Annotated in this window: 59 protein-coding genes and 1 pseudogene (2 of these 60 cut by a window edge); 32 read left to right on the plus strand and 28 right to left on the minus strand. The window is 63.0% G+C overall.

Going from position 1 to position 54,331, the window contains the following annotated elements; all coding sequences use genetic code 11:
* The 9 genes and pseudogenes from J2X15_RS11515 to J2X15_RS11555 all read left to right on the plus strand — a co-directional run.
* A protein-coding gene (locus J2X15_RS11515; protein ID WP_310342876.1) for a TetR/AcrR family transcriptional regulator crosses the window boundary here: on the plus strand, nt 1–326 show its 3' portion. The gene continues 277 nt to the left of window position 1, outside the view; the window shows 326 of its 603 coding nt (coding positions 278–603); its start codon lies beyond the left edge, outside the window; it ends in the stop codon at nt 324–326.
* A gap of 207 nt (nt 327–533) precedes the next feature.
* Complete coding sequence (locus J2X15_RS11520) at nt 534–1,436, plus strand: alpha/beta hydrolase (RefSeq protein ID WP_310342879.1); 903 nt, start codon at nt 534–536, stop codon at nt 1,434–1,436.
* Between the two features lie 127 nt (nt 1,437–1,563).
* A complete protein-coding gene (locus J2X15_RS11525) occupies nt 1,564–2,916 on the plus strand; it encodes an NAD(P)-dependent oxidoreductase (protein ID WP_310342881.1) in 1,353 nt (450 codons plus the stop codon).
* A gap of 33 nt (nt 2,917–2,949) precedes the next feature.
* On the plus strand, nt 2,950–4,257 hold the full coding sequence (gene preA / locus J2X15_RS11530; RefSeq protein WP_310342884.1) for an NAD-dependent dihydropyrimidine dehydrogenase subunit PreA: 1,308 nt from the start codon (nt 2,950–2,952) through the stop codon (nt 4,255–4,257).
* A gap of 75 nt (nt 4,258–4,332) precedes the next feature.
* Complete coding sequence (gene hydA, locus J2X15_RS11535; protein ID WP_310342887.1) at nt 4,333–5,775, plus strand: dihydropyrimidinase; 1,443 nt, start codon at nt 4,333–4,335, stop codon at nt 5,773–5,775.
* Nucleotides 5,776–5,804: 29 nt separating this feature from the next.
* Nucleotides 5,805–7,064: a Zn-dependent hydrolase gene (locus J2X15_RS11540; RefSeq protein WP_310342889.1), complete on the plus strand. Its 1,260-nt coding sequence runs from the start codon at nt 5,805–5,807 to the stop codon at nt 7,062–7,064.
* Nucleotides 7,065–7,192: 128 nt separating this feature from the next.
* Nucleotides 7,193–8,866 (plus strand): rhomboid family intramembrane serine protease, encoded by a 1,674-nt coding sequence (locus J2X15_RS11545; RefSeq protein ID WP_310342890.1) that lies wholly within the window; start codon nt 7,193–7,195, stop codon nt 8,864–8,866.
* Nucleotides 8,850–9,248: an Ivy family c-type lysozyme inhibitor gene (locus tag J2X15_RS11550; RefSeq protein ID WP_310342891.1), complete on the plus strand. Its 399-nt coding sequence runs from the start codon at nt 8,850–8,852 to the stop codon at nt 9,246–9,248. Before J2X15_RS11545 ends, J2X15_RS11550 begins: the two co-directional genes overlap by 17 nt.
* A 57-nt stretch (nt 9,249–9,305) precedes the next feature.
* Nucleotides 9,306–9,476 (plus strand): annotated as a pseudogene (locus tag J2X15_RS11555) (Zn-dependent hydrolase); the annotation flags it as partial.
* A 109-nt stretch (nt 9,477–9,585) separates the two neighbouring features.
* Here the strand turns inward: J2X15_RS11555 and J2X15_RS11560 are convergent.
* Nucleotides 9,586–10,248: a DUF4145 domain-containing protein gene (locus J2X15_RS11560; protein ID WP_310342893.1), complete on the minus strand. Its 663-nt coding sequence runs from the start codon at nt 10,246–10,248 to the stop codon at nt 9,586–9,588.
* Between the two features lie 128 nt (nt 10,249–10,376).
* Here J2X15_RS11560 and J2X15_RS11565 point away from each other — a divergent pair, with 128 nt between their 5' ends.
* Both J2X15_RS11565 and J2X15_RS11570 read left to right on the plus strand, forming a co-directional pair.
* On the plus strand, nt 10,377–10,616 hold the full coding sequence (locus J2X15_RS11565; RefSeq protein WP_310342895.1) for a type II toxin-antitoxin system ParD family antitoxin: 240 nt from the start codon (nt 10,377–10,379) through the stop codon (nt 10,614–10,616).
* On the plus strand, nt 10,613–10,945 hold the full coding sequence (locus J2X15_RS11570; RefSeq protein ID WP_310342899.1) for a type II toxin-antitoxin system RelE/ParE family toxin: 333 nt from the start codon (nt 10,613–10,615) through the stop codon (nt 10,943–10,945). Before J2X15_RS11565 ends, J2X15_RS11570 begins: the two co-directional genes overlap by 4 nt.
* Before the next feature lie 84 nt (nt 10,946–11,029).
* Here J2X15_RS11570 and add read toward each other — a convergent pair whose 3' ends face one another.
* The 3 genes from add to J2X15_RS11585 are packed head-to-tail and all read right to left on the minus strand — an operon-like array spanning nt 11,030 to nt 13,288.
* Nucleotides 11,030–12,043 carry an adenosine deaminase gene (gene add / locus J2X15_RS11575; RefSeq protein WP_310342902.1) on the minus strand — a complete coding sequence of 338 codons (1,014 nt, stop codon included), beginning with the start codon at nt 12,041–12,043 and terminating at the stop codon, nt 11,030–11,032.
* Nucleotides 12,040–12,255, minus strand: a complete 216-nt coding sequence (locus tag J2X15_RS11580; protein ID WP_310342905.1) for a DUF4287 domain-containing protein — start codon at nt 12,253–12,255, stop codon at nt 12,040–12,042. Before J2X15_RS11580 ends, add begins: the two co-directional genes overlap by 4 nt.
* 40 nt (nt 12,256–12,295) lie before the next feature.
* The gene (locus tag J2X15_RS11585; protein WP_310342908.1) at nt 12,296–13,288 is read right to left on the minus strand and encodes an SDR family oxidoreductase; all 993 of its coding nucleotides are present in this window, start codon (nt 13,286–13,288) and stop codon (nt 12,296–12,298) included.
* A 101-nt stretch (nt 13,289–13,389) separates the two neighbouring features.
* Between J2X15_RS11585 and J2X15_RS11590 the strand changes: the two genes are divergently transcribed.
* Together J2X15_RS11590 and J2X15_RS11595 are read left to right on the plus strand one after the other, a co-directional pair.
* Nucleotides 13,390–14,292: a LysR family transcriptional regulator gene (locus J2X15_RS11590; protein ID WP_310342911.1), complete on the plus strand. Its 903-nt coding sequence runs from the start codon at nt 13,390–13,392 to the stop codon at nt 14,290–14,292.
* Complete coding sequence (locus tag J2X15_RS11595) at nt 14,292–14,885, plus strand: tRNA-uridine aminocarboxypropyltransferase (protein WP_310342914.1); 594 nt, start codon at nt 14,292–14,294, stop codon at nt 14,883–14,885. Before J2X15_RS11590 ends, J2X15_RS11595 begins: the two co-directional genes overlap by 1 nt.
* Before the next feature lie 61 nt (nt 14,886–14,946).
* On the opposite strand, the gene J2X15_RS11600 is transcribed toward J2X15_RS11595, so the two are convergent.
* The 5 genes from J2X15_RS11600 to J2X15_RS11620 form a co-directional block, all read right to left on the minus strand.
* On the minus strand, nt 14,947–15,621 hold the full coding sequence (locus tag J2X15_RS11600; protein WP_310342916.1) for a hypothetical protein: 675 nt from the start codon (nt 15,619–15,621) through the stop codon (nt 14,947–14,949).
* Complete coding sequence (locus tag J2X15_RS11605; RefSeq protein WP_310342918.1) at nt 15,621–16,589, minus strand: MYG1 family protein; 969 nt, start codon at nt 16,587–16,589, stop codon at nt 15,621–15,623. The genes J2X15_RS11600 and J2X15_RS11605 overlap by 1 nt, the downstream gene beginning before the upstream one ends.
* Nucleotides 16,586–16,894, minus strand: coding sequence for a putative quinol monooxygenase (locus J2X15_RS11610; protein WP_310342920.1), 309 nt, complete (start codon nt 16,892–16,894; stop codon nt 16,586–16,588). The genes J2X15_RS11605 and J2X15_RS11610 overlap by 4 nt, the downstream gene beginning before the upstream one ends.
* Nucleotides 16,895–16,966: 72 nt before the next feature.
* The gene (locus tag J2X15_RS11615; RefSeq protein ID WP_310342923.1) at nt 16,967–17,950 is read right to left on the minus strand and encodes an AraC family transcriptional regulator; all 984 of its coding nucleotides are present in this window, start codon (nt 17,948–17,950) and stop codon (nt 16,967–16,969) included.
* 12 nt (nt 17,951–17,962) lie between these two features.
* Nucleotides 17,963–19,153: a YbfB/YjiJ family MFS transporter gene (locus J2X15_RS11620; RefSeq protein WP_310342926.1), complete on the minus strand. Its 1,191-nt coding sequence runs from the start codon at nt 19,151–19,153 to the stop codon at nt 17,963–17,965.
* A 70-nt stretch (nt 19,154–19,223) separates the two neighbouring features.
* Here J2X15_RS11620 and J2X15_RS11625 point away from each other — a divergent pair, with 70 nt between their 5' ends.
* Nucleotides 19,224–19,973, plus strand: coding sequence for a TerC family protein (locus J2X15_RS11625; protein ID WP_310342930.1), 750 nt, complete (start codon nt 19,224–19,226; stop codon nt 19,971–19,973).
* Here the strand turns inward: J2X15_RS11625 and J2X15_RS11630 are convergent.
* The 3 genes from J2X15_RS11630 to J2X15_RS11640 all read right to left on the minus strand — a co-directional run bounded on the left by J2X15_RS11630 (nt 19,970) and on the right by J2X15_RS11640 (nt 23,659).
* Nucleotides 19,970–21,709 (minus strand): bifunctional protein-serine/threonine kinase/phosphatase, encoded by a 1,740-nt coding sequence (locus tag J2X15_RS11630; protein ID WP_310342933.1) that lies wholly within the window; start codon nt 21,707–21,709, stop codon nt 19,970–19,972. The two genes, J2X15_RS11625 and J2X15_RS11630, sit on opposite strands and share 4 nt — an antisense overlap.
* 27 nt (nt 21,710–21,736) lie before the next feature.
* A complete protein-coding gene (locus J2X15_RS11635; protein ID WP_310342936.1) occupies nt 21,737–22,543 on the minus strand; it encodes a formate/nitrite transporter family protein in 807 nt (268 codons plus the stop codon).
* 189 nt (nt 22,544–22,732) lie between these two features.
* On the minus strand, nt 22,733–23,659 hold the full coding sequence (locus J2X15_RS11640; protein ID WP_310342938.1) for a DMT family transporter: 927 nt from the start codon (nt 23,657–23,659) through the stop codon (nt 22,733–22,735).
* 84 nt (nt 23,660–23,743) lie between these two features.
* Here J2X15_RS11640 and J2X15_RS11645 point away from each other — a divergent pair, with 84 nt between their 5' ends.
* Entirely contained in the window at nt 23,744–24,550 is an 807-nt protein-coding gene (locus J2X15_RS11645) for an AraC family transcriptional regulator (protein WP_310342941.1), read from the plus strand.
* Between the two features lie 10 nt (nt 24,551–24,560).
* Here J2X15_RS11645 and J2X15_RS11650 read toward each other — a convergent pair whose 3' ends face one another.
* Nucleotides 24,561–25,409, minus strand: a complete 849-nt coding sequence (locus J2X15_RS11650) for an AraC family transcriptional regulator (protein WP_310342942.1) — start codon at nt 25,407–25,409, stop codon at nt 24,561–24,563.
* A gap of 120 nt (nt 25,410–25,529) precedes the next feature.
* Between J2X15_RS11650 and J2X15_RS11655 the strand changes: the two genes are divergently transcribed.
* Nucleotides 25,530–26,543, plus strand: coding sequence for an alpha/beta hydrolase (locus J2X15_RS11655; protein ID WP_310342944.1), 1,014 nt, complete (start codon nt 25,530–25,532; stop codon nt 26,541–26,543).
* 90 nt (nt 26,544–26,633) lie between these two features.
* Here the strand turns inward: J2X15_RS11655 and J2X15_RS21295 are convergent, their stop codons facing one another.
* On the minus strand, nt 26,634–27,092 hold the full coding sequence (locus J2X15_RS21295; RefSeq protein WP_476453983.1) for a hypothetical protein: 459 nt from the start codon (nt 27,090–27,092) through the stop codon (nt 26,634–26,636).
* Nucleotides 27,093–27,171: 79 nt separating this feature from the next.
* Here J2X15_RS21295 and J2X15_RS11665 point away from each other — a divergent pair, with 79 nt between their 5' ends.
* Nucleotides 27,172–28,587, plus strand: a complete 1,416-nt coding sequence (locus J2X15_RS11665; RefSeq protein WP_310342947.1) for a DUF342 domain-containing protein — start codon at nt 27,172–27,174, stop codon at nt 28,585–28,587.
* Nucleotides 28,588–28,603: 16 nt separating this feature from the next.
* Here the strand turns inward: J2X15_RS11665 and J2X15_RS11670 are convergent, their stop codons facing one another.
* The 7 genes from J2X15_RS11670 to J2X15_RS11700 all read right to left on the minus strand — a co-directional run bounded on the left by J2X15_RS11670 (nt 28,604) and on the right by J2X15_RS11700 (nt 35,986).
* Nucleotides 28,604–29,578, minus strand: coding sequence for an AraC family transcriptional regulator (locus J2X15_RS11670; RefSeq protein ID WP_310342949.1), 975 nt, complete (start codon nt 29,576–29,578; stop codon nt 28,604–28,606).
* A 55-nt stretch (nt 29,579–29,633) separates the two neighbouring features.
* Entirely contained in the window at nt 29,634–31,034 is a 1,401-nt protein-coding gene (gene dalD, locus J2X15_RS11675; RefSeq protein ID WP_310342952.1) for a D-arabinitol 4-dehydrogenase, read from the minus strand.
* A 35-nt stretch (nt 31,035–31,069) separates the two neighbouring features.
* Nucleotides 31,070–31,810, minus strand: coding sequence for an SDR family oxidoreductase (locus tag J2X15_RS11680; protein ID WP_310342954.1), 741 nt, complete (start codon nt 31,808–31,810; stop codon nt 31,070–31,072).
* A 24-nt stretch (nt 31,811–31,834) separates the two neighbouring features.
* On the minus strand, nt 31,835–32,878 hold the full coding sequence (locus tag J2X15_RS11685) for an ABC transporter ATP-binding protein (RefSeq protein ID WP_310342956.1): 1,044 nt from the start codon (nt 32,876–32,878) through the stop codon (nt 31,835–31,837).
* 27 nt (nt 32,879–32,905) lie between these two features.
* Nucleotides 32,906–33,736 carry a carbohydrate ABC transporter permease gene (locus J2X15_RS11690; RefSeq protein WP_310342959.1) on the minus strand — a complete coding sequence of 277 codons (831 nt, stop codon included), beginning with the start codon at nt 33,734–33,736 and terminating at the stop codon, nt 32,906–32,908.
* An 8-nt stretch (nt 33,737–33,744) separates the two neighbouring features.
* Nucleotides 33,745–34,605 (minus strand): carbohydrate ABC transporter permease, encoded by an 861-nt coding sequence (locus J2X15_RS11695; RefSeq protein ID WP_310342961.1) that lies wholly within the window; start codon nt 34,603–34,605, stop codon nt 33,745–33,747.
* 76 nt (nt 34,606–34,681) lie between these two features.
* Entirely contained in the window at nt 34,682–35,986 is a 1,305-nt protein-coding gene (locus J2X15_RS11700; protein WP_310342964.1) for an ABC transporter substrate-binding protein, read from the minus strand.
* Nucleotides 35,987–36,377: 391 nt separating this feature from the next.
* On the opposite strand from J2X15_RS11700, the gene J2X15_RS11705 reads away from it, so the two are divergent.
* The 13 genes from J2X15_RS11705 (at nt 36,378) to J2X15_RS11765 (ending at nt 47,306) form a co-directional block, all read left to right on the plus strand.
* The gene (locus J2X15_RS11705) at nt 36,378–37,391 is read left to right on the plus strand and encodes a sulfate ABC transporter substrate-binding protein (protein ID WP_310342966.1); all 1,014 of its coding nucleotides are present in this window, start codon (nt 36,378–36,380) and stop codon (nt 37,389–37,391) included.
* A 2-nt stretch (nt 37,392–37,393) separates the two neighbouring features.
* The gene (gene ssuE, locus J2X15_RS11710; protein ID WP_310342971.1) at nt 37,394–37,984 is read left to right on the plus strand and encodes an NADPH-dependent FMN reductase; all 591 of its coding nucleotides are present in this window, start codon (nt 37,394–37,396) and stop codon (nt 37,982–37,984) included.
* A 108-nt stretch (nt 37,985–38,092) separates the two neighbouring features.
* Nucleotides 38,093–39,055, plus strand: coding sequence for a sulfonate ABC transporter substrate-binding protein (locus J2X15_RS11715; protein ID WP_310342973.1), 963 nt, complete (start codon nt 38,093–38,095; stop codon nt 39,053–39,055).
* A 22-nt stretch (nt 39,056–39,077) separates the two neighbouring features.
* Nucleotides 39,078–40,103 (plus strand): sulfonate ABC transporter substrate-binding protein, encoded by a 1,026-nt coding sequence (locus J2X15_RS11720; protein ID WP_310342974.1) that lies wholly within the window; start codon nt 39,078–39,080, stop codon nt 40,101–40,103.
* Nucleotides 40,104–40,121: 18 nt separating this feature from the next.
* Nucleotides 40,122–41,285, plus strand: a complete 1,164-nt coding sequence (gene ssuD, locus J2X15_RS11725; protein WP_310342976.1) for an FMNH2-dependent alkanesulfonate monooxygenase — start codon at nt 40,122–40,124, stop codon at nt 41,283–41,285.
* 21 nt (nt 41,286–41,306) lie between these two features.
* Nucleotides 41,307–41,681, plus strand: coding sequence for a VOC family protein (locus J2X15_RS11730; protein WP_310342979.1), 375 nt, complete (start codon nt 41,307–41,309; stop codon nt 41,679–41,681).
* On the plus strand, nt 41,678–42,565 hold the full coding sequence (gene ssuC, locus J2X15_RS11735) for an aliphatic sulfonate ABC transporter permease SsuC (protein WP_310342981.1): 888 nt from the start codon (nt 41,678–41,680) through the stop codon (nt 42,563–42,565). The genes J2X15_RS11730 and ssuC overlap by 4 nt, the downstream gene beginning before the upstream one ends.
* Before the next feature lie 55 nt (nt 42,566–42,620).
* On the plus strand, nt 42,621–43,436 hold the full coding sequence (locus J2X15_RS11740; protein ID WP_310342983.1) for an ATP-binding cassette domain-containing protein: 816 nt from the start codon (nt 42,621–42,623) through the stop codon (nt 43,434–43,436).
* Nucleotides 43,437–43,472: 36 nt separating this feature from the next.
* Nucleotides 43,473–43,688: a TOBE domain-containing protein gene (locus J2X15_RS11745; protein ID WP_310342985.1), complete on the plus strand. Its 216-nt coding sequence runs from the start codon at nt 43,473–43,475 to the stop codon at nt 43,686–43,688.
* 17 nt (nt 43,689–43,705) lie between these two features.
* Nucleotides 43,706–44,746: a methionine ABC transporter ATP-binding protein gene (locus J2X15_RS11750; protein WP_310342988.1), complete on the plus strand. Its 1,041-nt coding sequence runs from the start codon at nt 43,706–43,708 to the stop codon at nt 44,744–44,746.
* On the plus strand, nt 44,739–45,404 hold the full coding sequence (locus tag J2X15_RS11755) for a methionine ABC transporter permease (RefSeq protein WP_310342990.1): 666 nt from the start codon (nt 44,739–44,741) through the stop codon (nt 45,402–45,404). Before J2X15_RS11750 ends, J2X15_RS11755 begins: the two co-directional genes overlap by 8 nt.
* Before the next feature lie 39 nt (nt 45,405–45,443).
* Nucleotides 45,444–46,238 carry a MetQ/NlpA family ABC transporter substrate-binding protein gene (locus J2X15_RS11760; RefSeq protein ID WP_310342991.1) on the plus strand — a complete coding sequence of 265 codons (795 nt, stop codon included), beginning with the start codon at nt 45,444–45,446 and terminating at the stop codon, nt 46,236–46,238.
* 6 nt (nt 46,239–46,244) lie between these two features.
* The gene (locus tag J2X15_RS11765; RefSeq protein ID WP_310342995.1) at nt 46,245–47,306 is read left to right on the plus strand and encodes a sigma-54 interaction domain-containing protein; all 1,062 of its coding nucleotides are present in this window, start codon (nt 46,245–46,247) and stop codon (nt 47,304–47,306) included.
* On the opposite strand, the gene J2X15_RS11770 is transcribed toward J2X15_RS11765, so the two are convergent.
* From J2X15_RS11770 to J2X15_RS11795, 6 genes are all read right to left on the minus strand, one after another.
* Nucleotides 47,288–47,587, minus strand: a complete 300-nt coding sequence (locus J2X15_RS11770; protein WP_310342998.1) for a gamma-butyrobetaine hydroxylase-like domain-containing protein — start codon at nt 47,585–47,587, stop codon at nt 47,288–47,290. The two genes, J2X15_RS11765 and J2X15_RS11770, sit on opposite strands and share 19 nt — an antisense overlap.
* Nucleotides 47,584–48,549, minus strand: coding sequence for a HEAT repeat domain-containing protein (locus J2X15_RS11775; RefSeq protein WP_310343000.1), 966 nt, complete (start codon nt 48,547–48,549; stop codon nt 47,584–47,586). The genes J2X15_RS11770 and J2X15_RS11775 overlap by 4 nt, the downstream gene beginning before the upstream one ends.
* A 3-nt stretch (nt 48,550–48,552) precedes the next feature.
* On the minus strand, nt 48,553–48,795 hold the full coding sequence (locus J2X15_RS11780) for a 4Fe-4S dicluster domain-containing protein (protein ID WP_310343002.1): 243 nt from the start codon (nt 48,793–48,795) through the stop codon (nt 48,553–48,555).
* Nucleotides 48,796–48,806: 11 nt separating this feature from the next.
* Nucleotides 48,807–50,546: a fumarate reductase/succinate dehydrogenase flavoprotein subunit gene (locus tag J2X15_RS11785; RefSeq protein WP_310343004.1), complete on the minus strand. Its 1,740-nt coding sequence runs from the start codon at nt 50,544–50,546 to the stop codon at nt 48,807–48,809.
* A 1-nt stretch (nt 50,547) separates the two neighbouring features.
* Nucleotides 50,548–51,309, minus strand: a complete 762-nt coding sequence (locus tag J2X15_RS11790) for a GntR family transcriptional regulator (protein ID WP_310343006.1) — start codon at nt 51,307–51,309, stop codon at nt 50,548–50,550.
* Between the two features lie 201 nt (nt 51,310–51,510).
* Nucleotides 51,511–51,930 (minus strand): nuclear transport factor 2 family protein, encoded by a 420-nt coding sequence (locus J2X15_RS11795; protein ID WP_310343008.1) that lies wholly within the window; start codon nt 51,928–51,930, stop codon nt 51,511–51,513.
* A 92-nt stretch (nt 51,931–52,022) separates the two neighbouring features.
* On the opposite strand from J2X15_RS11795, the gene J2X15_RS11800 reads away from it, so the two are divergent.
* Entirely contained in the window at nt 52,023–52,946 is a 924-nt protein-coding gene (locus tag J2X15_RS11800; protein ID WP_310343009.1) for a LysR family transcriptional regulator, read from the plus strand.
* 58 nt (nt 52,947–53,004) lie between these two features.
* A complete protein-coding gene (locus tag J2X15_RS11805) occupies nt 53,005–53,766 on the plus strand; it encodes a carbonic anhydrase (RefSeq protein ID WP_310343011.1) in 762 nt (253 codons plus the stop codon).
* 6 nt (nt 53,767–53,772) lie between these two features.
* On the opposite strand, the gene J2X15_RS11810 is transcribed toward J2X15_RS11805, so the two are convergent.
* Nucleotides 53,773–54,331: the final stretch of an LLM class flavin-dependent oxidoreductase gene (locus J2X15_RS11810; protein ID WP_310343014.1), read on the minus strand. It continues 794 nt past the right edge of the window; only the last 559 of its 1,353 coding nucleotides appear in the window; its start codon lies off the right edge, out of view; it ends in the stop codon at nt 53,773–53,775.

A 54,331-nucleotide genomic window follows, 5' to 3' on the forward strand; every position in this document is an offset into this window, starting at 1 on the left:
GCTGGATTGTGCGCATGCGCGATGTGGAAGTGCACACCGGCTGCCTGTACACCGCGGGCGCCTTTGAGCTGGACGACCGCGAAGGCGAGCTGCGCGACCTGCTGTTCCAGGAAGTGACCCGCTGGCGCGCCGCGCTGCGGCGCACGGTGTTGCAGGCCATGGACGCCGGCCACTTGCGCCCCGACACCGACCCTGGCCAGTTGGTGGCTGAACTCAACGGCATGGCCATGGCCCTGCTGCACGATGCGCGCTTTCTGCGCGACACCCACGCCTCCCAGCACGCACAAGCCACCTGGCAGCGCATGCTGGCCAGCTACCGCACCTGAGGTCATCCCCATGCCTACCCGTTCCCTTGGTTCGACTCAATTTCGCACGATTGTGCGAAGAAAGGAAATCCCATGCTGATCTTTGCCCTGTTTGTCGCCGCGGTGGTTGCTTTGCTCTACCTGGGCCTGCGCCTGTGCCGGCTGTTTGACGGATTGCCCCGCAGCAATGCGGACTGGATTTACTACTGACACGCAATGGAGCCCACCATGTCAACCACGACCACCGCCCTGCAAGCCACCTCTGACTTTTACGCCAGCAACCCCGCCACCCGCGTACTGCGCCTGGCCCTGGGTACCTCGCAGCGGCTCTGGCCGGCGCTGGGGCTTCGCCTGGCCTACCGCCTGTTCGGCACGCCGCTGCCGCCGCGCTGGCTGCGCCGCGACCGCCCCTGGCCCGGCACCTGGACGCAAGAGCGTTGGGCGTTTGAACAAGCCAGCCTGACCCTGCACCACCCCACACCCGCCGAAGGCGCACCAGCCGAGGGCGCGTGCGTGCTGTTGGTGCACGGTTGGGGCGGCCATGCGGGCCAAATGCTGCCGCTGGCCCAGGCGCTGATGGCCCAAGGCCTGCGCCCGGTGCTGCTGGATTTGCCGGCCCACGGCCAAAGCGCTGGCCGGGTGAGCAACCTGCCGCAGTTTGCCCGCGCTATTGAATACACGCTGGCCCGCTTGGCCCAGCAGGGGCAGGTGGTGCACGGCGTGGTGGCGCACTCGCTGGCGGCCAATGCGCTGGCATTTGCCGCCGCACGCGGCCTGCCTACGCAGCGCGTGGTGCTGCTGGCGCCACCGGCCTCGCCACGCGAATACACGCGCCTGTTTGCCCAGGTGTTTGGCCTGCACGAGCCTATGCGCGCCGCCCTGCAGCGCCGTATTGAGGCACGCGAGGGCATCGTCATGACTCAGTTTGAACCGCACGCCAGCGGCCCGCGCATCACCCAGCCCACGCTGGTGGTGCACGACCGGGGCGACCGCATCAACCACTTTGCCGACGGCGCCGCCTTTGCCCAGGCCATACCAAGCGCCCGGCTGCTGGCCACCGACGGCCTGGGCCACACCCGCCTGCTGCGTGACGCCCAGGTCATGCAGGCCGTGGCCGACTTTTTAGCCTGAGCGACCTGACGGGCCGCACCCCCGTGCCGGGGGTTGCGGGCAAACCCTAGTTACAGCGTGGCACGTGGATTGCTAGCATGCAACTCATGACTTGACCAAACGGTCAGTTTTTATAGGAGTTGCCCGCGTGTCCACCCCCTCATCCTCTCCCGCCGACGTACGCGCCGGCCGCCTCAGCACCGAGGAATACGTCCAGCGCTTTGCCGACGCCACCCCGCGCTTTACCAATACCCAAGCCCTGCTGGAAGCCGAGCGCTGCCTGTATTGCTATGACGCACCCTGCGCCACGGCCTGCCCCACCAGCATTGATGTGCCGTCGTTTATCAAGCGCATTGCCGACGGCAACCTGCGCGGCTCTGCCAAGGCGATTCTCGAGAGCAACCCCCTGGGCGGCATGTGCGCCCGCGTCTGCCCGACCGAGAACCTGTGCGAGGCCGTCTGCGTGCGCAACACGCAGGAGGACCGCCCGGTCGCCATCGGCCGCCTGCAGCGCCACGCGGTGGACGCGCTGATGGAGAGCGACAAGCCGCAGATCTTTACCCGCGCCGCGCCCACCGGCAAAAAGGTGGCTGTGGTGGGCGCCGGCCCCGCGGGCCTGGCCTGTGCCTACACGCTGGCGCGTGAGGGGCACGACGTGGTGGTGTTTGACGCCAAGCCCAAGGCCGGTGGCCTGAACGAATACGGCCTGGCCAGCTACAAGACGCCCGGCGACTTTGCCCAGCGCGAAGTGCAGTGGCTGCTGGACATTGGTGGCATCACCATCCAGACCGGCTGGAAGCTGGAAACCGTGGCGCAACTGGAAGCACTGCGCAAAGACTTTGGCGCCGTGTTCCTGGGCATGGGCTTGGCCACCACGCACCAGCTTGGCGTGCCCGGTGAAGAGCTGGAAGGCGTGCAAGACGCGGTGGACTTCATTGCCACGCTGCGCCAGACCGAAGACAAGGCCACGCTGCCCGTGGGCCGCCGCGTGGTGGTGATTGGCGGCGGCATGACCGCAGTGGACGCCGCGGTGCAAAGCAAGCTGCTGGGCGCCAAGGTGGTGCACATGGTGTACCGCCGCGGGCGCGATGCCATGGGCGCATCGCAAGCTGAGCAAGACTGGGCGCAGACCAATGGCGTGGTGCTGCACCAATGGCTGGCACCCGTAGAAATTGTGGGCCGCGACGGCCATGTGGCCGGTGTGCGCTTTGCCGACCAGGCGCTGGTGGGTGGCAAGCTGCAGCCCACGGGCCGTGAGATCACCTTTGAGGCCGACACCGTGCTCAAGGCCATTGGCCAGAAGCTGGGCAACCCCGTGCTGGTGGGCGCGGGCCTGACGCTGAGCGGTGGAAAAATTGCCACCGATGACGCGGGCACCACCAACCTGAAGGGCGTGTGGGCCGGCGGCGACTGCCGTGCCGGCGGGCTGGACCTGACCGTGGAAGCCGTGGAGCACGGCAAGCAGTCGGCCAAAGCCATCCACGCTTACCTCAAGGCCTGAACGGCCAACCCCCTAGAACATCGGAGTCACACCATGGCCAATCTCGCAACCACTTTCGCTGGCATCAAAAGCCCCAACCCCTTCTGGCTCGCATCCGCCCCACCCACCGACAAGGCTTACAACGTCAACCGCGCGTTTGAAGCCGGCTGGGGCGGCGTGGTCTGGAAGACGCTGGGCGAGGCCGGCCCCCCCGTCGTTAACGTCAACGGCCCACGCTACGGCGCCCTCTTGACGCCCGACCGGCGCCTCATGGGCTTCAACAACATCGAGCTCATCACCGACCGCGATCTGGAGCTGAACCTGCGCGAGATCACCGAGGTGAAGCGCAACTGGGCCGACCGCGCGATGATCGTCTCGCTGATGGTGCCGTGCGAAGAGAAAAGCTGGAAAGCCATCCTGCCGCGTGTGGAAGACACGGGTGCCGACGGCATTGAACTGAACTTTGGCTGCCCACACGGCATGAGCGAGCGCGGCATGGGTGCCGCCGTGGGCCAGGTCCCCGAGTACATCCAGATGGTGACCGAGTGGTGCAAGCAGTACAGCAAGCTGCCCGTCATCGTGAAGCTCACGCCCAACATCACCGACATCCGCAACCCCGCCCGCGCCGCCAAAAAGGGCGGGGCCGATGCGGTGTCGCTCATCAACACCATCAACTCCATCATGGGCGTGGACCCGTACACGCTGACCATGTCGCCATCTACCGGCGGCAAGGGCAGCCACGGCGGCTACTGCGGCCCGGCCGTGAAACCCATTGCGCTGAACATGGTGGCCGAGATTGCGCGCGACCCGCAAACCGCTGGCATCCCCATCAGCGGCATCGGTGGCATCGGCAACTGGCGCGACGCGCTGGACTTCATCGCCCTGGGCAGTGGCACGGTGCAGGTGTGCACCGCGGCCATGGTCTACGGCTTCAAGATCGTGCAGGAGATGAGCGACGGCCTCTCCAACTACATGGACGAAATGGGCTTTACCAGCGTGGACCAGATCGTCGGCAAGGCCGTGCCGACCGTGAGCGACTGGCGCTACCTGAACCTGAACCACATCAGCAAGGCCGTCATCAACCAGGACAGCTGCATCCAGTGCGGCCGCTGCCACATTGCCTGCGAAGACACCAGCCACCAGGCCATCACCTTCATGAAAGACGGCAAGCGCCACTTCGAGGTGAAGGAAGACGAATGCGTGGGCTGCAACCTGTGCGTGACCGTCTGCCCCGTGCCAGACACCATCACCCTGCGCGACGTGCCGGCTGGCGAAAAAGACTTGCGCACCGGCAGCCTAGTGAGCGATAAACATGCGGACTGGACCACCCACCCCAACAACCCCATGCGTCAGGCGGCCTGAGCCGGGGTTTAGGCATCAAATTGGCCTTTAGCCCCCGTATCCATTGCGCAAGCAGCTACTAATTTAGGAGCATTTATGACAAACATTCTGATCAAAGGCGGCACCGTGGTGAACGCCGACCGCGCCTTCCGCGCCGATGTGATCACCCAGGACGGCAAGATTGTGGCCGTGGGCGAGAACCTGACCGCGCCCGCGGGTGCGACGACCGTGGACGCGGGCGGCCAGTACGTGATGCCCGGCGGCATTGACCCGCACACCCACATGCAGCTGCCCTTCATGGGCACGGTCACCATGGACGACTTCTTCACCGGCACCGCAGCCGGCCTGGCCGGTGGCAACACCACCATCATCGACTTCGTCATCCCCGACCCGCAAGAAAACATCCTGGACGCCTACCGCAAGTGGCGCGGCTGGGCCGAGAAGTCGGCGAGCGACTATTCCTTCCACGTCGCCATCACCTGGTGGAGCGAGCAGGTGCGCCAGGACATGGGCACGCTGGTGCAGCAAGAAGGCGTGAACAGCTTCAAGCACTTCATGGCCTACAAAAACGCCATCATGTGCGACGACGAAACGCTGGTGAACAGCTTCAAGCGTTCGCTGGAACTGGGCGCCATGCCCACCGTGCACGCCGAGAACGGCGAGCTGGTCTACCTGCTGCAAAAAACCGTGGCCGACATGGGCATCAAAGGCCCCGAAGGCCACCCGCTATCGCGCCCGCCCATGGTGGAGGCCGAAGCCGCCAACCGCGCCATTGCCATTGCCGACGTGTTGAACGTGCCCATCTACGTGGTGCACGTGAGCTGCGTGGAAGCGGCCGAGGCCATTGCCCGCGCCCGCGCGCGCGGCCAGCGTGTGTATGGCGAAGTGCTGGCCGGCCACCTGGTGCTGGACGACAGCGTCTACCGCCACCCGGACTTTGCGACGGCCGCGGCCCACGTGATGAGCCCGCCCTTCCGCCCCAAGGGCAATAGCGAATTCTTGTGGCGCGGCCTGCAAAGCGGCAACCTGCACACCACGGCGACCGACCACTGCACCTTCTGCGCCGCGCAAAAGGCCGCGGGCAAAGACGACTTCAGCAAGATCCCCAACGGCTGCGGCGGCGTGGAAGAACGCCTGGCCGTGATCTGGGACGAAGGTGTGAATACCGGCCGGTTGACGCCCTCGGAGTTTGTGGCCGTCACCTCCGCCAACACCGCCAAGCTGTTCAACATCTACCCGCAAAAGGGCAGCGTGTCCGTGGGGGCTGACGCCGACCTGGTGGTGTGGGACCCCGCCGGCACCAAAACCCTGTCGGTGAAGACGCAGCACAGCAAGGGCGACTTCAACATCTTTGAAGGCCGCACCGTCAAGGGCATCCCCAGCCACACCGTGAGCCAGGGTGAGCTGGTCTACGTGCAGGGCGACCTGCGCGCCGTGAAGGGCAAGGGCCGCTACCTCAAGCGCCCCGCCTTCAGCGACAACTTTGCCGCCAACAAGCTGCGGGCCGACACCCTGGCCCCCACCGCCGTAAAGCGTTAAACCCAAAGCTAAGACCCAAGGACACCACCATGACCACCGCAACAGCCATCGACATCGACAAAGTCCGCATCAACGGCGAGCGCCTCTGGGCCTCGCTCATGGAGCTGGCCAAGATTGGCGCCACGCCCAAGGGCGGCGTGTGCCGCCTGACCCTGACCGACCTGGACAAGCAGGGCCGCGACCTGGTGCTGGGCTGGGCCAAGGACGCCGGCATGACCATCACCATCGACAAGATCGGCAACGGCTTCATGCGCCGCGCCGGGCGCAACAACAGCCTGCCACCCATCATGACCGGCAGCCACATCGACACCCAGCCCACGGGCGGCAAGTTCGATGGCAACTACGGTGTGTTGGCGGGCATTGAAGTGGTGCGCACGCTGAACGACCTGGGCATTGAAACCGAAGCGCCCATCGAAGTGGCCTTCTGGACCAACGAAGAAGGCTCGCGCTTTGTGCCGGTGATGATGGGCTCGGGCGTGTTTGCCAAGGCCTTCACGCTGGAGCATGCATATGCGGCGACGGACACCGAAGGCAAGACCGTGAAGGGCGAGCTGGAGCGCATCGGCTACATCGGCACGCAGGAGCCTGGCGACCACCCGATTGGTGCGTACTTTGAAACGCACATCGAACAAGGCCCGGTGCTGGAAGACAACGACGTGACCATCGGCGTGGTCAGTGGCGTACTGGGCATCCGCTGGTTTGACTGCACCGTGACCGGCATGGAAGCCCACGCCGGCCCCACGCCCATGGCCCTGCGCAAGGACGCACTGCTGGCCGCCACGCGCATCATGCAAGACGTGGTGGCTGCGGCGCACCGCCACCCACCGCACGGCCGTGGCACCGTGGGCATGGTGCAGGTGTTCCCCAACAGCCGCAACGTCATCCCCGGCCGCGTGAAGTTCAGCATCGACCTGCGCAACAGCACCGACGCGCTGGTGGACCAGATGGCCGACGAGGTGAAAGCCTTTGCCGCCAAGGTGGGCCAGGAGCACGGTGTGGACGTGAAGATTGAAATGGTGTCCAGCTACAACGCCATCGCCTTCCACGAGAACTGCGTGGACGCCGTGGGCCGCGCCGCCAAGAAGCTGGGCTACTCCAACATGCCCGCCGTCTCAGGCGCCGGCCACGACGCCGTCTACATGGCCAAGCTGGCCCCCGCCGGCATGATCTTCATCCCCTGCAAAGACGGCATCAGCCACAACGAGATTGAAGACGCGAAGCCCGAACACATCACAGCCGGGTGCAATGTGTTGTTGCATGCGATGTTGGAGAGGGCTGGGGTGGTTTGACAACCAAATACAAAATGCCACGATGAAACCCGCAGAGCGTAAGCCCTGCGGGTTTTTTCTTGGCAGCGGAGTTCGTCGCTCTACACTCAGCTAGCGCCGGATACCCCGGCCAGGGAGCACAAAACATCATGGATCAACAACCGCCTTACGCACCACAACCAGAACACTTTCAAGCCTCAAAAAGGAGCACACTGAACACGACCCGACTCTGGCTGTGGCTGGGCGGAGTCATTGCCATTGCGATTCCCAGCGCGACTGCCAAGGATGGCATCAACTGGTTTGTGACGATTTTCATGCTCGCCTTCCTCGGGCTGCTGGATTGGTTTCTACGCTCCCAGATGCACAAGGGCCAAGCCTATGTCAGTGTAGATGCGCTGGGCATCGGGTCCCCCGCTTTCCATGGAAAGACCAAGCGCTACGCGTGGAGCGATATCGCGGAGATCACACTCACCCGCGTGCACAACGCTCCCATGCTGCAACTGGTCTTGCGACCTTCTTCTGGCCACCTAGACAAGCGCAGCTTCTGGAATGGTCAGAATCCTGCCCGCCCTGCCTTGCCGCTCTCCGCATTGGACGAAGCCCAGCATGGCGCTTTGCTCCAGGCCATCGAACGGCAGCGGCACGGCCAATCTCCGCATGTCGCCCCGCCAGCCGTCGAAGACCAGTTGGCGCAGGAAAAGGAATTCCATGCGCGGCTCAAGGCCCTAGCACCTATCCCCTGGCTAACCTATGGGCTGATCGCCATCAATGCTGCCGTATGGCTGGTCACGCTGGGCTATGGCGCCGGATTTGCGGGCACCCCGGCAGAGCTTTTGCTGGGCTGGGGCGGCAATGCTGCATCGGAGGTGCAGCGTGGGGAATGGTGGCGCATGGCCAGTGCTTTGTTCCTGCACAGTGGCTTCATGCATGTGGCGCTGAACATGCTGGGCCTCTACAGTGCTGGGGTCACCGTCGAACGCATCTACGGCCACCGCCTGTTTGCCCTGCTCTATCTGGGCTCCGGCCTCATGGGCAGCGCCTTGAGCTTGCACTTCAGCGCCCAGGGCGGGGTATCCGTAGGGGCGTCCGGTGCGGTCTTCGGGATCATGGGTGCGCTGCTGGTGGGCTTTCTGCAGCACCGTGACAAGCTACCCAAGACCCTAGGCAAGCAGACGCTGAGCGGCGCAGGCTTCTTCATCCTGTTCTCCTTGGGGCAGGGCTTTGCCAAGCCCGGCATCGACAACGCAGCCCACGTGGGCGGCTTGCTGGCGGGCTGCCTGCTAGCCTACGTGCTGCCAGAACGCCTGGATCTGGAAAAATTTGTGCGTAGCTACAAGACCCGGGGCCTGCTCTGCCTAGCCATCACCCTAGGGGCTACGGCTGGTGTGGCCGGCATCGCGCCTGCAGCGCGTGTGGACCAGCGCGCGACGCTGGACTTGGCATCGGGCATGCGCGCGATGGCAGAGGCCATGCAGGCTCTGCAGGACGAGGCACAACAAGTGGAGAAAGGAGCCCTTTCGCTGCGCGAATCCGACACCCGCAGTCGCACCGTCTTCGCCCCCCGAATGCGCCAAGTGCTGGCTGAACTCTCCAAGGTCACGCTGGCCGACACCGATCCCCGCAAGCCCCTGTTGACAGATGCCAAACGCATGACAGAACTGCTGCTGGAATCCCTGGCCATGGAATCCGTATTCCCCGAAGGAAGCGACAAACCCCAGCCAGCAGACCCACAACGCGCAGCCGATATTTCCAAGGAACTCACCGCCATATCGGAACACTTTGTCGCACTGCAGGCCAGCTTGCAAAATGGCAAAAAGCGCTAGCTTGGGGCATTGGTGCCTGGTCTGGGCACTCCTAGCATGGGGCTCGACGGGCACCGCCGCCGAGCCATACCCCTGGGAATTGCTCAAAGACCGTGACTTCAGCAAAGCCTACACAGCCATGCTGGGCCCCCATATCCGCCAGCCCTGGCTGGCCCAGCTGAATGGACCGGCCAACCCTGTGGAGCACATACAGTTGGGCCCCGAGCGGAAAGACCTCATCCGCTTCGAAGCCTGCCGCCCGCACCAGTGCGACACGGACTACATCACGGTGCTGTACTTCAGGAAACACAGGCGGGCCTATGCCAGGCTGGTGTTGCCTTCGGGTGTGTTCATGCTGGGGCGGCCACCGGGAACGTTGGCCGAGCTGCTGGCGAAGCCCTGAACGCGCAAACTGCTACGCGCCTATTTCTAGATTGAGTGACTCGGTGTTTGGCATAGCGCCGGCCACGACGCCGTCTACATGGCCAAGCTGGCCCCCAGCGGCATGATCTTCATCCCCTGCAAGGACGGCATCAGCCACAACGAGATTGAAGGCGCGAAGCCGGAGCACATCACCGTGGGGTGCAATGTGTTGCTGCATGCGATGTTGGAGAGGGCTGGGGTGGTTTGACTGACTCTTAGGGGGAGGAACATAAGGCCTATTGGCTCCTGACCCTCATATCCATTGCGCGAATAGCTCCTGATTTAGTAGCAAATTAGGAGCTTTCTTCGTTTGTGTCCTACATTGCACCGTAGGCGGCTATTTGTCCGTCTTTATGAAGCTCCAGCCCTAGTTCATTCAAAAGGCCCTGCAAAAGCTCAGTGATGATCACAGCTGCAACTTTCTGCGCAAGAAGGGCCATTTCCTCTGTAACAGGATCGGCGCGGTGAGAGGCTGCATTTCGAGCCTTTTGGACTAAAGTGATTTCATCCCAAACGGTCTTCTCATGGCCGTCCACTCTGTAGTTCTCAAGGTCCAAAGAACTGTATTGACCCAGAATCTTGGACAGGACATCTTTGAAGCGATCCAGTCCATTGTTTTTTACGACCAAGTCGGAAACCAAATCAGCGATCGATTCGTTATGTACCAGCCCATATATCACGGGTTTGAGAATTGTTGTCTTAAGGGTCACCTCAATTGCGGCAGTGAAAAGAACCAAGGCGGCCGTAGGTGATACAGAAACTGCAGATTTCGCCTCGCGATAGATCGCGAAAACATTTCTTGCTATAGATGGATTTTGTACGTAGTAAGACCGAAGACGACCAGAGGTAAAACCAGAAATAGCTTCCGCTGCGATGCTCTCATGTATTTCAGCAAACCACTCTTCACGAGCAATATCTTCCGGCATATCCATACCACGGCCCCCTAAGTTTGAATTCCACTCCGATGCTGCTTGTGGCATACGAGATCCCACTAATGGAGATAGAGCGCCTGAATGTTCCGTATGCCGACTTCTTGCAATAAGTAACGCAAAGGTATGCTATCAATAGAGTTTTGGCAAATTTTGCCAAAACATCTAAAATTTGCGACATGAGCACCATGAACATTTCCCTGCCGGACGGCCTCAAGGAATTCGTTGACACACAAGTCGGTTCGCGTGGCTTTGGCACCAGCAGCGAGTACGTGCGTGAGTTGATTCGCAAGGACCAGGACCGGCAGCAGTTGCGCGGTCTGCTGCTGGCGGGCGCCCAGTCGGCTCCCACCGCGCCAGTCAATGCGGCCTACTTCGACAGCCTGCGCAAGCGCATCAGCGGCAAGAAGTCCAAGTGAAGGTCAAAGCGCTGATTCAGCGCACGCTGGCGCGGGGCGACATTGAGCAGGCCATCACGCATTACCAGGAACAAGGCGCCGAGGCTGCGGCGCTTGGTTTTGTAGATGCGCTGGAACGTGCCTATATGCACATCAGCAAGAACCCCGCCACAGGTTCCCCGCGCTACGCGCACGAGCTGGGAATTCCAGATTTACGTTCCTGGCCTTTGAGCAGGTACCCGTATCTGGTTTTCTATGTGGAACAGCCCGACCACATCGATGTATGGCGTGTGCTGCACATGAAGCGCGACATTCCGGCCTGGATGGGCGACGGCACAGACGAAAAATAGGAAAATCAGCTTGTAGCCCGCACACTCATTGCGCAAGAAGCTTCTCTTTTTATAGCAAACAGTAGGCAATCGCCAAGATGGGCATCACCAGTCTTTCAATCTGGCCAACAACCCCGCCTTCACTTCCTCTTCCGCAAAACTAGCCTCAATCGAAGTCCGCGCCACCTCCCGCGTCACTTCATCGGTCCACCCAAACGCCTGCCGGCACAGCGCGTACTCCCCCACCAGACTCGCACCCAGCAGCGCCGGGTCATCGGTGTTGACGCAGACTCGCACACCCGCCTGCCGCAGCCGCTCAATGGGGTGTGCCTCGATGGACGGATAGACACCCAGCACCAGATTCGACGTGGGGCACACGCCCAGCGGGATCTGCCGGTCGGCCAACATCTGCACCAGCGCCGGGTCTTCGATGGCGCGCACGCCGTGGTCGATGCGATCTGCGCCCAGCAGGTCCACCGCGTCCCACACGCCCTCGGGCCCGCTGGATTCGCCCGCGTGCACGGTGCGGCGCAGGCCGGCGCTGCCGGCCTTGCGGAAGGCTTCTGCAAACCGGGGGCCGGTGCGGCCGGCGGTGGCTTCGTTGCCGTCTACCGACAGCGCCACCACGCGCGGGTGGCGCAGGGTGATGAGCGTGTCCACCAGCTCGATGGCGGCATCGGCCGACTGGGTGCGCAGCAGGCTGACGCACAGGCCCACGCCGGGCAGGCCGTCTTGCTCCGCTGCGCTAAAGCCCGCGTGGATGGCGTCGAGCATGGCGCCCAGGCGGCCGTGCCATGCGTGCCAGTGCGTAGGGTTGAAGATGACATCGGCATAGCCGGTGCCATTGGCCGCCAGCCGCTGGCTGAGGCTGTAGCTCAGTTCCACCAGCCGGTCTTGCGTGCGGGCTAGACCACAGGCCAGGTCCAAGAAGCCCAAAAAATCTGCCAGGCCCAAAAACTTGAACAGGTCCTCTTGCGGGCGGGGCAAGGCCACGCCTTCGGTTTGGGCCCACTGCGCGATCAGCGCGGCTTCAAAGCAGCCCTCCAGGTGCAGGTGCACCTCGGCCTTGGGCAGGGCCTTTAGCCGCGCCTCTTCCGCAGATGGCAAGGGCGTGCTCATGGTTTGGCCTGGGCCAGGCAGTACGCCACCACCGCATTGGCGTGGCCGTGGCCCATGCCGTGTTCGGCCTTGAGCCAGTTGACGATCTCCATGTGCTTCTTGCCCTGCTGCTGGCGCACCAGCGCAAACCAGTGGTCCATGGGATGGCCGTAGGTTTTCTCGATGGAGGGGAAGTACGACGCGGGGCCTTTGACTACTCGAAGGGCTGCCATGGTGAACTCCTTGCGGTGGATGTCTGGGGAGCCCCTATTGTTATCTGCCCGCGGCGGCCAGGTTGCCCATGCCCACCAGCGCAGCCTCCACCGCCTGGTCCAGCGGCGTGTGCGGCTCATGCCCCAGCACGGCCAGCAGCTTGGCGTTGTGCATGCCCACCGGCGTCTTCCACAAGTAGCGCATCTCGCGCAGCTCCCGCAGGGTGGCCACAAAGGGCGCAGCCAGTGTCATCAGCCACCACGGGAAGGCGCTGACCTTGGGTTGGGCGCCGCCGCGGCGGGTGACAACGCGGCGGATGGACGCGGCCATCTGCGTGCCGTCCGCATCCCAATGGCCTTGCATATGGAAGGCGGCGAATGGCTCCAGCGTGTCACGGCGCTGCAGCAGGGCCACCATGGTGCGGGCCACGTCGGGCACATACGACCATTGGTGACCCACACCGGGGGCGCCGGGCAGGCTGATGGCCTTGACGGGCAGATTCGGCTTGACCAGCCCCTGCGAGAACCAGCTGTTGGTCACCTTGGGGCCGAAGAAATCGCCCGCACGCACCACGATCACTTTGCAACCCTGGCCGCTGGCTTGGCGCAGGCGGCGCTCCAGCTCCACGCGGATGGCGCCTTTGCGGGTAACGGGGTTTTGCGGTGAATCCTCCCGCAGCAGGGGGAAGGCGTCGGGCCCAAAGTTGTAGACCGTGCCGGGCAGCACGATGGTGGCGCCCTGCGCCTGTGCGGCTGCAATGGTGTTGTCCACCATGGGCAGCACCACCTGCGCCCAGCGGCGGTAGCCCGGTGGGTTGACGGCGTGCACAATGACGGCGCAGCCCTGGGCTGCGGCCAGCACGTCGGCGCGGTTCATGGCGTCGCCGCGCACCCATTCGATACCGTCTTTTTGTTCCGTAGCTTGCGCGGCGCCACGGCGCAGTGCGCGCACTTTCCAACCGGCCTCCACCAGTTGCCGTGCCACCTCGCCGCCGATGCCGCCGGTGGCGCCCAGTACCAAGGCCGTATTTCCCAATGCCGTGTTGTTGCTCATCTCATGACTCCTTCAAAAACGTGTTGCGATGGGATGAAGTTTGGAAGGGCCGGGGCTAATAAGCAATTGACCAACATGTGCGAGCCGCCATACATTTCTGTATGACTACCGACAACCACACCGAGATTGGCTGGGAGCTGTACCGCTCGTATTTGGGCGTGCTGGAAGAGGGTTCGCTCTCGGGCGCGGCCCGCGCCATGGGGATTGCCCAGCCTACCGTAGGGCGGCACATTGACGCACTGGAGAAGGCGCTGGGCGTGGCGCTGTTCACCCGCTCCCAAACCGGGCTGCTGCCCACCGACGCGGCGCTGGCGCTGCAGCCGTTTGCCCAGGCCATGAGCACCTCGGCCGCCGCGTTGAAGCGGGCCGCCGAGAGTCAGGGCTCGGGCATCAAAGGCACCGTGCGCGTGACCGCCAGCGAGGTGATGGGCGTGGAGGTGCTGCCGCCCATCATTGCGCAGCTACAAAGCGCCTACCCGGACCTGAAGGTGGAGCTGGTACTGAGCAACCGCGTGCAAGACCTGCTGCAGCGCGAGGCCGACATTGCCGTGCGCATGACGCAGCCCAAGCAAGAGCAGCTGATTGCACGGCGCGTGGGCCAAGTGAACCTGGGCTTTCATGCGCACCCGCAGTACCTGCAGCGGCGCGGCACGCCGCAGTCGCTGGCAGATTTGGCGCAGCACGCGCTGATCGGGTTTGACGAGGAAACAGCGTTTGTTCGCGCGGCGCGCAAAGGCCTTGCACTGTGGCAGCGCGACGCTTTTGCCCTGCGCACCGACAGCGACGTGGCGCAGCTGGCGCTGATTCGCGCGGGCTGCGGCATTGGCATTTGCCAAAACGCACTGGCCGCACGCGACCCGCAACTGGTGCACCTGCTGCCAGACAGCTTTACGCTGGGCCTTGAGACCTGGCTCACCATGCACGAAGACCTGCGCAACACGCCGCGCTGCAAGGTGGCGTTTGACGCGCTGCTGCAAGGGCTGCAGGCTTACATGGGGGAGTGATGCCGCGCCCCGTCTGTGCTGGCTGCCTGCGCCCGCTTGCCACCTGCATCTGCAGTTTCATCACGCCCACAGCCTCGGCCTGTGAAGTGCTGATCCTGCAGCACCCGCTGGAAGAGCACCACGCCAAGAACAGCGCGCGCCTGCTGCACCTGAGCCTGCCGGGCAGCCGCCTAGTGGTGGGCGAGACGTTTAACGACGCCGCGCTGCAGGCGCTGATGCCGGAGCTCCAAACCACCGTGCTGCTGTACCCGCCCACGGACTACGAAGGCCACGCGGCACCCGCATTGCTGGATCCGGCACAGCTGCGTGATCTACAAAAACTCAGGCTGGTAGTGCTGGACGCCACCTGGCGCAAGAGCCGCAAGATGCTGCACCAAAGCCCTGCGCTGCAGCGCCTGCCGCGGCTGGCGCTGGATGCAGTGCCCGCAGGCCGCTACGCAATCCGCAAGGCACACGCACCCGGCCAGCTGTCTACGCTGGAGGCCACCTGCGCCGCGCTGGCGCAATTGGAAGGGGATGCTGCGCGCTGGCAGCCGCTGCTGGAAGCCTTCGACGGCTTTGTGACGCAGCAGCAGACTTACATACCAAACTAGCCTCTAGCCCCCGTGGAATATGCGCGAGCAGCTCCTGATTCAGGAGCAACTAGTGACTTACTTAAGCCTTGCGCATGAACTTGAAAATCAAAATCCAGAAGCTCAGGATCAGCGATGCCACGGGGAACTGCAGCGCAGTGGGCATGAAGTAGATGACCAGCACGCCCGGACCCCACACGCACCACACGGCGATGATCACGGGCAGGTAGCGCTGGCTCAGAAAATCGGTAGTGAAGAAGCGGCGCAGGGAGGCGGCAGTGAAGCCTTCGTCCTTCCAGATGAAGACGGCGACCATGAAGAAGTTGGACACGGGCGAATACACCAGCTGGTCAAACAGCATCTTCTTGACGATGGTGGCAGCGTCATTGCCGCTGCCAAACAGGCCAACCTGCACGGCGTACAGCACCTGCACCGACATGCCGATGACACCGAACACCAGGAAGGCAAAGGCCATGTCGCGCACGATGGTGGGCGGCACGGGCAGGCGCAGCACGGCCCAGGCCAGCAGCTCGGGCACCAGCACGGCAAACGCGGCGTAGGTAAAGAACGAGCCGGGGTAGCCCCAGGCCTGCTTGAACGCGCCCCACTGCGTGAGCCCGCTTTGCACGGCCGGGCTCCAGGCGTATGCGGCCAACAGCAGCACCAGCCCACACCAGAGCACCAGCCCCGGTTTGACGTTGGCCAGTACGGCGGCGCGAACCTGGTGCAGCGCGGTGGGGTGGGCAGTGCCCACCATCAGGCGGCCAGCGCCAGCTCGGCCAACTTCAGGGCGCCGTCAAAGCTGCGTGCACCGCCGATGAAGAGGTTCAGGTGGCAGAACACGCTGTCGGCCACACCGCTCACCGCGGCCAGTTCGGCATCGCGCAGGCCGGCCCAGACTTCGGGCAGGTCCATGCGCGCGGTGAAGGACCCGGCCTCTACGGGCACGGTCTTGATCTGGTACTGGTTGCCGTCGGAGTCGGGGTAGATGACGAACATCACCTCGGGCATTTCGTTCACCACCACATGCGTCCAGGGCATGCCGCCCTCTTGCAGGTGCAGCACGCGGCCGCCCAGCAGGCGCGGCGCGTTGCGCACGGAGTCCATGGCGCGCAGCTGCGCCACCTTTTTGCTGATGGCGTGGTCCAAAAACTTGCGCGTGATGGCAATGGCTTCGCGAAAGCGCGTTTCCAGCAGCTGGGCCTTGGCGGTGTGGTCCAGGCCCTGCTCTTCCAGCCAATGGGTGTTGAGCTGGGCGATGAGACTGGACAGACCAAAGATGCCGGGCGACACATCGCCCTGGCCGGTGTCCACGATGTCCAGGTACTGCACCAGCGAGTGGTCGATGGAGTTGACCACGCTGGCCACGGCGGCTTCGTCCAGCGTGTGGCCGTGGGTACTGGCCCAGGCCTGCACATAGGCGGTGCCAAAGGCCGACCACACCAGGCCCGCGCTGGCGTAGCCCACGCCGGGCACGGTGGCGCCGTCGACCTCGCGCGCGGGGCGTGCGCCATCAAAGCCGCGCTGGTGGTGGTCAAAACGACCGGTGGCGGCGTCCCAGGTGCCGCCCACGTCCACCACAAAGTCAGCGGCTTCAATCAGCTCCTGCTTGCGGGTGCGGATCAGCGTGTGCGATGGGAACACGCCCATCAAGATGCCCACGCCAAATACGTCGTCGGCGTGGAAGGTGCCACTGTGCGTGGCGATGGTGGTGGTGTCGGTCATGCAGCGATTTTAGGGACTCGCTCGCGGTAGTAATGGCTAACCGGGTCTTTGGCCAGGTGCGTGGCGATACGGTCCCAGGCGCCCGATGCCACCACGGTGGCGATATGCGCCTGATGGGCGACCTCAGAGTCCCAGTGCTCCAGCAAGGTGAAAACGCAGGGCTTTTCGCTGCCGACAAAGACGCGTACGCCCTGACAACCGTTCACACGGGGCAGGTCGTGTTGCACCTGGTCCAGCAGGACCGCAAAGGGCGCAGACGCCTCGGGGTGGGTTTCGAATGTGATGATGACCTGGATACCGCTCATGAATAGCTTTGCCTCAGAAAGTACGATGGAAGAACGTCGACCCGGACGCATCCGGGGCCAACAGCGTCCATGCTACGAACGGCGGCGGTGCGCGGCAATGTCGAAAACTGCGGTTTCCTTGACCGCTGCTGCGGACTTGCTGCGGTCTGCATCCCGCAGGCGGCGACTGTATTCGGTGGGCGATACCTCAAAGCGGCGTTTGAACTCGCGGGTGAAGTGCGCAGCGCTTTCAAAACCGACCTGCTCGGCCACCTCGCTGGGGCGCAGCGGGCTACCCAGCATGAGCACGCGGGCCTGGTCTAGGCGCACATCGCGCAAGTAGCGCATGGGGCTGACGCCCGCCACCTGGCGAAAGCTGTGGGCGTAGTGCGAAGGGCTCATGGCCGCGTGGTCTGCCAACCCACCGACCGACAGCGGACCTGCAAAGTTGGCCTGGATGAACTGGATAGACTTTTGGATGCGGGTGGCTGAGCGGCCCATGGCCGCAGCGTTGCGAATGGCAAAGGCGGCGTTGGAACGGATCAGGCGCACCACGATCTCTTCCACCACCAGCGGCGCCAGTGTGGCGCAATCCAAGGCAGTATCGGTGGTAGGCAGCAGCCGGACGAAGGCCTGCAACACGCCCGTGTCCACCGGCGACACAAAGTTCTCGCGCACCGGCGTGGGCGCAAGTGCCCCCTGCTTCTCTGCCAACGTGACGAAGGTTTTGACCAGCGCAGCGGGTGGCAGATCGAGATGGATGGCGAGGTAAGGGCAGTCGGAGCTTGCAGTCACCACGGTTCCGTGGCACACGGTTTCACCACCCAAGACCAGATAGTGCAGCGGGTCGTAGGCATGCAGCTGGCCACCCAGGTTAGCCGTTTTGCCGCCTTGCAACACCACCACAATGCCTGGCGCCAAGCGCTGCGCCTTGGTGTATTCAATGGGGTGGGAAAAGCGGTAATAGCGCAGCCCGGGGTAGAGCGAATCGGTGCGGCCTTCGGCAGCTGCGCGTGCAGCAACCATGGACCGCAAATGTTCAATCACGGACGAGGCCGCCTGGTGGTTCAAAAGCATGTTGACTCACTGCTACGGGTAACGCCGGGCCAGCCAGTAGTACAGGGCGATGCCCATCACCAGGCTGGCGGCGGCCGTTTCCAGCGACAAAGCAAAGCCCTGCGCCGTGGTACTGCTGTGCGCTAATAACAGGGCCACCCAGGGCGGACCTGCAATCTGGCCCAGGCCATACACTGCGGTCAGCAGGCCTATGAAGGCCGAGGCCCCGTGCGGCCGCAGGCGCCGCACCTCTTGCATGGCAAACAGGGTGATGGCGGTAAATGGCAGGCCGATCAGCAAGCTGCCCAGCGCAAAGCCAACCAGGCTGGGCCACCACACACCCAGCAAAATGCCGCTGGCCTGCAGCGCATAGCAGGCCATGAGCAGGTGGCGCCGGTCCCAGTGCGTGGGCAGGCGGATGGTGAGCAGCGCGCCCAGCCCCACGCCCACACCAAACAGCGGCCAAAACAGGTCCAGCCAGATAGAGTCCGGTAGCGCCTGCCGCGCGATGACAGGCAAAAAGGTAGCGGTGACGATGTAGCCAAACCCGGCCAGCCCGTAGGCCAGTGCCAGCACAGTCATGGCGCTGTTGCCCGACGCGTCCGACGCCACCGTGGGCGGCGCAACCGTCGGCACCACACCCTGCAACTGCGGCCACAGCACCGTGGTGAGCACCAGGGCCAGTGCGGCCATGGCCATCCATCCGGTGGCAGCGCTGAGCCCCGTGGCCACCATGGCCGTGGCGGCCAGGCCGCTCACCGCAATACCCAGCCCCGGCCCTACATAAATCACGCCTGCCAGCTGGGGCGCCCCCAGCGCCGCCAGCCGCGCCAAGCACCAGCCCGAGGTGTAGACAAACACCAGTGCACTGGCAATGCCCGCCAGCAAACGCCACAGCGGCCAGGCCAGAGGCCAGTGCAGCGCCATGCCCAGGGTTAGCAGCACGGTGAGCGCCAGCCCCCAACGCATGGCCTTGGTATGCACCACGGGCCGCAGCGCGGGCCAACGGGACCAGGCCCAGGGCTGCAGCGCGCAGGCCATGGCGCCCAGCCAGTAGCCGATGTAGTTGGCCGTGGCCAGCCAGCTGGCGCCGTGCAGGTCGATCACCCCGTCGTGCAGCATCATGGGCAGCAGCGGGGTGAAGGCGAACCGGCCAATGCCCATGGCGACCGCCAGGGACACCAGGCCAGCCAGGGCGATAGCAATGGGTTTTGGAGAACGCATGTGTCCATTGTGCAGGCAGGGAATAACGCGGATTGCATAGACTCTCGCGAACCCAACCCAGGAGACACCCATGGATTTTTTGCTCGACCCCAATGTCTGGATCGCCTTCGGCATGCTGACCGCCCTGGAGATCGTGCTGGGCATTGACAACATCATCTTCATCTCGATCCTGGTGGGCCGCCTGCCGCCCGAGTTGCGCGACAAGGCACGCCGCCTGGGCCTGGGCTTTGCCATGGTCTCACGGCTGTTGCTGCTGTTCTCGCTGAGCTGGGTGATGGGGCTGACCTCTGACCTGTTCACCATTGCCAGCCACGGCTTCAGCGGACGCGATCTGGTGCTGCTGCTGGGCGGTGTGTTCCTGCTCTACAAGGCATCCCACGAGATTTTTGTAGAGGTGGAAGCACGCGACCAACACGCCCCCGCTGCCGCCGACTCGGTGGCCGTCAAGGCCGCTGGCACCCGGCTGTTCTGGGCCATCATCGGCCAGATCGCCATCATCGACATCGTGTTTTCATTGGACTCGGTCATCACCGCCGTGGGCATGGTGGATCAGATCAGCGTGATGGTGGCCGCGGTGATTGCATCGGTGGGTGTGATGCTGGTGGCCGCCAAGCCGATTGGCGAGTTTGTGGACAAGCACCCATCCGTGAAGGTGCTGGCCCTGGCCTTTTTGGTGATGGTGGGCATGGCCCTGACCGCCGAGGCTTTTGACCAGCACATCCCCAAGGGCTACATCTACGCCGCCATGGCCTTCTCGCTGGGCGTGGAAGCGCTCAACATCCGGGCGCGCAGCAAGCGTCTCGCGCGCAACACTGGCTAATGCCGTCCCGACACCACCGACAGCAGCACGACCACCGCAATGGCCAGCAGGGCCGACACGCTTTTCCAGAACACCAGCGGATTGCGCTCGATGAGCGGTGGGCGGGTGCGCTGCAGAAACTCCTGGTTGGGGTGGCGCAGGTCGTACAGAAACTCTGACAACTCGGCATAGCGCTTGGCGGGGTTGGGGTTCACGGCTTTGCGCAGCACACTGTCGATCCACGCGGGGATCTCGCGGTCATCGTCCAGCACCGAGTCGTATTGCAACTGGTTCTGCGCCGACTTGGTTCGGGCCCGGGCCACCTGGGCGCCATAGGGCAGACGCCCGGTCAGCAGATGGTAGGTGAGCACTCCCAGCGAGAAGATGTCAGACCGCGCGGTACCGCTTTCGCCCAGAAAGTATTCGGGCGCGGCGTATTGCACGGTACCCAGAACGTCCTCACCGCCGCCGGGCAGCGGCGCGGCTTCGGCCAGGCCGGCCACGCGGGTGGAGCCAAAGTCGATGATTTTGGCGGTGCCGGTGCCGTCGATCATGATGTTGTCGGGTCGCAAGTCCTGGTGCAGCATCTCCAACCGATGAAAGGCCTGCAGGCCTTTGCCGATTTGCTCCACCAGGCCGCGCACGGCCTCCAGCGTGGGCTTGGGGTTGTCGGTCATCCACTGGGCCAGCGTCTGCCCGTCGATGAATTCGGTGACCACGTACACGTAGTGGCGCTTGCGGGTTTGCAGGCAGGGTTTGAGCACATGTGCGCTGTCGATGCGCCGCGCCACCCACTCTTCGGTGAGAAAGCGCTCCACATAGGCTGCATCGGCCTGCAGGTCAATGGACGGGGTCTTGACCACAACGCGGGTGTCAGTCTCGCGGTCCACTGCCAGGTAGATGTGGCTGCGAAAGCTGCCATGCAGCTCGCGCACGATGGTGAAGCCATCAAAGTCCTGGCGCGGCGACAGGATGGGAGGAAACGGGAGGCCCGAGAGCGCACGCACCATCTCATTCACGGCTTGGCGCGGCAGTGCGTCCACCCGCACGATCTGCACCGTGAGGTTGTCGGCGCTGCCTTTGTGCAGCGCGACCTCGGCCATGGCGCGGGCGGCCTGGTCCAGGTCGGCGGCGTGGGTTTGCAGGATCTCCGTCAGCGCATGCGTCGGCAAATGTTCATACACACCATCAGTGGCCAGCACAAACACATCGCCCACCTCTACCGGCAGGGCCTGGTAGTCCAGCTCCAACTGCGGGCTTGCGCCCAGCGCACGGGCCAGATAGCTCTGGCCATTGGCGACCCACACGCGGTGATCTTGAGTGAGCTGCTCCAGCACACCCGCACGCAACCGGTAGATGCGGGAGTCGCCCACATGGAACAGGTGCGCCGTGGTGGACTTGAGCACCAGTGCACTCAGCGTGCAGACATAGCCCTTGTCGCGCTCGTAGCGATGGGGGCTTTGCATCGTTTGCGCATGCAGCCAGGCATTGGTGGCGCTGAGGATGCGCTCGACCGAGGTCTTGACCGACCACGCCTCGGAGGTGCAGTAGTAGTCCTCCAGAAAGCTGGTGACTGCGGCCTGGCTGGCCACCTGGCTGACGGCACTGCTGCTGATGCCGTCAGCCAGGGCCATGGCAATGCCCTTGGAGCCGAGGTGCGGCTCCTTGGGGATGACCAAGCCATGGAAGTCCTGGTTGGTGTCCTTGCGGCCCTTGTCCGAGTACTGCCCTGCCGATATCTGGAGTGCGTCGGCCATCTTTCTCTTGCGGAAAACTTATGCGATTCAGCCGCGCTTGGGCGCGGTCTTCACGTGGGTGGAATACAGCGTGAGGCCGGTGAATGCCAAGCCGCCCACCAGGTTGCCCAGCACGGTGGGGATTTCGTTCCACAGCAGGTAGTCCACGATCGTGAAGTGTGCGCCCAGCAGCAGGCCGGATGGGAACAGGAACATATTGACGATGGAGTGCTCGAAGGTCATGTAGAAGAACACCATGATGGGCATCCACATGGCCAGCACCTTGCCGCTCACGGTGGTGGAGATCATGGCACCGACCACGCCGGTGGACACCATCCAGTTGCACAGCATGCCGCGCACGAACAGCGTCAACATGCCAGCGGCACCGTAGTGTGCGTAGCCCAGCGTGCGGCTCTCGCCGATGACGCCAATCGCCTTGCCCACTGCGTTGGGTTCGGTGGAGAAGCCAAAGGTGGTGGTGATGGCCATGGCCAGGGCGACAGTGAAGGCACCGCCGAAGTTGCCCACAAACACCAGGCCCCAGTTGCGCAGCACGCCGCCAATGGTGACGCCGGGGCGCTTGTCGATAAGCGCCAGGGGCGCCAGCACAAACACGCCGGTCAGCAAGTCAAAGCCCAGCAGATACAGCATGCAAAAGCCGACCGGGAACAGGATGGCCCCTGCCAGCGGCTGGCCAGTCTGCACGTTGATGGTGACGGCAAACCAGGCGGCCAGGCACAGGATGGCACCGGCCATGTAGGCGCGGATGAGTGTGTCACGCGTGGACATGAAGATTTTGGACTCGCCCGCGTCCACCATCTTGGTCACAAATTCCGAAGGCACTAAATAAGCCATGAGAGATTTCCTTAAATCCAACGTTGCAAAAAAAAACGGCGTCCACTTCTGCACTCCCTTGGGGGAGGTGTGAAGTGGACGCCGTTGTCCGATTCCGTCAGATTTGCAGCACGTAACGTGCCAGCGGAAATTCGCGGCAAACCCTGTGTTTTCTACGGGTTTACGCGGAGATTTGGAGGCGGGCTTGCTTCAAGTTGGTGCAAGGCTGGGTGCAGGCGGGACTTTTCTGGTGCCACTGACCAACACGATGCCCAATAGCACGGGCACCGCGCCGACTAGAAAGCTGGCCTCGATGGGTTCGTCCAGCAACCAGGCGCCCAGCACGATGCCGAACAGTGGCGTCATGAACGAGAACACGCCCAGGCGCGACGCCAGATAGCGGCGCAGCAACCAGAACCACACCAGAAAACTCGCAAACGACACCACCAGCGTGTGGAAGGCCAGCGCAGCCCAAACCCGGGGAGTCGGGTTGAAATGGGCCTGACCCGTGGACAGCGCCACCACCAACAGCAGCACACACGCGCACACCAGTTGGTAGAGCAGCGTTTGCGTGGCCGGTGCGCTGGAGAGGCGCGAGCAGCGCACCACCATGGTGGTGGCGCCCCAGGCCATGCCGCCCATCAAACCCAGCAAGTCACCCAGCAGCATGTTGCCGGGCGCAGCAGCAGTGGGTTGGTGGCGGGCAAAGAAGGCGATGGAGAGCCCCCCAAAGGCCAGCGCAATGCCCAGCCACTGCACCGGGCCCAGGCGCTCGGCTGGCAGGCGCCAGTGCAAACCCAGCGCAGCGAAGATGGGTGCGGTGTACAGGAACACCACTATGTGCGAGGCGCTGGTGTGGCGCAGGCCTTCGCCCACCAGCAAAAACTCCAGCGCAAACAGCGAGCCCACCACCAGCCCTGCACGCCAGTTGCCATTGCGCAGACCCCAGTCTTCGCGGCGCACCATCATCAACAGACCGACCAACACCGCGGCGGCGCCAGAACGCAGGGCAATCAGAAAGATGGGGGCAATGTCGCCGGCCGTGGCCTTGAGGGCAACTTGTTGAAATGCCCACAGCACGCACAGCACCAGCATGCAGCCAATGGCTTGGGAATCGAGAGGTTTTCGGGTGTCCATGCGGTGATTATTGAATTGACGGCTTTCATTGATATAGTGAAAACCAGACAAGCCATACGGCGAAACCGACAACCGCCACCCACCATGCCCATCCTCAAGCCCAAGCTGGAAATCCCACTCTCCAGCCCCAACCTGCCCTCGCCCATCATGTTCCGCAGCGCGGTGGCGCCGGCCGAGGGCATCTACCCCTTGCACCAGCATGCCTGGGGCGAGTTTGTGTATTCCTTTAGCGGCGTGATGGAGGTGAAAGTGGCCGACCACCACTACCTGGCACCCCCGCAGTACGGTGTGTGGCTGCCGCCCAACCTCAAACACGTGGGGCTGAACCGCTACGAGGCGCACCACTGCTCGCTGTACATAGGCCCGGCGCTGTGCCACCTGCTGCCCACCACCCCCTGCGCGCTGACGGTGAACCCCCTGGTGCGCGCGCTCCTGGAGCACCTGCGCCAGCAACTGCCGGTCCAGCCTGCTACGGCGCAGGACGAGCGTCTCCTGCAGGTGCTGCTTGACCAGCTGGTGCGGGCACCCCGCGCGGGCAGCTACCTGCCCACTTCGGAAGACCCGCTGCTCAGTGCGGTGCTGCGCCTGCTGGAGGCCAACCCCGGAGACAACCGCTCATTGCCCGAACTGGCAAACGCCGCCCACACCACCGAGCGCACACTGATGCGCCGATGCCAGCGCGACCTAGGCATGTCACTGGCGGAGTGGCGCCAGCGACTGCGCGTGGTGCGCGCCATGCCGCTGCTCGAAGCCGACCAGACCGTGGAAACGATCGCACTGGACCTGGGCTATGGCAGCGCCTCGGCCTTCATCGCCATGTTCAAGCGGCTCATGGGAGCCACGCCCGATGAATACCGCAAAGGCGTGTTGACTCAGGCGACCTTTCTCTGATTTGGCAAACTCAAGCGTGAGCTGCATTGCGCGTCTGCCTCCATTCACGCGGTGCGACACCACACTGAGCCTTGAATGCGCGGGACAACGCAGCCTCACTCCCATACCCAACCTGGCCAGCAATCATTTTCAGTTGCTGCCCTTGTAGCAAGGCTTTCTGTACAAGCCTCACCCGCCAAGCCTGTAGGTAAGCACCCGTGGTGGTGCCAACAGTGGCTCTAAAGGTACTTGCAAAGATGCTGCGGGACATACCCGCAATTTGCGCCAACGCCTCCAAAGACCATTCCTGTGCGGGTTGCTCGTGCATGGCGACAAGTGCTTTGCGCAGCTTGGGATGCGACATCCCAGCCAGCAAGCCACTATGGATATGCCGGGTTTCCATAAGATGCCGCAGAACCTGGATCAGCACGATCTCAAAGAGTCGATCCACCACCTCGCGACGACCGCAGTTGTCGCCAAACGCCTCGTCAAAGAGAAGTGCAAGTACCTGGTCGGCGCGGTCGAGGGTATTCAGAGGTAGACAAACTACATCGGGTAGGGCTCCAGCAACAGGGTTCGCTGCCCCGCCTTCAAAGTGAAGGTGCGCGCAGGCCAACTCTGCGCCATGCTGGGTATCAGTAACAAACCGACGCGCAAATGGCCTCGGATACAGCAGCAGGCTGGGCTCTGCCACATGCAATGCGGGCTGTCCTGAGTGGATGGCATCGAGTACCCCGGCTTTCACCAGATGCAGCTGCCCCCCTTCACCTTGGTCCGTGAATTCGGTGATTCCACACAAAGCGCCGGAATGGAACACCTGGGCCCGTACCGGGAAATGCGTCAACAAGGCGTCTAGACGGTCAGTGCATACATTGGTCATAGAAAGTACTGTGGATCAAGTTATATGCATTTTATGCGATGTTTCGTATTTTCAAGCCGATAAAGTTCGTACTGCCAAACGGCAATTCGCAATCCGTCCATTCAACCCAAAGGAATCACCATGACATTCAAGACAAAACTTCTGACTGCCGCCCTCGCCACTGCCGTTTCCAGCTTCGCAATGGCAGCGGGCAGTCCCGGCGTCGAACACAACACCCAGGCCTTTCTTGAGGCGCTCGCCAAGGGCGGCGGCAAGCCCTTGGAGAGCCTTTCTCCCGCCGATGCGCGCGCCGTGCTGGTGGGTGCACAGCAGGGCGCCAAGCTGGCGCCTGCGGACGTGAGCGAAAAGACCATTCAAATTGACGGCAAAGCACTGAAGCTCACCATCGTGCGTCCCGCCGGTGCCAAAGGCGTGCTGCCCGCATTTATGTTCTTCCACGGCGGTGGCTGGATCCTGGGCGACTTCCCCACGCACGAGCGTTTCGTGCGCGACCTAGTGGCCGATTCCGGCGCTGCTGCGGTATTCGTCAACTACACGCCGTCACCCGAGTCGCGCTATCCCGTGGCCATCAATGAAGCCTATGCGGCAACCCAGTGGGTAGCCGAGAACGGTGCCCAGATCAACGTAGATGGCAAGCGCCTGGCGGTGGCGGGAAACAGCGTGGGCGGCAACATGGCGGCGGTGGTCGCACTGATGGCCAAAGCCAAGGGAACCCCGGCGCTGCGCGCACAAGTGTTGTTCTGGCCCGTTACGAACGCCAACTTCGAGAACGCTTCCTATGATGAGTTTGCGAATGATCACTTCTTGACCAAAGGCATGATGAAGTGGTTCTGGGACGCCTACACGACCGACGCAAAGCAACGCCAAGAAATCTATGCCTCGCCATTGCAGGCAACGCCTGAGCAATTGAAGGGCTTGCCGCCAACACTGGTTCAAACGGCTGAAAAAGATGTGCTGCGCGACGAAGGTGAGGCCTACGCGCGCAAGCTGGATGCCGCTGGCGTGACCGTGGTGTCCACCCGTTACGGCGGCATGATTCACGACTTCGGGCTGTTGAATGTGTTGTCGTCTGTGCCTGCCACCAAGGCGGCACTGCATCAGGCCAGCGAAGAGCTGAAGTTGCGTCTGAAGTAAGCGGCTTGCGTAACCACAGGTGTCATTCAAAACACCTGTGGCATCGCAAGCGTTCAGGTGACAGGCCTGCTCCAGACCCCATGATGTGCGTCAGGCTCCTTTGCTTTTTACCAATGACTTGGCAGAAAGCACATGGGCCAGCTTCTGCTCGCCGAATGCATGGATGGCGAAATCAATGAAAGCGCGCGTTTTGGCAGGCAACAATTTCTGACTGGCGAAGTAGAGCGAGATCGGCCCCAGATCGATATGCCATTCGCAATGAAGATGACGACAGAGATCCACTACATGAGGCTGGTGAACAGCATTATTCACTTGGCCCATGGGCTCAACTTGAAAGTGGTCGCTGAAGGCGTTGAGACCAAAGAGGAAACGCAATTGCTGAAGCTTTTGCGATGCGAACAGGCGCAAGGTTATTTGTATAGCAAACCCCTCACCGCCGAGGCCTTCGCGGCAAAGTTGTAGCGGCAAAGGTTGTGACTGAGAACCGTACTGGGCACCACGCCCGATGAATAGCGCAAAGACGCGCTGACCCATCAGCGATAGCGCCATGCGGGGTTGGCATTTCTTCACTTCTGAACCAGAATACCGAGAAGAACATCACCACAGCCTCTCTGAGGAGACAACATAAGTGGACACCGTTGGAACGACCACCTCGGCCGAAGACAAGGCCCGGATCGTGGTGCATGTGGCCGCGGACGCGATGAGCGCCGCCCTGGACCTAAGCCCTTCCGCTGATGGCCGCAATGCCACCCTGGACGAGGTGATGGCCGCGCTGGCAGAGGCTGGCATTACCTATGGGCTGGACCACGAGGTCGTGCTTGCTGCCTGTACCCAAGGCCAGGCAGCCCAATTGGTGGTGGCCCGCGGCACGGCACCTGTACATGGGGTAGACGCGATCTTTGAACCTCTGGCGCTGGACGCATCCGTACGCGCACCCAAGATCGACGCGCAGGGCCTGGTGGACTACCGAGAGTTCAGCGGCATCTGCCTGGTAACACAGGGCGCGCCCCTGATGCGACGCACACCCGCCAGTTGGGGCAGCGAGGGGCGCACCATCACCGGTAAACCTCTGCCCTCGGTGCCTGGCAAAGACCTGCCATTTGCCGACGGGTTGACGGGTGCTGCGGTGTCGCGCGACGACCCCTACCTGCTCTGCGCGACCATTCAGGGGCAGCCCGTGCTGGTGGTACAGGGCGTACAGGTAGAGCCGGTGCTGCGTGTGGCCGAGGTCAACCTGGCCACGGGCAATATTTACTTCGACGGCTGCGTGCAGGTGGAGGGGGATGTGACACACAGCATGAAGGTGCAGGCCACGGGCGATGTGTCGGTGGGCGGCACCGTGGAGGGTGGATCGGTCGAGAGTGGGGGCAATGTGCTGGTAGGCGGCGGGATCATCGCGCAGGGGCAGGTGGTCAGCGGTGGAGGTGTGACTGCACGGTTCACCCAATCGGCCAAAGTGAAAGCCGAGACCGCCATCGTGCTGCACGACATGGCGCTGGAATCAGAGCTGCAAGCAGGCAGCCACATCGTGATTGGTGAGAAGACGCCGCAAAAGGGCAAGCTGGTCGGCGGCAAGACCGCGGCCATGATGCTGGTGCGTGTGCCCACGCTGGGTTCACCCAAGTCGGGTACCACCACCGTGAGCGTGGGCGCCAACCCCGAGCTGGAGCAGCGCTACCAGGCACTGCAAGAACGCATCGACATGGAAAAGGCCAACGAAGACAAGCTGTCCAAGCTGGTGGCGCACCTGACCCAAACGGGCGACCCCAAGGCCATGCTGGCGCGGGTCAAAGCCTCATGGCAGCAAGCCACGCAAACCTGGGCCAAGTCCTTGGTGGAACAGGCCGAGCTGGATGCGCTACTGGCCACCACACGCAACGCCAAGGTGCAGGTGATGCAAGGCACCCTGGGTGTGGTGGAGCTGGCATTTGGTAAGCGCAGAACCACGCTGCACAAGGAGTTTGCTGCCGGAGACTTCTCGGTGGCGCAGGACAACAAGATCCAGTTCACCGACGCCGGGGGTCAGGCCTACCCCATCAGCTAGGGCCTGGGCTCACGCGTCAAGCAGCGGCCGCATGGGCCGGGGCACCGCCGAAGCGGCTCTCGGCCTGCTTGCGGAACTCGGAGGGCGTCATGCCCTTGAGCTCGAGGAAGCGGCGGTTGAAATTGGCAACGTTGTTAAAGCCCACGTCGTAGCAAATGTTGGTCACATACCGGTCCGAGCTCATGAGCAGCTGGCAAGCGCGGTTGATGCGCACGCGGTTCACAAAGTCGGTGTAGGTGTTGCCCGTGGCGCGGCGAAAGAAGCGCGAGAATCGACTCTCGCTCATGGCCAGCTCAGCCGCCACCTCGGCTGCGGTTTGCGAGTGCGAGGGGTTCTCGGTGATGCGGTTGACGATGGTGTTGATCTGGTCCAGCTCGGCGTCGTTCTCCACTCCGCGCATTTGCACGTTGGAGAGCAGGCGGTAGTCGGTGCAGCGGGCCAGGTCACTGGCCAGGTCGCAAAAGGCCGCTACCCGTTTGAGCCCGCGCGAGGACTTCACCACATGCCAGTGCGACGCGGCGGTCTCGGCCATGCCGAAGAATTCGATACCGTGGCGTGCGCGTTCCAGTAGCGGCAGCACTTCAGAAAACTCGGGGATGGCGTGGCAGGCTTGTTCCAGCGGCTCATGGCGGAACTGGATGACCAGATCACGCCTGAGCACGCCTTCGTCGGGCAGATCCAGTGAAATCCAGTTGTGCGGCAGGCGCGGCCCACACAGCACCAAATGACCGGGCTCAAAGGGGCCGATCCAGTCGCCCACAAAGGCTTTGCCCGAGGTCGCGGTGATCAGGTGCAACTCGTACTCGTCGTGGCAGTGCCAGCGCGCCAACGGCGTGGGGTAGCCATGGTCCAGGCAACGGATGAAACCCACCTCGTCCGTCGGCTCATAGCCCAACAACGGGTTGCGGTTGTAGTCCGCCTCTAGCTCTGGCGCACGGCGACGATTGGGCTGACTCCCCTGCTGCGAGTGCAAATGATGGGTAGCGACCATGGCAACTTCCCTCTGATTGGATTCAAGATCTCACATTACCAGCTTTTGTCTTTGTTCAGCCCAAATGGTTTTTCACAAAGAGCTGAACCCGTGCATGGCCCACCCGCAGGGCATCGAGCAGTTGCGGACGAGAGGCAAGCAGCCCCCACAGCACCGGGTCGGCGGCAAAAGCAGCCACCGGGTCGACCGATGCGCAGATGGCGTGGGCGGCTGCCGGGTCCATGGCCTGGTCCTGGTAGGTGTAGGCGATTTCGCCTCTGTGCCAGCGCTGCAAATAGACCAAAAACAGGGCAGGCAGCATGGCCACGCTGGCAATGGATTCGCCGCGGGCCAAACGCTCGCGAATCGTGGGCACGATGAAGCCGGGAATCTTGGAGTACCCGTCCATGGCGACGCGCTGGTTGGTATCGCAAATGGCGGGGTTGCTGAAGCGGTCCAGCACCACGTCGCGGTATTTGCGCAGGTCCAGCGGGCTGGGGTGTTCGGGCGTGTCCAGCACAGGGATGGTGTCGTCGGTCACGTAGTCGTACGCGATGCGGCGGATCACCGAGTCTTGTGTGCCTTCGTGGATGTACTCGTAGCCCACCAGCGTGCCGGCCCAGGCGATGCAACTGTGGGTGGCGTTCAGCAGGCGGATCTTGGCCTCCTCAAACGCATCCACCGAGGACACCATCTCCACGCCTACTTTTTCCCATTCCGGGCGGCCGGCAATGAAGTTCTCTTCAATCACCCACTGGATGAAGCTTTCCCCCATGAGGGCGGCTTTGTCGTCCCTGCCGGTGGCGGCTTTCACGCGCTCGGCCACATCGGGGGTGGGGCGCGGGGTGATGCGGTCCACCATGGCGTTAGGGCTGCTGGTGTGTTGCTCCACCCAGGCTTTGAGTTCGGCGTCGCCGAGCGCATCGATGAACTGCAGCAGGCCGGCACGCGAGCGCTCGCCGTTGTGGCGCAGGTTGTCGCAGTTCATCAGCGTCACGGGGCCTGCACCGTTGTGCTTGCGTGCGCGCAGGATGCTGACCAGACCACCGTAAATGGTGTGGCCGGCGCCGCCTTGCTTGACCGTCTCCAGGTCCGCACGCAGGTCGGCAAAGGTCGTCCAGTCCAGCTGGTTTCTGGCGTCCAGGTAATAACCGGCTTCGGTCACCGTGAACGAGATGATGCGTGTGGCGGGGTCGGCGCCCACGGCAATCAGGTCTGCCAGATCGTCCCGGTAGGGAATGACCTTCTGGATGGACTCGATACGGGTGTAGCTGCGCTCGCCCTGGGGCGTCACGGTTTCCAGCGTGTAGGCACCGCTCTGTGCCTGCAGGGCGGCCATGGTGTCCGCCATGTCAGGGCGCAGGTTGCCACCGGTGATGGACCAGCGCGTGTCGCCCTGCTGGCGCAGTTCGTGGACATAGAGCGCTTGGTGTGCGCGGTGGAACGAACCCAGTCCGAGGTGAAGAATCGTATACATGGTCAGGCGTGGAAAAGGTTAACTCTCAAAATCACTCAAAGATCAAACTGGGTTGGCATCATCACGACGTCACGGATGGTCATGCCGCGGGGGCGCGTGAGCATGAACAACACCACGTTGGCCACTTCGGAGGCCTCCAGCAAACTGCCCTTGGCCTTGGCTTCTTCCAGTTTTTCGGCAGGCCAGTCCGCCAGCAGCGAGGTGATGACAGGCCCCGGCGAGATGGAACCCACGCGGATGCCATGCTTGAAGACTTGGCGACGCACGGTCTGCACAAAGCAGTTGATTGCCCACTTGGAGGAGGCGTAGACCGGCTCCCACGGCGTGGGGAAATGCGCGGCCAGCGAGCTGGTGACGATGATGTCGCCCACGCCACGCTCAATCATGTGGGGCAGTACGTTGTGCACGTTCTTCATCACCACGTTCACATTCAGGTTGAGCATGCGGTCGATGGCATCGGGATCGGAATCGACCAGATCACCGCCCACGTACAGACCTGCGTTGGCATGGAAGACATCGAGCCTGCCGGCCAGCGCCAGCACCCGCGCCAGCAGCGTGGCGCACTGCTTGGCATCGAGCAGGTCCAGCACCAGCGGCAGGGCCTGGGGGCCCAGCTCTGCACAGGCCCTGCCCAGCGCAGCCTCGTCGCGGTCCACCAAGACAACGCGTGCACCCGCCTCCACCATCGCGCGTGCGCTGGCCAGACCGATGCCAGAGGCGGCGCCGGTCACGGCGGCCACCTGGCCTTGCAAAGGGGATGTTGTGTTGGTGTTCATGGTCTTCAGGGATGGAGGTTGGAATCAGTGCTTGCCGGCTGCCACCACGCGGCCATTGGCATCAAACAGGTGGGCGGAGGTGCCGTCGATCTGCACCCCCACGGTGGAGCCCACTTGCAGTTCGGTACGCGTGTTCAGCCGCGACACCAGCGGGGCACCGCTCTCGGTGCTCACATAAATCAGAGTCTCGGCGCCCAGGGCTTCGATGAGCTCTACCTTGGCTTGCACCTGGCCCTGGCCCGGGGCCACCAGCGTGAGGTTTTCAGGGCGCAGGCCGATGGCACCCAGCGCGGGCACGGCCATGCCGGCCACGGTAGTGAGCTGGGGCAGTTTGGTGGCTTCGATCACATTCATTTGCGGCGTACCAATGAACTGCGCCACAAACTGGTTGGCGGGCCGGTCATACAACTCCAGCGGCGTGCCTACCTGCTCGATGTTGCCGTCGCGCAGCACCACCACGCGGTCGGCCAGCGTCATGGCTTCTACCTGGTCGTGCGTCACATAAATGGTCGTGGCGCCCAGGTCGCGGTGCAGCTTGGCAATCTCGATGCGGGTCTGGCCACGCAGCGCAGCGTCCAGGTTGGAGAGCGGCTCGTCAAACAGAAAGACCTTGGGCGCACGCACGATGGCACGGCCAATGGCCACGCGCTGGCGCTGGCCGCCGGACAGCTCCTTGGGGGTACGCTCCAGGTAGTTGGTCAGGTTCAGGATCTTGGCCGCGCGGTCCACCTTCTCTTTGATGATGGCAGGGTCCACGTTGGCGAGCTTGAGCGCGAAGCTCATGTTCTCGAACACGCTCATGTGAGGGTAGAGGGCGTAGCTCTGGAACACCATGGCCAGGTCGCGCTTGCTGGAGGGCAGATGCGTGATGTCGCGGCCGTCCAGGTGCAGGCTGCCGTTGTCGATGGCTTCCAGGCCGGCAATCAGGCGCAACAACGTGGACTTGCCGCAGCCGGACGGGCCCACAAACACCACGAATTCGCCAGGCTGGATGTCGAGGTCGATGCCCTTGATGACGCGGTGTTCGCCAAACAGTTTTTCAACGCCGCTGAGTTTGAGGTAAGACATGAGAGAGGTCTCCGCTTGGTTATTGGTTTACTTGACGGCGCCGAAGGTCAGGCCTTGCACCAGTTGTTTTTGGCTGAACCAGCCGAACACCACGATGGGGCCGATGGCCATGAAGGACGCGGCGGACAGCTTGGCCCAGAACAGGCCCTCTGGGCTGGAGTAGGACGCAATCAGCGTGGCCAGCGTGCCGGCCTTAGCGGCACTCAGGTTGAGCGACCAGAAGGCTTCGTTCCAGCTCAGCACCAGCGTGAGCAGACCGGTGGAGGCCAGGCCACCCATGGTGAGTGGCAGCAGCACGTGGCGGAACTCTTGCCACAGCGTGGCGCCGTCCATGCGCGAGGCTTCCAGAATCTCGGCCGGAATCTCCTTCAGGTAGGAGTACAGCATCCACACCATGATGGGCAGGTTGGACAGCGTGAACACGATGACCAGGCCGGTGCGGGTATCCAGCAGACCGCTGGTCTGCGCCATCACGTACACGGGCACCAGGGCGCCCACCGCGGGCATCATCTTGGTAGAGAGCATCCACATCAGGATGTCCTTGGTGTACTTGCCCTTGAAGAAGGCCATGGCGTACGCCGCAGGAAACGCCAATGCCAGCCCCAGCAGAGTGGAGGCCACGCTGGTGATCAGCGAGTTGGTGGCGTAGAGCATGTAGTCGCTGCGCTCCTGCACGATCTCGAAGTTCTCCAGCGTGGGCTTGAAGAACAAAAGCGGCGGCACCGAGATGGCCTGCAACTCGGTCTTGAAGGCGGTGAGTACCAACCAGCCCAGCGGGAAGAACAGCACGAAGGTCACTGCCCAGGCACTCAAGGTGCGCAGCCAATGCAACCACGGAAAGCTTTTGTGTTGTGTCATGGGGGTGCTCACTTGTCCAGGTTTTTGCCGACCATGCGGATCAGGAAGACCGCAGCAATGTTGGCCAGCACCACGGCGAACATGGCGCCCGCGGAGGCCACACCGGCGTCGAAGTTCAGCAGCGCCTGCTTGAAGATCAGGAAGGCCACGTTGGTACTCGCGTCGCCCGGGCCGCCACCCGTGGTGGTGTAGATCTCGGCGAAGACGCTGAGCAAGAAGATCATTTCAATCATCACCACAATGGCCACCGAGCGGGCCAGGTGCGGCAGGTACAGGTAGCGCAGCTGTTGCAGGTAGTTGGCGCCGTCCATGCGCGAGGCTTCGAGCTGCTCGCGGTTCATGCTTTGCAGCGAGGTGATGAAGATCAGCGTGGCAAAGGGCAGCCATTGCCAGGACACGATGATGATGACGCTGAACAACGGAAAGTCGGTCAGCCAGTCCACCGGCGTGGCACCAAAGAAATGCCAGACCTGGGCCAGCACGCCATAGATGGGGTTCATCATCATGTGCTTCCACAACAGCGCATTCACCGTGGGCATAACGAAGAACGGGGAAATCAGCAGGATGCGCACCAGGCCACGGCCCAGAAACGGCTCGTCGATCAGCAGGGCCACCAGAGTGCCACCAATCACGGTGATCAGGATCACACTGCCCAGCAGCAACAGCGTATTCATGACGGCCGTGCCGAAGGACGGATCGGTCATGAAGTAGATGTAGTTTTCCAGCCCGACGAAGCCCACTTTGTCGGGCTGCATCAAGTTGTAATGGATGACCGAGAAATACAGGGTCATCACCAGGGGCACGATCATCCACAGGAACAGGGATAGAACGGCCGGTGCCATCAGGGCACGGGGAATAAAGCGGCTCATACAACGACCTCGCGGGAAAAAGGGCGCGCGGAGGAGACCCCGCGCGCCTGAAAGTCCACCAACCGGAGAGGAGGGTTTACTTGTAGTAGCCCGCCTTCTTCATTTCGCGGTCAGCCGCGGCTTGAGAGGCTTTGAGGGCGTCGTCTACGGATTTCTTGCCAGCGAGCGCTGCGCTCATTTCCTGGCCTACGGTGGCGCCGATGGCCTGGAACTCAGGGATGGCAGCGAACTGCACGCCAACGTACGGGCTCTTGGGCAGGGTGCTGTCGTTGGGGTTGGCCGAGTCGATCGCAGCTTTTTCAGCAGCTGCAAACTTGGCGGCCTTCATGAACTCAGGGTTGGCGTAGGTGCTCTTGCGAGTACCGGTAGGCACGTGGGCCCAGCCATTGGTCTTGGCCACCAGCTCGATGTATTCCTTGGAAGTAGCCCAAGTCACGAACTTGGTGGCCGCGTCCACTTTCTTGGAACCCGATGGAATGGCCAGTGCCCATGCCCACAGCCAGTTCGCACCCTTGGGGGTCACAGCGGTAGGAGCCTGTGCAAACGCCACCTTGTCAGCCACCTTGGACTGCTTGGGATCGGTAATGAAGGACGCTGCGATGGTGGCGTCGATCCACATGCCGCACTTGCCTTCGTTGTACAGCGCCAAGATTTCATTGAAGCTGTTAGCCGACGAGCCAGGAGGGCCGTAGTTCTTCAGCAGGTCCACGTAGAAGTTGATGGAATCCTTCCAGGGCTGGCTTTCCAGTTGGGGTTTCCAGTTCATGTCGAACCACTGGCCGCCGTTGGTGTTCACCAGCGTGGACAGGAAAGCCATGTTGTCGCCCCAGCCTGGTTTGCCGCGCAGGCAGATGCCGTACACACCGTTCTTGGGATCGTGGATCTTGGCAGCCAGGGCCTTGATGTCGGTCCAGGTGGGCTTGTCAGCCACTTTGATGCCAGCCTTGTCTGCCAAGTCCTTGCGGTACATCAGCATGGAGCTTTCGCCGTAGAAGGGCACAGCAAACATTTTTCCGTCTACAGACAGGCCATTGCGCATGGCGGGCAGGATGTCGTCCGCGTCGTACTTGGCGTCGGTCTTGAGTTCTTGCAGCCAACCCTTTTTGCCCCAGATGGGAGTTTCGTACATGCCGATGGTCATCACGTCGAACTGGCCGCCCTTGGTGGCGATGTCGGTGGTCACGCGTTGGCGCAGCACGCCTTCTTCCAGCGTCACCCACTTCAGTTTGATGTCGGGGTTGGCGGTTTCGAAGTTCTTGCTGAGCTTCTGCATTTCGATCATGTGGCCGTTGTTCACGGTGGCCACAACGAGTTCTGTTTGTGCGTATGCGGCGCTGGCCAGCAGACCAAATGCCAGGGCCAAAGATGCCTTGAGTTTCATGTTTTGTCTCCTAATGGAAGTTCGGGTGTTCAGCCAATGCCAACGATGCATCGACAGGCCTGAATAGTAGAAGTCGCCCCTTCTGGGGGTTGATACTTTTGGAACGATTGACAGTATTGGCATGCAAAAACTAGTCAGGGTTTTCCCATATACACGCGATAACGTATTGATTTGGCGAAATTTTGGCGAAGTTTGGGTTGAACCTAAAGGAGCGTATAGGGGCCCACCAAGCGTACTGATGGGGCTCACCAGGGAGTAAATTGGCCTAAAACCATCACTTTTTAGATGTTTAGGTAATTAAGAACTAAAAAAACAGTAGTTCTCGTTTTAATGACGGGCTTCCAGAATCCACCCCATCGCACTGTTGCGTTGCTTTTCTGGAGTTTGTTTCATGGCCCACCGTCGCCACATCCTGAACTTTGCCGTGGCTGCTGCCCTGGTCAGCGCCTCCGCAGGCGCCTTGGCCCAGCAAGCCGTCACCCTGCTCAACGTGTCCTACGACCCGACCCGCGAGCTGTACGTCGAGTTCAACGCTGCTTTTGCCAAGTACTGGAAAGCCAAGACCGGCCAGGACGTGACCATCAAACAAAGCCACGGTGGCTCTGGCAAACAGGCCCGTTCCATCATTGACGGCCTGGACGCCGACGTAGCCACCTTGGCCCTGGCCGGTGACACCAACGCCATTGTGAAAAACGGCGGCTGGATTGCCAAAGACTGGCAAAAACGCCTGCCCCACAACTCCACCCCCTATGCATCCACCATCGTGTTCGCGGTGCGTGAAGGCAACCCCAAGAAGATCAAGGACTGGGACGATCTGATTCGCCCCGATGTGAAGGTCATCACGCCCAACCCCAAGACCTCGGGCGGCGCCCGCTGGAACTACCTGGCCGCCTGGGAATTCGCCAAGCGCAAATACGGCGGCGATGACAAGGCCAAGGAATTCATTGCCAAGCTGTTCGCCAACGTGCCGATCCTGGACACCGGCGCCCGCGGCTCCACCATCACCTTTGCGCAGCGCGCCCAGGGCGATGTACTGATTGCCTGGGAGAACGAGGCCTACCTGCTGGAAAAGGAATTCGGCGCCAAGTTTGACGTGATCGCGCCGCCCCTGTCCATCCTGGCCGAGCCTGCTGTGGCCGTGGTCGACAAGAACGTGGACAAGAAGGGCACCCGCGCCGTAGCCACCGCCTACCTGGAGTACCTGTACTCCGAAGAAGGGCAGGACATCGCCGGCAAGAACTTCTACCGTCCTGTGATCTCGGAAAAAGCCAAGGCCAAGTACGCCAAACAGTTCCAACCCCTGAAGCTCTTCACCATCGAAGAAGCCTTTGGCGGCTGGGAAAAGGCCGACGCAGCGCACTTTGCCGACGGCGCCAGCTTCGACCAGATCTACACCAAGAAATAAGCATGTCCGTCCTACTCATCGCGGGCAGCCCGTCGGAGCGTTCACGTACCGCGGCCCTGCTGGAAGCCGCGGGCCAGCGCCTTGAGGCACGCGGTGTGCTGGTGGACCGGCTCCGCGTGCGGGACCTGTCACCCCAGGCCCTGCTCCTGGCAGACTTTGGCCACCCCTCCATCAGCCAGGCCACTGGCCAGGTGGCTGAGGCGGACGTGATCATCGTCGCCACACCGGTCTACAAGGCGGCATACAGCGGCGTACTCAAGGTCTTCCTGGACCTGTTGCCGCAAAACGGTTTCAAGAACAAGGTGGTGTTGCCCCTGGCCACGGGCGGCAGCCCGCACCACATGCTGGCGCTGGACTACTCGCTGCGCCCGGTGTTGCAGTCGCTCGGTGCCAAGCACATTCTGCCCGGCATCTACGCCACCGACGCCCAGGTCACGCTGTCCGAAGGCGGCAGTTACCAGGTCAGCGCCGACATTGGCGAGCGCCTGGACGATGCCGTGCACACCCTGATCACCGAGACCCTGCAGACCGGGTTGGCCATTGCCACCCGATTTGCGCCGGTCGCGTTTTCGCAAGTGCGATGTAGCGTGTAGCGCACCCGCTCCCGGGCGGCCTGGTCCGCCCTTCTTTCATTTTTATTTTTGACCCCGCGCACGCGGCAAGGGCGAAGCCTTGCCTGCGCCCACGACAACAGAGACGCCATGACACCACAACACCTTCTCACCCGCCGCAAGATTCTGGCTACCGCCGCTGCAGCCACTGCGATAGGCGCTGGCACAAGCGCCTTTGCCCAAAGCGGCCAGCGCGTGCTGCGCGTGGGCCACCAAAAGGGCTGGTTCAACATCCTCAAGGGCCGCGGCACGCTGGAGCAAAAGCTCGCCCCGTTGGGCGTGAAGGTGAGCTGGATTGAGTTCAACGCCGGCCCGGTGCAACTCGAAGCGCTGAATGTGGGTTCGATTGACTTTGGTGACGTGGGCGAAGCCCCCCCTATCTTTGCCCAGGCCGCCGGCACACCACTCGTCTACGCCGGCGCCACCCAGCCCCGCCCCAAACTCGAAGCCCTGATCCTGCCACCCGGCTCCCCCGTGAAAACCGTGGCCGACCTGAAGGGCAAGCGCGTGGCCTTCAACAAGGGCTCTAACGTGCAGTACTTCCTGGCCAAGTTGCTGGAGAAGAAGGGCCTGAAATACACCGATGTGCAGACCGTGTTCCTCTCGCCCCCCGACGCACGCGCGGCCTTTGAAAAAGGCGCGATTGACGCCTGGGTGATTTGGGATCCCTTCCTCGCCGCAGCGCAAAAGCAGCTGGGCGCGCAAATCCTGGCCGATGCCCAGGGCGTGGTGAACAACCGGCTGTACTACTTCACATCCCGCGACTACGCCACCAACAACACCGATGTATTGAAGATCGCACTCAAGGAGGTCGACGAGGTCGAAAAGTGGATCTCCAAGAACAAGGACGCCGCGGCTGTGGAACTGTCCAAAGTACTGGGCCTGGACAAGTCCATCACTGAACTGTTTATCAACCGCACGCCCTTTGGCATCGTGCCCGTCAACAGCGACATCCTGGCCGAGCAGCAACAGATTGCCGACACCTTCCTGGAACTCAAGCTGCTGCCCAAGGCCCTGAACCTGCGCCACGCCGCGCCCGTGAACCTGGGCTAGGCCCACCCGCAGGAGACCCACCATGGCACACACCACACCATCCGTCAGCCGCCGCAGCCTGCTGCAGTTGCTGGCCACCACCGCCGGCATCTGGGGCCTGAGTGGCCCCGTCAGCAACACCTGGGCGCAAACAGCTGCCGGTGGCAGTGCGCCTGAGTTGTTGCGCATCGGTTACCAAAAATCTGCCGTCAACCTGGTGATCCTGAAACAGCAAGCTGTACTGGAAAAGCGCTTCCCCGGTACCAAGGTGCAGTGGATCGAGTTTCCCGCCGGCCCGCAGCTGCTGGAAGCCCTGTCCGTGGGCAGCCTGGAGTTTGGCCTGACCGGTGACTCGCCCCCCGTGTTTGCCCAAGCCGCCGACAAGGACCTGGTCTACGCCGGGGCCGAGCCGCCCAAGCCTGACAGCTCCGCCATCCTGGTGCTCAAAGACTCGCCATTGCAGAAGCTGGAAGACCTGAGGGGCAAGAAGATTGCGCTGCAAAAAGGCTCCAGCGCGCACTACCTGCTGGTGCGCGCGGTGGAGAAAGCCGGCCTGCAGTGGACCGACATCCAGCCCATTTACCTGGCACCCGCCGACGCCCGTGCAGCCTTCGAGCGCAAGAGCGTGGACGCCTGGGCCATCTGGGACCCCTTCTACTCCGCCACCGAACTCACACTGCAAGCCCGTGCGCTGGCCACTGGCCGCAACCTGTCCAGCAACAACTCGTTCTACCTGGCCTCCAAGCCCTTTGCCACGCAGTACGCGCACACCATCGCGGCGCTGTTTGAAGAGCTGACGCGTGCCGACCGCTTCGCGCAAGAACACCGCCCCGAGACCATCAAGCTGATCTCTACCTTCAGCGGGCTGGATGCGGGTGTGGTGAGTCTGTTTTTGCAACGCCGCCCCAAGTCGCCCGTGGGCCCCATCAGCGCCAGCATCGCCGCCGACCAGCAGCGCGTGGCCGATGCCTTCCACAAGCTGGGCCTGATCCCGAAGACCGTGCGCGTGGCCGACATCGTCTGGACGCCACCCGGCGGCACTCGCCTGGCCCAAGCCGGCAAGCCCTGAACTGAGTAGGAGACTTTTGTGAATATTTTCTGGTTCATCCCCACCCATGGCGACAGTCGCTATCTGGGCACCTCCGAAGGTGCACGCCAGGTCAACCTCGACTACCTCAAGCAAGTGGCGCAAGCCGCGGACAGCCTGGGCTACGAGGGCGTGCTGATCCCCACCGGCCGCTCGTGCGAAGACCCCTGGGTGGTCGCCTCCAGCCTGCTGTCGGTGACCACGCGCCTGAAATTCCTGGTAGCCGTGCGCCCCGGCCTGCACCAGCCCGCGCTGGCCGCACGCATGGCCGCCACGTTTGACCGCCTCTCGGGCGGGCGCCTGCTGGTGAACCTGGTGACCGGCGGTGACCAGATCGAACTCGAAGGCGACGGCGTGTTTCTGGACCATGCCGCACGCTACGCACAAAGCGCCGAGTTCATCCGCATCTGGCGTGAAATTCTGGCGCGCAGCCATGACGGCGAATCGTATGACTTTGAGGGCGAGCACCTCAGCGTCAAGGGCGCCAAGCTGCTCTACCCGCCCATCCAGAAGCCCCACCCTGCGGTGTACTTCGGTGGTTCGTCCGCCGCCGCACACGACCTGGCGGCCGAGCAGGTAGAGACCTACCTGACCTGGGGCGAACCGCCCGCCGAAGTGGCCAAGAAAGTGGCCGACGTGCGCGAGCGCGCCGCCAAGCTGGGCCGCACCGTGAAATTCGGCATTCGCCTGCATGTGATCGTGCGCGAAACCGAAGAGAAAGCGTGGGCGGCCGCCGAAGACCTGATCAGCCACTTGGACGACGAAACCGTGGTGCGTGCCCAGGCCGCCTTCCAACGCATGGACTCCGAAGGCCAGCGCCGCATGGCCGCGCTGCATGCCGGTGGCAGCAAGCGCACCCGTGCGGACCTGGAAATCAGCCCCAACCTCTGGGCCGGTGTGGGCCTGGTGCGCGGCGGTGCCGGTACGGCCCTGGTGGGCTCGGCCGAGAGCGTGGCGGCACGCATCCAGGAGTACGCGGCGCTGGGTCTGGACACCTTTGTGCTGTCCGGCTACCCGCATCTGGAAGAGGCCTACCGCTTTGCTGAGCTGGTGTTCCCCAAGCTACCACTGGCCGTGCAGGAAAAACTGGCCGGCCCGCGCATCACCGGTCCGTTTGGCGAAGTGGTGGCCAACAACTACGCACCACGCGCCTCGCAGAGCTGATCCGTCCATCAGGAGCACCCCATGGAAATCCAGGCTATCCACCACGCCCAGCTGCCCTTTGCAGCCGTCGACAAGGCCGCTATCCGCGCGTTTTACAACGGGCTGCTGGGTCTGCTGGAGCGCACCCACCCCGAAAGCAGCACGCTGCGGTTTGAGACTGGCCTGCAACGTCTGGATCTGGTGCCCAACAGCAGCGGCGCGGTGCTGCCAGAGCCCGCGCACCTGGCCTTTGAGGTGCGCGACCTACCCACGCTGCGCCAGCGCCTGCTGGACGCTGGCTACGCGCTGGACGAGAGCCGCGCCCTGCCCGGCCACCACCGTTTTTATGTGCACGACCCGGCGGGCAACCCGCTGGAATTTCTGGAGCCGCACGAGAGCGCGGACCACACGCCATGAGCCACTCCATCCCAGAATTGCAAGTCACGCCGCTGCCCGGCGTGATCGAGCCCACAGACGCACGCAGCGCGCCGCTGCTGTTCGCATTGCCGTTGCCCGCAGAATCCGTCCAGCGCTTTCTACGCGGGGTGGGCCAGCGCCTGCTGCCCTGGCTGGTGCCGTTGTTGCTGCTGGCAACCTGGCAAGCCTCCGTCGCCTATGGCTGGCTGTCGGTGCGGGTGTTGCCGGCGCCCGTGGATGTGGCCAAGGCCGCCTGGACGCTGGCCGCCTCCGGCGACCTGTGGATCCATGTGAAGGTCAGCGCCGGGCGCGCCCTCACCGGCTTGGCCATCGGCGGCGGACTAGGTTTGCTGCTGGGCCTGTTGACCGGTTCGGTACGCTTTTTCGAAACACTGTTGGACTCCACCATCCAGATGGTGCGCAACATTCCCGCGCTGGCGCTGATTCCGCTGGTGATTTTGTGGTTCGGCATTGACGAGGCGGCCAAGCTGTTCCTGATTGCGGTGGCGGTGTTCTTCCCCATTTACCTCAACACCTTCCACGGCATCCGCAATGTGGACCCCGGCCTCATCGAGATGGCGCGCACCTACGGCTTGAACCGCTGGCAGCTGTATGTGCAGGTGATTCTGCCCGGCGCCCTGTCCAGCATTTTGGTGGGCCTGCGCTTTTCGCTGGGGCTGATGTGGGTGATCCTGATCGTGGCCGAAACCATCTCGGCGCAGGAGGGCATTGGCTACCTGACCATGAATGCGCGCGAGTTTTTGCAGACCGACATCGTGCTCGTGGGCATCCTGCTGTACGCACTCTTGGGCAAGCTGGCCGACTGGTTTGCCCGCGGCCTGGAGCACTACTGGCTGCGCTGGCACCCCGGCTACCAAAGCTAATTTGCTATTTATTTAATAGCTGCTCGCGCATATTTCATAAGGGCTGGAGCCTCATTTGACTACTAACCACACCCCCAACCTCGCCGCTGGCGTCGGCCTGGCCGTGCGCGGCGTGAGCAAGCGCTACGGCGCGCGCACCGTGCTCAAGCAGGCGCAACTGAATATCGCGCCCGGCGAGTTTGTCGCCATCGTGGGCCGCAGTGGCTGCGGCAAGAGCACGCTGCTGCGCCTGATCGCGGGACTGGAGAGCACCAGCGAAGGCCAGCTGCTGATTGGCGACCAAGCCCAGAACGGCCTGCGTGATGACACCCGCATCATGTTCCAGGATGCGCGTCTGCTGCCCTGGAAACGCGTGGTGGACAACGTAGCCCTGGGTCTGCCCAAAACCGAACGCCACCGCGCCGAGAAGGTGTTGGCTCAGGTGGGCCTGGGCGACCGACTGAACGACTGGCCTGCGCGCCTGTCCGGCGGCCAGCGCCAGCGCGTGGCCCTGGCCCGTGCGCTGGTGCACAACCCGCGCCTGCTGCTGCTGGACGAACCCCTGGGCGCGCTGGATGCGCTGACCCGCATCGAGATGCATGCCCTCATCGAAGGCCTGTGGCAGACCAACGGCTTCACGGCCCTCTTAGTCACTCACGACGTTCAGGAGGCCGTAGCCCTGGCCGACCGCGTGGTGCTGATCGAGGACGGCCACATTGCGCTGGACGAGCGCATCCCGCTGGCGCGCCCGCGCAGCCGTGGCGATACCGCCTTTGCCGCACTGGAGAAACGCATTCTGGACCGCGTGCTGCAGCAGCCCGCAACCGAAGAGCCCGCCACAGATCCGAATTGGGCTGGCGTTGCCGCCCACGGTGTGCGCTGGGCCATCTAGTTTCATTTTTCCCAACGGACTTTCAAGGAGTAACCCATGTCCATTCAAGCCATCAACGTACGCAACCAGTTCAAGGGCAAGGTGCGTGAAATCATCCGCGGTGACGTGGTCTCCGAAATCGACGTCGAAACCCCCTGGGGCATCGTCACCTCCGTCATCACCACCCGCTCCGTGGATGACCTGCAACTCAAGGTGGGTTCCGACGTCGTGGCATTGGTGAAATCCACCGAAGTGTCGATCGCCAAGCTCTGAACCTGGGGTTTGTCCGCGTGATTGAACTTCAAGGCATTGTGCAAACCTACGCCGGGCCGCAAGGCCCGGTGGAGGCGCTGCGTGGCATCGACCTGTCGGTGCCGCGTGGCCAGATTTTTGGCGTGATTGGCCGCAGCGGTGCGGGCAAAAGTTCGCTGGTGCGCACCATCAACCTACTGAACCGGCCCGTGGCCGGTACGGTGCGGGTGGACGGACGCGAACTCACCACGCTGAACGCACACGACCTGCGCACAGCACGCCGTGACATTGGCATGGTGTTCCAGCACTTCAACCTGCTGTCCTCGCGCACCGTGTTTGACAACGTGGCGCTGCCACTCGAAATTGAAGGCCTGCGCCGCGCCGAGATCGTCGCGCGCGTGGAGCCGCTGCTGGAACTGGTAGGCCTGGCCGCACTGCGTGACCGCTACCCCGCCCAGATCAGCGGCGGACAAAAACAACGCGTAGGCATTGCCCGCGCCCTGGCCAGCCGCCCCCAGGTGCTGCTGTCCGACGAAGCCACCTCGGCGCTGGACCCCGAAACCACGCGTTCCATCCTGGCGCTGTTGCGCGAGGTGCAGCGCGAACTTGGCCTGACCGTGGTGCTCATCACGCACCAGATGCAGGTCATCAAACAGATCGCCAACCAGGTGGCCGTGATCGACGCGGGCCGCATTGTGGAACAGGGCGATACGCTGGACGTATTCAGCCGCCCGCAGCACGAGACCACACGCAGCCTGTTGGACGACGTGGTGCCGCAGGAGCTGCCCGCCGTAGTGCTGGACCGCGTGCGCGCGCTGCTGGGTGGCGTACCGTCCAGCCAGGCGAGCCTGCTGCGTCTGGTGTTTGCGGGTGAAGATTCCGACAAGCCCCTGCTGTCGGATGTGGTGCGCCGCTTTGGTGTGGACCTGAACCTGCTGCACGGGCAGATTGACGAAGTGGGCGGTCGCCCGTTTGGCACGCTAGCCGTGCTGGCACGTGGCGCGCAGGAGCAGTTGAGCTCCACCGTGGCGCATCTGCGCAATGCCGGTGTGCTGGTGCAGGAGGTTTCCCATGTTTGAAACTTTTACTACCGCCCTGCTGGAGATGTTTGTCCAGTCGTTCTGGGAGACGCTGGTGATGGTCGGCATCTCGGGCACGCTGGGTGCCGCCATCGGCATTCCACTGGGCGTGTACCTGCGCCTGACCGACGCCGGTGGTGTGCTGCACAACCATGCGGCCAACCGCATCGTGGGCACGCTGATCAACGCAGTGCGCTCCACACCTTTCATCATTTTGCTGGTGGCGGTGATTCCGTTCACGCGCTTCGTCACGGGCTCGTCCATCGGCACGGCCGCCGCCGTGGTGCCGCTCACGCTGGCCTCCGGCCCGTTTGTGGCGCGCCTGGTGGAGACCGCGTTGCGCGAGGTGGACAGTGGCCTCGTCGAGGCAGCGCAGGCCATGGGCGCCACCACCTCGCAGATCGTGCGCAAGGTGCTGCTGCCCGAGGCCCTGCCTGGCATCGTGGCCGCGCTCACTATCAGCTTTGTCAGCCTCACGGGTTACTCGGCCATGGCCGGTGCCATTGGCGGCGGCGGCTTGGGCGACCTGGGCATCCGCTATGGCTACCAGCGCTTTCTGCCCGAAGTCATGGCCGCCGTGGTGCTGGTGCTGGTGCTCTTCGTGCAGTCCGTGCAAAGCGCGGGCGACTGGCTGGTGCGCCGCCTCAGCCACCGCTGATCCAACGTTGATTTTTAGTTTTTACAAGGAGTTTTTCCCATGAACAAGCGTTTCGCATTGCAATCCATCACCGCCCTGGTCCTGTCCGCCGCGTTGGCACCCGCCATGGCCCAGGACAAGCCGCTCAAGATCGGTGTGACTGCCGGCCCCCATGCCCAGATTTTTGAACAGGTGAAGAAGGTCGCCGAGCGCGACGGCCTGAAGATCCAGATCGTCGAGTTCAGCGACTACATCCAGCCCAACGCCGCATTGGCCGCCGGTGACTTGGACGTCAATAGCTACCAGAACAAACCTTTTCTGGACCAGCAGATCAAGGACCGCGGCTACAAGCTGGTGAACATTGGCTACACCGTCAACTTCCCCATCGGCCTCTATTCCAAGAAAGTCAAAAAACTGGAAGAGTTGAAGGAAGGCGCTAAGTTCGGCATCCCCAACGATCCGACCAACGGTGGCCGCGTGCTGCTGGTGCTGCAGGACAAGGGCCTGATCAAGCTCAAGCCCGATGTGGGCCTAAAGGCGACTCCGCTGGACGTGGTGGAGAACCCCAAAAAGCTGAAGTTTGTGGAGTTGGACGCGGCCCAGCTGGCGCGCTCTCTGGACGACCTGGACGCCGCCTCCATCAACACCAACTTTGCGCTGCAAGCCGGCCTGCAACCCGGCAAGGACGCCATTGCGCAAGAGAACGCCAAGAGCCCTTATGTGAACCTGCTGGCCGTGCGCGAGCAGGACAAGGACAAGCCCTGGGTCGCCACGCTGGTAAAGGCCTACCACTCAGACGAAGTGCGCAAGTTCGTGCTGGCCGAGTTCAAGGGTGCAGTTATTCCTTCGTTCTAAATTCTTGTGAGTGCGTCGCAGCTGCTGACCCTGCCCCAGGCCCACGCGTTATCGGTGCGGGCCAAGGCCCTGGTGTTTGACGACCCGGTGTCGCTGGCGCTGCTGGCGCGCGTGGAGCAGATCGCGCCCAGCGATGCCACGGTATTGATCACCGGCGAGACCGGCACCGGCAAGGAGCTGCTGGCACGCCGTGTGCACCAAGGCAGTGGTAGGCGTGGCCCCTTTGTGGCGGTGAACTGCGGCGCGTTCAGCGAAAGCATGATCGACGCCGAGCTGTTTGGCCACGAGACGGGCGCCTTCACCGGTGCCCACCAGGCGCGCGCGGGGTGGTTTGAAGCGGCCAACCACGGCACGCTGTTCCTCGACGAGATTGGCGACCTGCCGCTGCACCTGCAAGTCAAGCTGCTGCGCGTATTGCAAGAGCGCCAGGTGGTGCGCCTGGGTTCACGCACACCCATTGCACTGGACGTGCGCCTGGTGGTGGCCACCAACGTGGACCTGCGTGCCGCCGTAGCCGCGCAGCGCTTTCGCGCCGACCTGTACTACCGCCTGAGTGTGGCGACGCTGCCTCTGCGTCCGCTGCACGAGCGGCCCGGCGATATTCTGCCGCTGGCCCGACATTTTCTGGACCACTATGCACAGCGCCTGGGACGCACCGGGGCCCGACTCACCACCGATGCGCAGACCGCGCTGCTGGCCCACGACTGGCCCGGCAATATCCGCGAGCTGGAAAACGTCATCCACTACGCGCTGATTACCGCGCCCACCGACACCGTGCGCGCCAGTGATTTGCAGGGGTTGCACCGCCGCAGCGATGCAGCAGTATCAACAGCGCCCACACCGCCCAACACCAGCGCACTGGATGTGGCACTGACCGACTACCTGGCGCAAGGCAGTGCTTCGGCCCTGCACGATGTGGAAGCCGCACTGCTGCGCAGTGCATGGAGCGCCAGTGGGCATAACCAGGTACACACGGCGCGGCTACTGGGCATCACCCGCAATGCGGTGCGCACGCTGCTCAAGCGGCATGGTTTCCTGGAAAGCGAGTTTCAAGCCGCGCTGACTTGAAGACGCTGAGCCAGGCTGCGCAAATAAACCCAGGGGTAAATGCCACGGTTGTGGCCGTCGCTGAAATGCAGCTGCACGCCGTACTGGCCCACCGGCGTGGCATCTGTCAAGGTGACGCCCACGCTGCTGTGCGCCAACGCCTCGGCCATGCCATCGCGCCGGCAGTGGGTGCAGTGGCATTGCTGGCGCAAATAGGCCGCAGGCAGCGTGTGGTGGTCTTCGGCCCACTGCAGCTCCAACTGCTGGGCCGACAGGTGCGCGGCGCTGGGGAGCATGTTCATGCCGTCTGCCCCTGGCGTGCGAGCCCCAAACGTGCGAGCTTGCGCACCTCCGGGTCAGGATCGGCCAGCGCGGCGTCCAGTAGTGCGCGTGCGGTGTCGCCACCAATCTCACCCAACGCAATCACCGCTTCCTTGCGCAGGTTGCTCACCTCGTGGGCCATCAAGGTACCCAAGGCTGGTACCGCCTCTGGCTGACGCAGCAGTCCCAATGCACGCGCTGCACGCAGGCGCACCTGCCAGTACGCGTCGTCCAGCGCGGTCACCAATTCGGGCACGGCGTCCACACGCAGCTTGCCCAACGTGGTGGCCGCCTCCTCGCGCACGGCCCAGGCGCTGTCGCCCAGCGTGGCCAGCAGTGCGGGCTGTACCTGTGCCACGGCGGCGCCGCTGGCAAAGCCCAGCGCCCCCACGGCGGCGCGGCGCACGTCCGCATCCGCGTCGGTCTGGGCCAGTGCGGCCAGCGCCACCAGTGCATCGGTGTGCTTGAGCCAGCCCAGCACGCCCACGGCCTCACGCCGCACCACGGCCTGCGCATGTGCCAGCGATGCCAGCGCAGCCGGAGCGGCCTCCAGCAGGCGCAGCTCGCGCAGGCCGCGCAGCGCGGCAGCCCGAGCAAAGGTGTCCGCATGTTCGGCCCAGGGCAGCAGGGCTGCACCGGCCTGCGGATCCTTGAGTTCGCTGACCGACTGCGCGGCGGCCAGGCGCACGGGCTCTGCACCATCCAGCAGTGCCTGGGCCAGCGCCCGCACCACCTCCTCCACGTCCCAACCCGCCAGGCGCTGCGCGGCTTCCAGCCGCACGGTGGCATCTCCATCTTGCAGCGCATGGACCAGAGCGGGCAACCAGGCTTCTTCCTCGTGGTCGGCCAGCTCCATCACGGCGACACGGCGTATGCCGGCGTCGTCACTCTGCAGGCGTTGCACCAGGGCAGCCGGAATATCGGTATCCAGGTACAAGCTCATGGTTCAGCGCAGCAGGTAGGGAATGTCAACGGTGACCGCGCCCGTGGGGCAGTCTTTTTCGCAGGGCATGCAGTACCAGCACTCGTCAAACTTCATATAGGCCGTGCCCTTGCTGAGGTCGATGGCCAGCACATCGAGCGGGCACACGTCTACACACACGGTGCAGCCCTTGTCGGCAATGCATTTGTCGGCGTCCACGCTGACGGGAACGCTGTGGGGGATAAAGGCCAGAGGGGCGTAACTCATGGGAATCTCTTTCAGGCGGCCAGTGCTTCTGGCGCGGAGGTGGCAATGCGCAGGCGCTGGTAAGCGGCTTTCTCTGCGTCGTGGATGGGGATGATGTAGGGCTCGATGGCGCGCTTGAAGCTGCGCATCGTGCCGTTGGCATCCTTCTGCAGCTGGGCGTGCACAAACCAGTCGGCGTCGTTGCGCTCAGGAAAATCCACACGCGCGTGGTACAGGCCCCAACGGCTCTCGGTGCGGTAGAGCGAGGCGCGTGCCGCCATCTCGGCACAGTCGCGGATGAAGTGCACTTCCATGGCCCGCATGAGCTCGTGCGGGTTGCTGGCTTTCAGCTGGTCCAGGTCGTGGCGTATGCCCTCGAAGCGCTCCAGGCCAATTTCCATCTTGCGCGTGACCTTGGGTGGCTGCAGGTAGTCGTTCACCATGCGGCGCAGCTTGTACTCCACCTGGTTGGGCGGCAGGCCTTCGCTGCGCAATAGCGGAGCCCACACGCGGTTGCGCTCCGTCTCCACCTGCGCCGCGTCCACCGCTGGCAACTCGCGCCCTTCGCAATAGTGCGCTGCACTCTCGCCGCTCAGGCGGCCATACACAAAGGCGCCCAGCATGTAGTTGTGCGGCACGCAGGCCAGGTCACCCGCGGCATGCAGGCCAGGCACCGTGGTCTGCGCGTGTTCGTTGACCCAGACGCCCGAGGCCGAGTGGCCGCTGCACAGGCCAATCTCGGAGATGTGCATCTCCACCATCTTCTCGCGGTAGTTAGTACCGCGGCCTTCGTGGAAGCGGCCGCGGCTGGGCCGCTCGTTGCTGTGCAGAATCGTCTCGATGCTGGCAATGGTTTCCTCGGCCAGGTGGTCCAGCTTCAGGAACACGGGGCCCTTGCCACCTTCCAGCTCCTGGTAGAACTCCCACATCATCTGGCCGCTCCAGTAGTCGCATTCGATGAAGCGCTCGCCCTGGCTGTTGGCGGTGTAGCCGCCAAACGGGCCGGTCACATAGGCACAGGCCGGGCCGTTGTAGTCCTTGATCAGTGGATTGATCTGGAAACACTCGATGCCCGACAGCTCAGCACCCGCGTGGTAGGCCAGGCTGTAGCCGTCGCCCGCGTTGGTGGGGTTTTCATAGGTGCCAAACAGATACCCAGAAGCAGGCAGGCCCAGGCGCCCGGCTGCGCCCGTGCTCAGCACCACGGACTTGGCGCGGATCACATGAAAATCTCCGGTGCGGCAGTCAAACGCCATGGCACCGGCAATGCTGCCGTCATTGGCCGTCAGCAGGCGCGTGACGACCAGGCGGTTTTCGATCTCCACGCGCGTGCGCTTGAGCTGCTTGTAGAGCACCTTCTTGATGTCGTGCCCCTCGGGCATGGGCAGCACATAGCTGCCCATGTGGTGCACCTTCTTCACGGCGTAGTCGCCGGTCTCGTCGCGCTCGAACTTCACGCCCCAGCGGTCCAACTCCTCGATCATCGCAAAGCTGTTCTGCGCATAGGCCATCACCGCCTTTTGGTTCACGATGCCATCGTTGGCAATGGTGATTTCGCGCACGTACTGCTCGGGCGTGGCGTGGCCGGGGATAACGGCGTTGTTCAGGCCGTCCATGCCCATGGAGATGGCGCCACTGCGTTTGACGTTGGCTTTCTCCAGCAGCAGCACCTTCAATTTGGGATTAGCCTGCTTGGCCTTGACGGCGGCCATAGGGCCGGCGGTGCCGCCTCCGATGACGAGCACGTCGACGGATTGTTCAATGGTTTGCATATCAAGGGGTCTCGGGTTGGGTTGCCGCATGGCGCGCAATGCGCAGGCGGTACTGAAAGTTGTCGTTGCGGCAGAACAGTTGTTCATAGTCCAGCGGGCGGCCGTCATCGGTGTGGGTCAGGCGGTCCATACGCAAGAGCGGACTGCCCGTTTTCACATCCAGCAGCGCCGCCGTGGGTGCATCTGCGGCCACGGCGTCGATGGACAGGTCCGCATGGCCCAGGCGCAGGCCATAGTCGTTTTCCAGAATCAGAAAGATGTCGCGGGTGGCCAGGTCTTCGTGCGCCAAGCGGGTGCCAATGGCCAGTGGCATCCAGGTCAGGTCCAGCGACACGGGTTGCCGGTCCAGGTAGCGCACACGGCGGATCTCGGTCACCGCCGTGCCTTCGGGGAGCTGCAAGCGCGCCGCCACCTGCGGTGTGGCGGCCACGGTCTCCAGCGACACCAAGCGGTTGAAGGGTTCGTGGCCCTGCGCGCCCATGGCCTCGGCAAAGCCCTGCAGGCGGCCCAGCGGCTGAAAGGGTTTGGGCTGGGTGACAAACGAACCCTTGCCCGGCACCTTGAAAATCAGTTGGTCTTTCTCTAGCGCCCCCAGTGCGTGGCGCACGGTGATGCGGCTCACGCCGTACTGGCGCATGAGCGCACTCTCGGTCGGCATCTGCGCCTGCGGGGCGTAGTGACCCGCCACAATGCGCTCGCGCAGCTCATGCTGGATGCGCTGGTGCAGGGTGCCCGCGCGGGCGGCGGAGATGGAGGTTTGCATGGCACTGCGAACTGGTTATGACAACCAGAACATTGCAATGCCTGTGCCACATCTTTTTCCGCGACCACTCTATGGCTAAGTCATTGAATTTATTGAAATTTTCAATAAATTCAGGTCACCGCAGCAACCGCGCTGCTGCTCGAAAATCAACACATAACTGTTGATTTATCAACATCTACTTGGTGGCTATTCAACAAGGGCTCAGGTGCTCGCCACCGGATCTGGCGCATATTTGTCGCCCACCTGCTCGCGCAGTGGAAACGTGTCGTACACGATATGCATGCTGCCGATGCGAATGCTGTCTTTCCGAAAGCTGAACACGTCCACACAGGTGAAGTCGACCAATCTTCCATCGCTCAGCGTCCAGTCATAGCGGAAATAGGCAGCCACCCGCACTGCGTCATCAACAGCCTGCACAGAGGCAAACAGGTCAATCAGCGTGATCACACTCTTGCTAGACGCTTGCGCCAATTTTGGGAAAAAGTCCACCGCCTTCATGACCCCGAGAAACGGGGAGTGAACAACGCCATCGTCTTCGAACGCAGAAATCAATGCTTTCGTATCGCTGGCATGCAGGTGGCTGAGGTAATCGCGCACGGCATTCAAGTGTTGTTGGTTCATGGAAGGCTTTCTTGTGGTTGCAATGGCCCCATGGTTCCAAAGGATGGGGTTTTGCACAAGTCACAATGCGCGTGAAACCATAAACACTATTTATGAATTTGCGCTTTCTTTTATACCTTCGGCTGGTGATTCACCACGGCAGCTTCTCTGCTGCGGCACTGGCCGGTGGCGTATCTCAACCCGCTATCAGCCACGCAATGCGGCAGTTGCAACTGCAGTTCGACACCCCACTTTTCGTGAAGTCCGGGAGGCGACAGGTTCCCACCGAAGTCGCGCTGCGCGTTGCGCTGCAAGGTGCTGACATTGCGGACCGTGTGGGTGCCATGGAGGAAAGTGTTGCCACCGCGAGCCGCCGCGGCACTCTGCGCGTTGGGGTTACGCCCTCTGCAGCCTTGGTGTGCGGCCCGGCCCTGCATCTTGCGTGGTGCCATGCACACCCTCACCGACGTTTGGCCATGTCCAGCGCGGACGAAGGGCGCATGCTCGCCGGTTTGCGGGGCGGCGAGCTCGACCTTGTGATCGCGCCTATGCCGCGCGGTTACAGCACGGCAGGCCTGGTGACCCAGGCGCTTTATCACATCAGGCCGCAGGCGTATGCGCGCCGAACGCACCCCTTGATCCAAGCACAATCACTGGTGCAATTGGCGTCCGCTGAGTGGGCCATTGTTGAGCCCAGTGTGCGGGGGCCGGTGGACGTACTGCGGGAAGCTTTTGCCGTGCGCCAGATGCCACCGGCGCGCATCACCGCGTCCTGCCCGGACTACGCCAGCATGATCAACCTCATAGCGCACACGGATTTGTTGGGTGTTCTCCCCCATTCGGCCTTATTGGACAACGGACCGAAGGGCCTGGTGGTGCCGTTGTCTCTGCGTGAGGCGCTGCCACGCTACGAAATGCATGTGTTCACACTGACGCGATTGCATCGGCGTTTGGCACCCAGCATTGCGGAATTGCAGCGACAACTGCAGCGGTCAACTGCTACTGATTCGCGCAGTACAAGCCGTGGGCTACCATAGGCTTCGCGTCAGCAACTCTCTGCATTTCGACCCTCTTACTTCTACACGGAAATAAACCATGTCCTCTGTTCGCAAACTTCCCGCAGCCATCGCCCTCTCGTTGCTCACCCTGACCGCAGGGCTCGCGCACGCAGAGGGCCATCCACCTCACTGGAACTATGGGCATAGCCATGAAGGCCCCATGCATTGGGCCGAGTTGGACCCCGCTTTTGAAACCTGCGCCAAGGGCGGCAACCAAAGCCCCATCGACATCCGCAACGCGGTCAAAGCGGACCTCCCCGCGCTGCAGTTCAACTACACCGCCGCTGCCCCCACGCTGGTCAACAATGGCCACACCATCCAGGTCAACCTACCTGCAGGTCAAACACTGACCGTAGGTGACAAGACCTACGATCTGCTCCAGTTCCACTTCCACACCCCCAGTGAAGAAGCACTCAACGGCAAGCACACCGCCATGGTGGGCCACTTTGTTCACAAAAATGCCGAGGGCGGCCTGGGCGTGATTGGCGTGCTGATGCAGCCCGGCAAGACCAATGCGGCATTTGCCCCGGTTTTTGCCCACTTGCCGCGCAAGGGTGAAACGATCACCGTGAGCGATTTGCAGCTCGACTTGGCCGCGATGCTGCCCGCGGACAAGGGCTACTACTCCTTTGCCGGTTCGTTGACCACGCCACCATGCTCAGAAGGCGTGAAATGGATGGTGCTGAAGCAACCGATTCGACTCGGCGCGGAGCAGATCAAGGCGTTCCGCCGCATCTTCAATGCCAACGCGCGTCCCATTCAACCGCTGAACGGGCGCGTCATTGAAGAATCCAAGTAAGGCGCTCTAAGCAGCCTTCTGCTTGCGCACGGTGAACTGGTTCACCGGCCGCTCCAGTCCCAGGTTCTCGCGCAGCGTCGTGCCTTCGTATTCCGTACGGAACAAACCACGGCGCTGCAGTTCGGGGATCACCAGGTCCACAAAGTCGTCCAACGATTCGGGCAGCACAGGCGGCATGACGTTGAAGCCGTCGGCCGCCCCGTTTTCGAACCAGGTCTGGATCTCGTCGGCAATCTTCTGCGGCGTTCCCACCACCACCCAGTGACCACGCGCGCCGGCCAGATACTCGTAGAGCTGGCGCACGGTGAGCTTGTCGCGGCGCGCTAGTTCCAGCACCACATGGGCGCGGCTGTTGCGGCCAAGGGGAGGCTGGGGAATGTAGGGCGGCGGCGCGTCCAGGTCCCACTTCGTCAGGTCTTCACCGGGCCAGAATGGCGCAATGGTGCTGAGGCCCACCGAGGGGTGGATGAGCTTTTGCAGCTCTGCCCACTTCGCATCAGCCTCTTCCTGCGTGCGGCCCACCACGGGCGAGATGCCGGGCAGCACCAACAGTTGCTCGGGGCGG

It is taken from the genome of Rhodoferax saidenbachensis, assembly GCF_031457975.1.
GTDB classification, from domain to species: Bacteria; Pseudomonadota; Gammaproteobacteria; order Burkholderiales; family Burkholderiaceae_C; genus Allorhodoferax; species Allorhodoferax saidenbachensis_A.

Excerpts from the sequence above, each read along its gene's own strand:
- J2X15_RS11755 (WP_310342990.1), top strand. The coding sequence starts at position 44,739 with ATGTTTGAAACTTTTACTACCGCCCTGCTGGAGATGTTTGTCCAGTCG.
- J2X15_RS11610 (WP_310342920.1), bottom strand. The coding sequence starts at position 16,894 with ATGAGCGGTATCCAGGTCATCATCACATTCGAAACCCACCCCGAGGCG.
- J2X15_RS11590 (WP_310342911.1), top strand. The coding sequence starts at position 13,390 with ATGACTACCGACAACCACACCGAGATTGGCTGGGAGCTGTACCGCTCG.
- J2X15_RS11615 (WP_310342923.1), bottom strand. The coding sequence starts at position 17,950 with ATGCTTTTGAACCACCAGGCGGCCTCGTCCGTGATTGAACATTTGCGG.
- J2X15_RS11565 (WP_310342895.1), top strand. The coding sequence starts at position 10,377 with ATGAGCACCATGAACATTTCCCTGCCGGACGGCCTCAAGGAATTCGTT.
- J2X15_RS11560 (WP_310342893.1), bottom strand. The coding sequence starts at position 10,248 with ATGCCACAAGCAGCATCGGAGTGGAATTCAAACTTAGGGGGCCGTGGT.
- J2X15_RS11585 (WP_310342908.1), bottom strand. The coding sequence starts at position 13,288 with ATGAGCAACAACACGGCATTGGGAAATACGGCCTTGGTACTGGGCGCC.
- J2X15_RS11700 (WP_310342964.1), bottom strand. The coding sequence starts at position 35,986 with ATGAAACTCAAGGCATCTTTGGCCCTGGCATTTGGTCTGCTGGCCAGC.
- J2X15_RS11680 (WP_310342954.1), bottom strand. The coding sequence starts at position 31,810 with ATGAACACCAACACAACATCCCCTTTGCAAGGCCAGGTGGCCGCCGTG.
- J2X15_RS11800 (WP_310343009.1), top strand. The coding sequence starts at position 52,023 with ATGAATTTGCGCTTTCTTTTATACCTTCGGCTGGTGATTCACCACGGC.
- J2X15_RS21295 (WP_476453983.1), bottom strand. The coding sequence starts at position 27,092 with ATGGCGCTATCGCTGATGGGTCAGCGCGTCTTTGCGCTATTCATCGGG.
- J2X15_RS11625 (WP_310342930.1), top strand. The coding sequence starts at position 19,224 with ATGGATTTTTTGCTCGACCCCAATGTCTGGATCGCCTTCGGCATGCTG.
- J2X15_RS11685 (WP_310342956.1), bottom strand. The coding sequence starts at position 32,878 with ATGTCTTACCTCAAACTCAGCGGCGTTGAAAAACTGTTTGGCGAACAC.
- dalD (WP_310342952.1), bottom strand. The coding sequence starts at position 31,034 with ATGTATACGATTCTTCACCTCGGACTGGGTTCGTTCCACCGCGCACAC.
- J2X15_RS11670 (WP_310342949.1), bottom strand. The coding sequence starts at position 29,578 with ATGGTCGCTACCCATCATTTGCACTCGCAGCAGGGGAGTCAGCCCAAT.
- J2X15_RS11730 (WP_310342979.1), top strand. The coding sequence starts at position 41,307 with ATGGAAATCCAGGCTATCCACCACGCCCAGCTGCCCTTTGCAGCCGTC.
- J2X15_RS11630 (WP_310342933.1), bottom strand. The coding sequence starts at position 21,709 with ATGGCCGACGCACTCCAGATATCGGCAGGGCAGTACTCGGACAAGGGC.
- J2X15_RS11540 (WP_310342889.1), top strand. The coding sequence starts at position 5,805 with ATGACCACCGCAACAGCCATCGACATCGACAAAGTCCGCATCAACGGC.
- J2X15_RS11595 (WP_310342914.1), top strand. The coding sequence starts at position 14,292 with ATGCCGCGCCCCGTCTGTGCTGGCTGCCTGCGCCCGCTTGCCACCTGC.
- J2X15_RS11775 (WP_310343000.1), bottom strand. The coding sequence starts at position 48,549 with ATGAGCTTGTACCTGGATACCGATATTCCGGCTGCCCTGGTGCAACGC.
- J2X15_RS11805 (WP_310343011.1), top strand. The coding sequence starts at position 53,005 with ATGTCCTCTGTTCGCAAACTTCCCGCAGCCATCGCCCTCTCGTTGCTC.
- J2X15_RS11695 (WP_310342961.1), bottom strand. The coding sequence starts at position 34,605 with ATGAGCCGCTTTATTCCCCGTGCCCTGATGGCACCGGCCGTTCTATCC.
- hydA (WP_310342887.1), top strand. The coding sequence starts at position 4,333 with ATGACAAACATTCTGATCAAAGGCGGCACCGTGGTGAACGCCGACCGC.
- J2X15_RS11640 (WP_310342938.1), bottom strand. The coding sequence starts at position 23,659 with ATGGACACCCGAAAACCTCTCGATTCCCAAGCCATTGGCTGCATGCTG.
- J2X15_RS11760 (WP_310342991.1), top strand. The coding sequence starts at position 45,444 with ATGAACAAGCGTTTCGCATTGCAATCCATCACCGCCCTGGTCCTGTCC.
- add (WP_310342902.1), bottom strand. The coding sequence starts at position 12,043 with ATGAGCACGCCCTTGCCATCTGCGGAAGAGGCGCGGCTAAAGGCCCTG.
- J2X15_RS11655 (WP_310342944.1), top strand. The coding sequence starts at position 25,530 with ATGACATTCAAGACAAAACTTCTGACTGCCGCCCTCGCCACTGCCGTT.
- ssuC (WP_310342981.1), top strand. The coding sequence starts at position 41,678 with ATGAGCCACTCCATCCCAGAATTGCAAGTCACGCCGCTGCCCGGCGTG.
- J2X15_RS11745 (WP_310342985.1), top strand. The coding sequence starts at position 43,473 with ATGTCCATTCAAGCCATCAACGTACGCAACCAGTTCAAGGGCAAGGTG.
- J2X15_RS11780 (WP_310343002.1), bottom strand. The coding sequence starts at position 48,795 with ATGAGTTACGCCCCTCTGGCCTTTATCCCCCACAGCGTTCCCGTCAGC.
- J2X15_RS11600 (WP_310342916.1), bottom strand. The coding sequence starts at position 15,621 with ATGGTGGGCACTGCCCACCCCACCGCGCTGCACCAGGTTCGCGCCGCC.
- J2X15_RS11790 (WP_310343006.1), bottom strand. The coding sequence starts at position 51,309 with ATGCAAACCTCCATCTCCGCCGCCCGCGCGGGCACCCTGCACCAGCGC.
- ssuE (WP_310342971.1), top strand. The coding sequence starts at position 37,394 with ATGTCCGTCCTACTCATCGCGGGCAGCCCGTCGGAGCGTTCACGTACC.
- J2X15_RS11580 (WP_310342905.1), bottom strand. The coding sequence starts at position 12,255 with ATGGCAGCCCTTCGAGTAGTCAAAGGCCCCGCGTCGTACTTCCCCTCC.
- J2X15_RS11770 (WP_310342998.1), bottom strand. The coding sequence starts at position 47,587 with ATGAACATGCTCCCCAGCGCCGCGCACCTGTCGGCCCAGCAGTTGGAG.
- J2X15_RS11720 (WP_310342974.1), top strand. The coding sequence starts at position 39,078 with ATGGCACACACCACACCATCCGTCAGCCGCCGCAGCCTGCTGCAGTTG.
- preA (WP_310342884.1), top strand. The coding sequence starts at position 2,950 with ATGGCCAATCTCGCAACCACTTTCGCTGGCATCAAAAGCCCCAACCCC.
- J2X15_RS11690 (WP_310342959.1), bottom strand. The coding sequence starts at position 33,736 with ATGACACAACACAAAAGCTTTCCGTGGTTGCATTGGCTGCGCACCTTG.
- J2X15_RS11795 (WP_310343008.1), bottom strand. The coding sequence starts at position 51,930 with ATGAACCAACAACACTTGAATGCCGTGCGCGATTACCTCAGCCACCTG.
- J2X15_RS11635 (WP_310342936.1), bottom strand. The coding sequence starts at position 22,543 with ATGGCTTATTTAGTGCCTTCGGAATTTGTGACCAAGATGGTGGACGCG.
- J2X15_RS11645 (WP_310342941.1), top strand. The coding sequence starts at position 23,744 with ATGCCCATCCTCAAGCCCAAGCTGGAAATCCCACTCTCCAGCCCCAAC.
- J2X15_RS11545 (WP_310342890.1), top strand. The coding sequence starts at position 7,193 with ATGGATCAACAACCGCCTTACGCACCACAACCAGAACACTTTCAAGCC.
- J2X15_RS11705 (WP_310342966.1), top strand. The coding sequence starts at position 36,378 with ATGGCCCACCGTCGCCACATCCTGAACTTTGCCGTGGCTGCTGCCCTG.
- J2X15_RS11620 (WP_310342926.1), bottom strand. The coding sequence starts at position 19,153 with ATGCGTTCTCCAAAACCCATTGCTATCGCCCTGGCTGGCCTGGTGTCC.
- J2X15_RS11650 (WP_310342942.1), bottom strand. The coding sequence starts at position 25,409 with ATGACCAATGTATGCACTGACCGTCTAGACGCCTTGTTGACGCATTTC.
- J2X15_RS11520 (WP_310342879.1), top strand. The coding sequence starts at position 534 with ATGTCAACCACGACCACCGCCCTGCAAGCCACCTCTGACTTTTACGCC.
- J2X15_RS11605 (WP_310342918.1), bottom strand. The coding sequence starts at position 16,589 with ATGACCGACACCACCACCATCGCCACGCACAGTGGCACCTTCCACGCC.
- J2X15_RS11785 (WP_310343004.1), bottom strand. The coding sequence starts at position 50,546 with ATGCAAACCATTGAACAATCCGTCGACGTGCTCGTCATCGGAGGCGGC.
- J2X15_RS11715 (WP_310342973.1), top strand. The coding sequence starts at position 38,093 with ATGACACCACAACACCTTCTCACCCGCCGCAAGATTCTGGCTACCGCC.
- J2X15_RS11550 (WP_310342891.1), top strand. The coding sequence starts at position 8,850 with ATGGCAAAAAGCGCTAGCTTGGGGCATTGGTGCCTGGTCTGGGCACTC.